Below are 45,399 nucleotides of genomic sequence, written 5' to 3' on the forward strand. Positions count from 1 at the left end.
ATCTTTGAGATAATCTACCAATGATTCGAAGCTATTAATATTTTTTAAATCCGAAATTCCAGATGTTGACATAAAACCCCTTCAATTAAGATAATTCCATCCATGTTTTCAATAAAGCATTCACACCTATTGGTGCTTGTACAGATTTCAAATATGTATTTTTTATATGTTTGTCCATCTTCAATCTGATTTCTTTTAATGATTCGTGTGGGATTATTTGTTTCTTTGGCGTGTCAATGTCACATCGGATATGTTCAAGTATCTCAGCAGAATCCTCAATTATATTTTCAGAACCAATATTATAAAGATACCATTTTGTAAATCCTGCATCTTCAGTCCACTCATCAGTTGAAATATCTTTTGCGGGGAGACTATAACAGAAAAACACCCCTTTTGCATCTGGTGATATGTGCTCCTTTCCACTGAACACCTTTAGGGGTAGATATTGTATTTTTGCTAAAAGCTCAGGATTGGTTTGAATTAATTCTTGATATTCTAAATGCATTTCTTCAAGAAATGTAGTACTGCCTTCATAATCTTGATTAAATTCATTTAAGGCTTCATAGTCATCATCTGGTGTGAGCAATTTTTTACCTTCAATACCAAATGTCTTTGAAATCCTGAGAGTCTTACTCGTAACTTTCTCGTACAAACTTAAAACTTCATTCAATTCATCGGGTGGTAGGAAGTTCCAATATTGCACTTTTCCACGTATATCTGCATATTCAGGATGATCGTTTACGATTTTTTCTTCGATATCTGGATTAAGTCTTCGGTCCACACGACCAATCCTTTGCATTAATCGTACAGGATTCCAGTGCAAATCATAGTTAATGAGCAATGTTGCATCTTGGAGATTCAACCCTTCAGCAAGTACGTCTGTTGAGATGAGAATTCTTGTGTCTGTTTTCCCCATCTCTATTATTTCTTGACTACTCAATCCGTTATAATAAGGCGAGAAACAATTGATGATCTCCCCACGATCTCTTTTAGATGAACTATCAACCTCATCAACCTGCTCAAATCCTCTGGATTTCAATTCCCTAAATAGATATTGAGCTGTCGTCATATATTCGGTAAAGATTATGACTTTGTTTTTCTTCAAAAGTGGATTTTCATTAAGGGTCTTTACCAAATTTTCTAATTTATCATCTTTACTCTGTTTAATCTCCAACAAATCTTTTATAAATACTGCCAGTTGGTCCATGTCTCGCAGGGTTTTATAAATAATTGTAGCAACATCAAACTCCTTATATGATAATGTTTCAACTTTTTGAAGTAATTCTTCGGGCAAATAATCTTCATCAGAATCTTCATCTTGAATTCGTCCCCTTTCTGTTTGATGTTGCTTAATGTGTTCGAGAATATCTTTATGCTGCCGTTCCCACCGAGTACATATTTCCTCATTATGAATACGTACAAATGCTAATAATTTAAGCAATAAATCCTCACAGGAAAATTCAAAAGCCTGTCTGGAACTTTCAAATCTTTTTAAAAGTAATGTGCGAATCAATCCAACAACTTGCCTCTGCCTTCCTTCAGCCATCGGGTCAATATCTTCATCTTGACCAATGTAATGCCTCAAAGGATAGTAAATTACCAAATCTAAAAGTGGTTCATCCTTGTTGAATGCTTCTTCCAAATGAGTCAACAATTTCCCATATGTCTTTTTCAAAGAATAATCAATGACAATCGGAGGTCTCCTTTCTGGGAACACTACATCTCTTCCTTCTGTTCTTCTTTGACTATCTTTAACATATGAACGACTTCTCTGGACTACAAGTGCATTAAATAAATCATCTCCTGCCAATGTATCCTTTGCTTCATCAGCATCTATGGTCACATCAGAGCCGTCTACATTACCAATTAAAGTGTTTTGAAGTTCCTTTTCCAACTTCATAAAATGCCCTTTAAGACTATGGATTCCTAATGGAGCTTCACCAAAATAATCCACGATCTCTCTTGAGAATAACTCTATTTGATGTTGAATATCTAAAAGAGAATTATTAATCGGTGTGGCAGTTAGAAGAAACACTTGCTTGTTATCACAAATTTCGAACATCTTTCGATATCTTTCAGTATTACGGTTTCTGAAATGGTGTGCCTCATCTATAATGATGACTTCTGCCTGTTCTTTAATACTTTCCAATACTTCCGGCCAGTCTATTTCAGAATTTGCACTTCTTGTCAAATCAGAATGGTTGATTATTCTAAATGGCAAAAAACCATTCAGAACTTTAGGCATGTAATTCTTTATTGTAAATTCCCAAACAGGTTTACGTGTTGCTTTTGGTACGATTAATACAACCCGTTTATTTTCAAGCATTAACAGGCGTTCAATCAACATCAAACCAATGAAAGTCTTACCAAGACCCACGCCATCACATAAAAACCCCCCATTATAGCTAGATGCGATTTTCATTAAAGCATGATATCCATCTCTTTGATACTGATCAAGGATAGGGTACATCTTTGAAATATCCCTCTCCCATTCACTCTCGGTCAATTCATGTCCTTTGAAGTATTCGTAAAGTGATTTTGCATAGACTTCAAAAGGTAAAAATTCCTGTGTATGCCGTTTTATGGTTTTAAGAATTTCAGGTGTAACATCTTCTGCTTCATTCCAATGCTTCTCGAACCAATCTTGTAGAACTTGAACCTCTTGTTTTATTTGTACATTCAATTCAACATTTTGATTCAATCCAGGTGACGTGAAATTACTTGAACCAACCAAAGCGGCGGGTCCAACAACTTCAAATTTTGAATGTGTAATGTATGCTTTTGCATGAAATTTCTTTTTTCTATATACTCTACACTCGATTTTTTGATTATTGATCCCATTTACAATTGCGGGTACTCCATTGAGAAAGTCGTTTTCCTCTTTTTCCCCTTCAATACTGTTGTCAAGTTTTGAATTTATTTCTAGAAGTCCTTCAGCAAAAGCCTGTTGAGTTCTTTTTGAAACTTCATCTCCCATCAATATTCTAATTTTTTCAAGATTTTGCCATTTTCCATCTAAATTCAATAAAGAACCAATTTCAAAGTATCCGGTAGCAATGTCAAATTTCTTCGAGAGCTCACACCATTCAGCAAGATACTTTTCCACCTTCCATTCCGAATCACTATTATCTACAATGAATATATCAGATTGTTTATCTTTCATGTGAACTCCAGAACACACATTTTGTAAAATTCATTAATTTCTGGATATTTATATCATTCGATTTTATAGAAGTTGCACAAAAGTCACAATATACCCCGCACGAAATGTAACGGGGCCTGCACATCATTAATGGTTTCAATCCCGTCAAGAGCAAGTTCCCAGTCACAGAAATCCTCTTCAACTTCGAAAGACCACCCTGATTCTTCAACTATCCTCTTAGTTTTACAATCCTCAAAACTCATATTGTATTTCTCCCGCAACTTCTGATCCATTAACCTATATTCAGCAAGCTTCCTACGCAACTCGTCAGGTAATTTCACAGATACAGGCATTTTCAATCACTAATAATCAGTTAGTCTTAGGGCGTTAATAGTTTTCTCACAACTGCCCCATCATCTTATGCACCTGCGGAATCGCCCGCACATCCATAAGAAACTCCCCTGCCACATCCATCAGTTCCAGCAGCCTGCCCCCGGCCGGCGGCTCGAAACCCGGGCAGGGAGTCACCGGCTGCACTATCATGGGCAGGGTCTCATCAATATCAGACAGGCTGCTGGCAATGATCTGCAAAGCATCATCCGAAGTCCTGTCGGTCACCACACACTTTGTAAAGGTTACAGCCCCTGCCTCGTAGAATATACCCACCGTCTCCAGTTCAGCCTTCAACAGCGAACGGTAATCATCTGAAGCATTGTGTTCCGGCAGCTTGATATCACAGGCAGCCACGTCCACCACGTATTGCACCTTCCGGGCTTCATCAGGCAGGCACCCGTTGGTCTCAAGATACAGGGGATAATCCACCAGCCTTGATAGTTCATCAATAAACTCCGCATGCTCCAGCGGCTCGCCCCCGGTCAGGGACAGGTGCCGTGTGGCAGGTGACCAGAGCTCATTGATAATCTCAACCAGCTCCTCCATAACAATAGGATTGGGAACCTCCCTGAACTCACCGGTGCCAGGGACCGTTTCAACCTTACAGACCGGAGCTGTAGGCTTTCTGGACTGCGGAGTATCACAATAGTCACAATGCAGGGGACAGCCCAGGAACCTGACAAACACCTGGCGCATACCCGTGAAGATACCCTCACCCTGGATGGAATTGAAAATCTCGCCGAGAAATACCGGTCCTGTCATTTTGAAAAAGAGAAAAACGCGGGAATTAAATCCCGCTGATGCCGTATGATTCCAGAATAACCTCAGCGTTCAGGTGACCGGCGTGATAGGTCATACCTGTATCCAGGTCATTTACCGTCATCTCTGCAGGTGCAAAGATATTGGGATCTATCTTGTAGAAATCATACCCGCCATCCTTGAACGTCTTGAAGAACGGTTTACCGTAATCTGAAGACGTTGAAGATGGGACCTGCTTGAACAGTTCTTCATCAAATCCCCTGGTCGTCAGTACAATTGAACCATAGTAGATAACACTGTCATTCGTGCAACCCATGGCTTTCAGGTCATCCTTGACGACCGGTGCAATAGGTGCAGTCCCGGTACCACTCACGATCCTGGTCGTATCGAAACCCAGTTCATTGAGCTTGAAGATACCGGTCTCCACTACCCTGCCCGATACCTGTACCGAACCCACGATACTGGCAGTGGGTGCAACCAGGGCGATCGTGTTCTCTACAGGCACATTACAGGCATCAGCAATGAACTGTATAACCTTCTCATCAGGGATTTTATTGGATTCCAGGGCTATCACAGCATGGTCATAGTCATCTTCATACTGGATCCTCTCATACGTGTGCTTGGGTTTTAAAGCAAGTGCCCGTGCCGGACCTGAACCCATTGCGAAATACTTATCCACACTGATCTGCCAGCCCGCTTTCTGTGCCCCCAGGCATGAGATGGCAGGGTGGTCGGTTGTCACGTCAATGAACGCCAGCGGAATATCACCTACCTTATGCACGCTTACATTGGTGGTGCAAAAACCCCCCATGCAAATATCGGTAAACATCAGTCCTGCATCGTAACTGCCGCTTACATTCACACCGCAGTCAATAACACGTGCATCGTTCTTGAGCTCAATGGCCTTGACCTTAAGCTCCTCGGCCCAATCCATCATCTCTTCAGCGATCTCAAGTCCCTTTTCATTAACACTTAACATCCAATCACCTACCGCAATTAATTTGTTTAGTTGCATGTGCAACCTTATGATATAAGGGTTTTGAAATGTATTCCGCCTGGAAGACACTTCATATATCCATTCTAAAGAACAGGGTGTCTCCTTCCTCTTTTACCACCGAAAAACCAGAACTCAGGTACAAACTGATCGCCCTGACAAGAGACCTGTCGGTTTTTAACGTAACAACTGGATAATGGGACCCGGCATATTCGAGAGCTTGCAGGAACAATTGCCTGCCATACCCCCTGCCTCTGAACTCCTGCTTCATATATACACGACGAATTTCGCATTTTCCGGTATCCACCATCTGCACCGCGGCAGTGCCTATGACCTCCCCCTCAAGTATCCCGGTAAAGAACACGCCGCCATCATCAAGGTAATAACCTGTGATATCATCCAGGTCAGAGTCCTTACCGGGGTCAAGATCGAATCCCTGCTCAGCAAGCACTCCGAGAACCAGAGCCTTTACTTCAGTACTCCTGGAGGGAATGAATCTCTCAATTCTCATACTATCCTTCATGGCAAATAGTGGCCAGGTTGGTCCAGGTAGTCCAGCACGATGGTGGTCAACATCTCAGCACCCCTGACAAGTATATCCTCGTCAATATCGAACCTGCTGGAATGATTGCTCTCAATGATACCTTTCCCAACGTTCCTTGTGCCCAGACCCATGTACACGCCAGGTATCTCATCCAGGTAATGGGCAAAATCCTCTGCTCCAAAGAACGGTTCGATATCTTCACTTACTACAGGGAAATGTGCTTTGAGTGTGGCAAGCGCCTGCCTGGAAAATACCGGGTCGTTGACCAGTACCGGATATCCATGCATTACCTCCAGCCCATACACGGGTAGTCCCTGGAATAGCTCATTGTCATATTCGTCCATTATGCCATCCAGCGTGTGCCTGATAGTGTCCTCGATAATGGCAGAATCTTTACTGTCGAAGGTACGGAAACTGCCCAGTATTTCCGCTTCGTCCGGTGTCCTGTTGAACTGTGACCCTCCCGCTACCTTCCCAAACCCCAGAGTGAACCTCTCTTTGGGCACCCGTAGTTCAATATCCCCCTTTATACGGCCGATGAACCGGGATGCCATGGAAATGGGGTCGATGCACAGGTGCGGACTTAAATGATGCCCGCCCTTACCCGTTAACCTGATGGTCATGATATTTGAAGTAGCCATGAACGGCCCTGCCCTGAATTTGATCTCTCCTGAATCGATGTTACTGAAAACATGCAGCCCGACAATCGCATCTACTCCTTCCAGCCCACCATCCCTGATCACTTCTATTGCACCTCCGGGCGGTTGCTCCTCGCCAGGCTGGAAAATCAACCTGACAGCACCTTTGAAAGTATCGCGTTCGTGTATAAGCAACCGTGCAGCACCAAGTATTATAGAAATATGAGCATCATGCCCGCATGCATGCATAAAACCAGGATGCTGTGAGATATACTCCCGGTTTATAGACGTGAGCTCTTCAGCAACTTCCAGCCCGTCCATATCGGCACGAAGTGCAATGGTACTACCGGGCCCGTTTCCCCGAATAGTGGCTATAACCCCGGTGTTTGCGATCGGTCTTCCTTTAAGCCCCAGCTCTTTTAATATCCCTATAACCTTTTCCTGTGTCCGGAACTCTGCAAAACTTACCTCAGGTATCCTGTGGAACTCACGCCGCCGGGCAATAATCCAGTTCCTGAACTGCTTATCGGTATTGTTCACTTTTATCCCTGCCTGTACATTCCATATTACCGTGTCTAATCTTGATACCAGGATACAATAAATTATGGACTACCATTTTCGACTCATGAGCATTTCATGGTTCGATGTTGAATTTCCTGTATGATAGGTTAATTAATTATTCATTGTAATCATAACATAATTCTTTAATTGATCATTCATTATAATCAATGCATAATTATTTATTAGATGCGAAAATTGTATACGTTAATAAACTAATTGTCTAAAAAATGTAATGGAAAGGTGATTAAGTATTCCAATAACGGAAATGATCCACACTTTTATTGAACTTTATAATGTGGGAGCAGCATTTATCCTCATTTTTATGATTGGACAGATTCTGATTTTGCTTAGAGGCGTTGATAAGACCGTCCTTCGGGCCAGGATATTCTTGAAAGAAGATATTCTTGAAAAAACCTGGATGTTCATAGCTATTGCAGGAGCATCCTTTGCCCTTCATTCATTGACAAACTTTATTGATGCCATGTTGGAAATGAATACGTATTATTTAAATGAACTCACCCAGATAATTTTCCTCATAGCATTTATTCTGGCAGTATACCAGTGGTATGTTTTCCTGGGCAGTCTCGATAAAAAAGAATAACAAAATAGTTGCACCATTGGAAATGACTCGATATGCTTTCTAAGATCTCAGCGCGACTTTTTGAGCATTTTGAAGTAAAAGATATTGCAAGGGAACATGCGTTAAAACTGTCTCGCACCGTGGTACGGCTCAGCAGCAGTGCCATCAAGTCCATCCACAGAAAGCAATTTGACCAGGCAAAAGATATCATTGTAGAAGCCGGTACAATAAATACTGAAATAAAATCCATACTTGCGGACCATCCTGAACTGTACTTTGCCGGGTTTGTAGAGCAGGCCCAGCAGGAATTTGCCGAAGCCACCATACTTTATTGCATTATTAATGAGAACAGGATCCCCGACACTTCAGAAATAGATGTTGAAGACCCTGCATACCTGATGGGATTAGGGGATGTAGTAGGAGAACTGAGGCGTGTAATCCTTGACCTTATCAGGCTTGATAAACCTACTGAGGGTGAAAAATACCTGGATATTATGGATGACATATATACAACTATTTTATTCTTTGATTTTCCTGACGCGTTGCTAAGGGGATTGAGACATAAAGGAGATGTGGCGCGCAGTCTTGTCGAACGCACGCGTGGCGAACTGACCAATGCCATAGGGCACGAAAAGCTTAAAGAACGTATGTCTGAACTTGAAAAAAAGCTGGAATAGAATTTGCGTACGGGGTAAGTACTGAATATGTTATTTCTGAGAATATCCTGTTCATGTTGATTTAAAAGCGGTAGATTGTACTATGGGCTGTTGGGTATATGGTTGCCAGGCATATTGTTGCCAGGCATATGGTTGCTGGATACATGATATACCTGATACCTGATGCGTCAAAAACCTTAGTGTAGTTTATATACCAACATTGTTGTATATTATTACGTTTTAACAGGACGGCTGACATGAAATTTGACCCTGAAGAGATTAAGAAAGCGGCAAAAGAAGATTTTGATGCTGCCTGGAACCGTGGAAAAGAGTACCTAACACAACCGACTATTCCGGACCAGTATCCCAGGTTCAAACTGGGTTACGGGAAACCCCATCCGATTTACGATACTATTCAGAAACTGCGGGAAGCCTATCTCCACCTGGGATTTACCGAAGCCTCAAACCCATTGATCGTGGAAGACAGGGAGATACACAAGCAATTCGGGTATGAAGCACTGGCTGTCCTGGACCGCTGTTTTTACCTTGCAGGCTTGCCCAGGCCCAATGTCGGCATCTCTGATGAGCGGATAATCCGTATTAAGGAGATCATCGAGGTAGATGATGCCGGGATAGATACCATTCGCAAGATCTTGCATTCATACAAGAAAGGTGAAATTGAAGGCGATGACCTGGTGCCTGAGATATCCCACCGGCTGGATGTGCCTGACTCTAAAGTAGCAGTAATGCTTGACCATGTTTTTCCAGAATTCAGGGAACTGGCACCAATCGGTTCCAATAAGACCCTGAGAAGCCATATGACCTCTGGCTGGTTCATTTCATTGGGGGCAATGGTTGAACGCGTCCGACCTCCGATCAGGCTCTTCAGCGTGGACAGGTGTTTCAGGCGGGAACAGCAGGAAGATGCGACCCGCTTGATGACCTATTTCTCTGCATCATGTGTCATCATGGACCCTGAGGTTACCGTCGAACATGGTAAGGCCGTAGCCGCCGGGTTATTGTCACAGTTCGGTTTTGAGAAGTTCAGTTTCAGGCCCGATGAGAAGCGCAGTAAGTACTACATACCGGATACCCAGATAGAGGTATTCGCCTACCACCCGGGCCTGGTAGGCAGCAGCACAAAATACAGTGACGGATGGGTCGAAGTGGCCACGTTCGGCATATATTCCCCATCTGCCCTTGCCCAGTACGACATACCCTACCCGGTAATGAATCTGGGCCTGGGTGTGGAGCGGCTGGCCATGATACTGCACAACTCAACTGACGTGCGCGCCCTTACCTACCCCCAGTTCCCGGTATACGAGAACGAATGGAAGATGAAGGACGAGGAACTGGCAGGCATGGTATCTGTGGAAAAGGCACCCGCAACCAGGGAAGGATGGGATATCCAGCGCGCCATTGTCAGGGTATGCGAGGAGCATGGTAACGATGCCAGCCCGTGCGAGTTCCTGGCATGGGAAGGTATGGTGATGGGCCGGAGCGTTAAGGTATGGGTAAGTGAACCTGAAGAAAATACAAAGCTGTGCGGACCTGCAGCCATGAACCATATTGTGGTGGTGGATGGCGATGTACTTGGTCTGCCTGATTCACCCAAGTACGAGAAGAAGTTCAGTCAGGGTACGGTGGCGAACCTGAGGTATATCGAAGCCTTTGCTGCCCTGGCTGCAAAAGAAATCGAGTCTGCCTCAGTGAATGGGGATGCGACTGAAACGAGAGTACGTATCGTGAAAGTGCCTTCCGAAGTGAATGTGAAGCTTGGCCCCATTGCCCAGCGCTACATTACCGGGCACAAGAAGAAGATCGACCTTCGCGGTCCGGTTTTTACAACTGTCAGGTCTGAATTTAATTAATAATAAATCACACAGTATTAATGATAAAATACGAATAAGGCGTAATATATAATTTATAATAGGTATAAAATATAATTTTATGAACGTAAATATTTAATATGTAAACATTTAATTATATTTCAGAGGGGATTCAAATGTCAAGAAAAAAAGAAATCGTCATTGTCCTGTTAATACTGACATCTGTATCATTGATTCTGGGATGTACTGGTATCGGCCAAATTGGGAATACAAGTCCTCAAAAAGAGGTTAGCGCTAATGGTAAGGAACTGTATGACCATATTACCATTGAGAATTATTATCAGAACTGGTCATACTGGCCTGGGAAAGGTGAATTTGAACCGGCACGTGAACCTCATGGAGACTTTTCGACTACATATGTATCTAATACTTCCCTGTCCTCAATAGAAAATAAGGAAGGGAATATGTCAGCCGGGAGTATCATCGTCAAGAATAATTACGATGATAATAAGGAACTGGTTGCAATTACAGCCATGTACAAATCGGATGGATTTGACCCTGAACATAATGACTGGTTCTGGGTAAAATATTCGCCCGATGGAACTATCGAGTCAGAAGGAATGATTGCGGAGTGCAACGAATGCCATGGGATGAAAAAGAGTAATGATTATATCTTTACCGGTAAATTGACTGAGGGAATTACCGAACCTGTTACTGCTATACAGAATGCTACCCAGACACCAGTTGCTACACCCACTCCTGAACCGACACCCAGGCCAGAACCTACGAATGTATCGATATGGATCGAAGGATTCGGATTCACACCCCGCAAAAATATGGTAATTAACATGGGAGATACTGTTGTATGGTGGAATCGTGAAAAATTCAAAAATCCACGTGATATTATAAGTGAAGAAGGATTATGGGACGAAACGGTACACCTGAATTTCATGAAGAAATTCTATTACACTTTCAATGAAACAGGGACCTATAATTTCAGTCTTAAGTACAATGAAGTTGGGTCAAGGCAGATGATAACCGTAATATGAAATCAATAAAAGTACAAAACTCTGTCATAGGTTAAATTGGAAAAAGTCTTTATAAACTGGGAATGTATTAATACTGGTAAGTAGAAATTATACAGTAAGTTATTGGCTTTATGAGGTGATAAGAGATGGAAAACAAGCATGCTTTTTTAATTTTACTGGTTACTGCTATGCTGGCATTATCCCTGTTTGTTTCGGGTTGTACTGATACCGGGACGGAAATTGATGGTACGCCAACTGCAACACCCACGGCACGTGCTACAGAAGATGAAACTGCTGAAATGACCGCTGAACCTACAGCTACGACTGAACCCACCACTCCATCAGTTCCACAGGAGTATTTGATCAGGATAGATAATTATATGTTTTTGCCTGTAGGGGACAGGGTAATAAATGTGGGCGATAAGCTCACCTGGCGAAATTTTGAGGATATCAGGCAGGCACGGATACTTGTAAATGAGAATGGTATATGGGAAGAGGAACAGTACCTCGCTTATATGAGGCAGGTCAACTATACCTTTAACGAACCGGGATTATACACGTTCTACCTCAAGGGCAGGGAAGGAAAAAAACAGAATGTCACTGTGGTATAATACAAAATGAAGACATCAGTCATTGGTGAGGGGAATATCAGCATCAGGCTTCCCCTTTCTGATGATTCGCCAGAGCTTACTACTTCTTCTGCATCAGTATTTTACAATCCAGAGATGGAATTGAACCGTGATATTACGGTGGCAGCTATTTCGGGATTTATAGAACGAATAGAAGTTGAATCCGCTTTTCTCTCCTATGCAGATGTTATGTCAGCCTCTGGTATCAGGGGTATTCGTATGGCCAGTGAAGTGGGGTTGAAGTGCTGGCTCAATGACTGGAATCAGGAAGCTTACGAACAGATACAGGAAAATATTAATCTGAATCACCTTGAAGGAACATGCATTGCCTCACACCAGAATGCTAATACATTGTTGCATCAGGAACAGTTTGATATTGTTGACCTTGACCCATTTGGCTCTCCTGCACCATTCATAGACGCTGCAGCCCGCTCGGCCCGACGATTGCTATGCATCACTGCCACCGATACTGCGCCACTGTGTGGTGCTCACCTGAAGTCAGGAATTCGCAAGTATGCGGCCGTGCCACTGAACACCGAATACCATCGGGAAATGGGGGCGCGTGTCCTGCTGGGTGCGGCAGCACGGGCACTGTCACGGCGGGATAAGGGAATGACTGTACTGCTCACCCACGTTACACGCCATTATGTCAGAGTATATCTCGAGATTACCAAGGGGGTGCTATTTGCTGATACGACCATGGAGAAGATGGGGGTTATCAGTCACTGCTTCCATTGTGGCTTCAGGTCATGGAAATATGGGCTTCTACCTGAACCGGTGTCCGGGTGTCCCAACTGCGGGAAATCCCTCAAATTCGCCGGACCTTTGTGGCTGGGCGCTATCCATGATCATGATTTCTGCCGTACTGTGCTGGACGAACTCAAACACCGGAAGACCGGAAAATGTAAAGATGCGGTGAAGATCATCGAACTTTGCAGGGATGAGATAGAAATTCCCACATACTATGACCAGCACTGGCTATGCAAGCGCAACAAAATTTCAGCCGGACCTATCAATGAACTGGTCGAAGAGCTCATATCTGCAGGTTTCAGTACATCACGTACGCATTTTTCCGGCACTGGTTTTAAGACCGATGCGTGTCTGGACAGGATAAATAAAACACTGCATGAACTTGATACCAGGAGGAAAAATCACCGATAGCTTTTTGGTAGTGTATGATTTATACCAAACCGTGATATGTAACACTTATCTGTACAATCATCATAAGAGGTCATCAAATTATGACAAATCCTGTAACAATTCTGTTCAACCATATCTTCGGTCCAAAACCCAGAATATCCAAAAGTCCATACGTCAGATTGCTGGACCTGAAATCCAAACCGTACTTTATCGTAGCTTCCGTTGAAGTTGGCAATACTACTACCAAATCCATTCTCACTGCCACCAACCTGGAGACAGGGAAAACCAGTCTGGTCAATAAGACCGTAAAGATGACCCGGGACGTAAGGAGTCCCAGGCCTAATGAGGAGATATTCGGGAAGACCCTCACTGGGGTGCCGTTTACAAGGGAATCTGTGGCCGAACTGGTGCACGACACGCTCATAGAATCAGTGAAGAGTGCCAGTCTTGATATCAAGGAAGACCTTCATTTTGTGGTGCGCTCAACCGGTGTCGTGGCAGGATTTGATTCTCCTGATGAGGTTGGTAATTTTGTCAAAGCCCTGGCAGACGGATGCATGATAGCGGGAGTGCCGCCTAAGAATATGATCCCTGCTATGTCAATCGAGAATGTACACAGTCGCTTCAGGAAATTCAGCCTGATCAAGAAGATAGTATTTACCGGTGCAGTGGGTGGCGTGCTTCCTCCAACAGGTGCTTCTGGTCTTGAAATTGTCGCAAATGAGATGGAAGGTGAACTGGCAACTGCAGGTATCAAGGAAGGTGCGAAATGGGCTGGGATCGATTTCAGGAACCCATGTGCATCTATTGATTTTGGGACCACGCTTGATGGCCGTATCACCAATGACGACAGTCCTTATGCAAAAACCATCGGGAATTTTGCTGGGTATGCCGGCGCAATCCCTGATGCTATCATAAAGGGTACACACCTGGTAGATGAAAAGGTAGGTACTGCCCTTGACCTTTTCAATAACAAACCGGTTGGACTATTTACCTGGATGCGCCGTGGCAAGGTCATACAGGAATATGCTGCAAAACTGAATGAACTGATATCTATTGAAGTAGTGCCTGATAATGTGACCCGGTATGGCAGTGTGCCGGTAAATCCCATGGCTGCCAGGGAAATTGGCGTAACTCTTATCGGATGTGATGTGGGGAAAAATGGTTCTGGCCTGGAGAAACTCTCACAGATGGGAAGTGAGATATATAAACGCTACGGTCTTTCTACCCTGTTCGCAGTAGTGGATACGGTATGTGCAGATATGGCACAACGGATGGTAAAGGTTGCCATGGACGAAAATCTGGTCACCGAAAAAAGTGCCATCGGATTTACAGGGCGCGCAGCCATTACAGGATGCAAACCCAGGTTGATACTCAACCGGATACAAAAACTGGGCATGTACGATTCACCGGAGAACAATGTGGTGTTCGTGGATGACGGACTGGCCAGGGGTGCTGCGGTCATGGCACGATGCATGAATTCACTGGGCACTCCCAAAAATCCACTTGGCGGCAGCAGGGGGAATAAGTGTGTCCTGGGAGAGCGCATGAAGTTACAGGGCAGCGGGCGTATTGATGAAAAAGAGATGCAAAAACTGACATCCAGAGGGTCAGGTATAGGACGTTCAATGTCATAGGAGCGAGTATTTTGAATACAACACTTGTTGCGCCAAAGGCCATGCTATTGCTGGGATGCCCGGAGGTGCCAGTGCAGACCAGCCTTGCGATCTATCTCACAGACCTGCTCAATAAAAGTGGTGCACAGGTCGTGATTGCAGGGAATAATGCCGCGCTGGAACTGGTCAGGACCGCTGACCCAGCAGAACAGTATATCAGGGATACCGCAGACCTCGATGCCACCATCGGCGCTCTTGCCAGCAAGGAGGTGGATGCCGATATTTGTTATGTATTCATTCACAACGATGCAGGAGTATCATATCTTGCCACTGCCAGTGTGCTGGTAAGCGGGGAATGTGTAGGCATCATTTTCGGAAAAAATGCACAGGCACTGGGACGGGAGTGTGATGACCTGGGACTTGCGAATATCTGGGCAAAGGCCGTACACAATCCCAGGCCGCTCAAAGCGAAGATACATTCAGAGGTGGAACGTTGGGCTGTATCGACGAAATGAACTATGAGGTGCTGCTCTCCAAGGTCACGTTCAAGGAATGTGCCAAATACCTCAGTTCCAACTACCAGGAACTCTATAATGTCCAGCCAGGGTATCGCATGTTCGATGTGTTCATTATCGGTGTACCACCTATCTATGTGGGAGTGGACGGTGATAATATCATATTCCCCTATACGAAACCATGCCATGGTACCTTTATACTCAGGATCAACAGCCCTGAGGAGATTGAAAGACTTAAAAAAACAGCCCGTAAAGTGAAGAAAAGTGGAGCGAAATAGCGTAACGTGAAATCGCATACCATGAAGAGGAGTTGGGTGGGGTGAAGCAAGGTAGGGTCGAGTGAATTAGCCTGGAGTGAAGGGGAGTAGGTTAGAGTTGAGTGAATTAACCTGAAATAAAGGAGAATTGAACGAAGATATTCCACTACAGGCTGGCGGGTTTTGAGCAGTCAAGTGCCCACCTGATAAATTCGGGTGTGGGGAATTCATGGATGGTAGTAGCGATTATCTGTCCAGTACCATATTCCATAGTCATCAGTACTGGTTCACCGAATTCGTTCACCATGATGCAGTCCCCATCACATGACGTGAAGTATCCGTCACATTCAGGCGAGGTATCTGCAATGATCATCGAAGCTTTATGCTGGCAATGTTCTGATAGTTCTGCAGGACCGTAGCGCTGGACATACGTAAGTTTCACAGGCAGCCAGTCATAGGTATGGGACTGGGTCAGGGCGCCGTAGACCAGCAACGTACCGCCGGTTTCAATGAAATTGCCTATCCTGTTCCGGTTGCGCATGAGTGAGGGCAGCACGCTGGAATACTGCGGATTGGCGAAACCTGTGGGGATGATTACCAGTTTGAACCTGGGGAGGAAGGGTGAACCAAGAGATGAGGGATGTACAAGCTGGTAATCATAACCGTGCTCTACAAATAACTTTTCAAAAAGTAATTTGGATTCCCATATAAGACCAATGTCAGGCATAACAATATATATTATACAATGTCTGCAAATAATTATCTCATCACAGGGAGTGAGATGATGGAAGAATCAATTAACGAGATCATGTCCAGATTCCAAAAAAGCCTCCAGGCCGATGGGGGGGATATTGAACTGGTGGATATTTCGAATGGGATTGTCAAAGTACGAATTACGAGGACCACGGTTCCTGTTACTTTCAGTAGGTTTTTGAGGGATTACAGGACAAGGGAGGGAATTACATGTGGTAAGTGCCGTATACCTACAAGTACTATTGTCGGCGCACTGGAATCTGCACTGAAAGAAAAGGTGCAGGGAATAACAAAGGTGGAAGTTGTGAAATAGATTCATTTCCAGACGCTTCAAATATTTCTAATAATTCTGGTATCAAAGGCAATTACAAGTATACAGGCAATTGCAACTATGATAAGGTGTGAATTCTCATTCCTTTATTCCGTCTCTTTTGATGGAACGTTATGACATCCTGGACTTGATCTTGGTTGAACCGCATACTGGACATTGTGTTGCATCCTTTTTCATGAAGGCTTTCATGCAGGATCTGCAATAGTATATGGCACTGTTCTGTTTCAGGGCTTCAATGTCCTCAGGCATTGATGAAAAACTGATCGACGTGCTGCACATGTTCGCCACCTCCCTCATTCAAAATGGTATGTAGTTTTTTGATATATAACCTTTGATGAGAATATCAATGAAATGAATCATCTCTAACGTATCGGGACTACACAGGAATATCAATGAAGGACAAAATATATGAGTAGTGGAGTAGTATGCAGGGCATATTACAATCATAGGAGCTATAAAATGGGAATCAGACCAAGCTATATTAAATCTCTTGCAAATCAATTATTGAATGAGAAAGGCGATGTATTTACTGGTGATTTTGAAGCAAACAAGCCTCTTGTCACCCAGTTCACCGATGTCCAGAGTAAGGTTATCAGGAACCGCATAGCCGGATACATCACAAGGAAGAAGAACAGACAGCCTTATATCAGGTAAATTATGGGTGGTTCCGGTATGCTGGATGGCGTACTTGTTGCTTTGATAACACCTTTCACCCAGGACGATGTGATCGACACAGATGGAGTGCGCTCCAATATCGATTTCCTGGCAAAGAAGGGAGTTTCCGGCATCGTGCCTTCCGGAACAACCGGTGAATCTGCAACACTTACTTTTCAGGAACATAAGGACCTCATTGAGCTGACAGTGGATTATAGTCCTGTGCCTGTGGTCGCGGGAACCGGCTCAAATAGTACGGCTGAGGCCCTTGAACTCACAAAATTTGCAGCCGATGCCGGAGCTGATGCTGCATTACTCATAACGCCTTATTACAACAAGCCCAATGATGAAGGCCTGTTCAGGCATTTTACCAGGATTGCGGATAATGCAGATATTCCACAGATACTGTATAATGTACCCACCCGGACCTGTATCAACCTGAAGCCTGAGGTGACAGCCCGGCTTGCCCGGCACCCCAACATTATCGGCATTAAGGAAGCCAGCGGCGACCTGAAGCAGATATCTGATATAATCGAGTTGACAAGGGATGAGGATTTCGTGTTGTTCTCGGGAGACGATGCCATGACCCTGCCAATAATGGAACTGGGCGGCGTGGGAGTTATCAGCGTGACTGCCAATATAGTGCCGGAAAAGATGGCGGCTATGGTTGCGGCTTTCAATAAGGGGGACAGGACCGAGGCGAAGAGGATTGAAAAGGAGCTGTTGCCCCTGATCGATGCATTGTTCCTTGAAACAAATCCCATACCGGTAAAAAGGGCGGCTGAACTGATAGGACTGGCTTCAGGACATCTGAGGTTGCCCCTGGCGCCGTTGAGTCCTGAGAACGAAGTCAGGCTGATAGCAGAATTAAAGGCGATCGGGGCGCTGTAATATGATACGGGCTGCGGTTACCGGTGCATGCGGCCGGATGGGGACCCTTATTATCCAGAATATCCTTGCAGCACAGGATATTGAACTCTCGGCGGCATTCGATATTACCAATATAGGTATGGATGTGGGTGAGGCCGTTGGTTCCGGGCAGCTGGGTGTGCCTGTATCGAATCCGGATGATATGGAAAACGTGATCAAGGATTCGCGTACGCAGGTTGTTATAGATTTTACGATTGCCACAGCATCAGCCGGGAATGTGGTCAGGGCTACAAATGCCGGGGCCAACCTGGTGGTGGGCACTACGGGTTTTAACGAGGAACAGATGCGGCAGATGCGTCAGGCTATCAGTGATAATGGTGTGGCTGCGGTCATTTCGCCTAACTTTGCAGTGGGTGTCAATATCTTCTGGGAATTGCTCAGGGAGGCTGCCGGAAAACTGGAGGGTTTCGATGTGGAGATCATGGAGGTACACCACAACAAGAAGAAGGACGCGCCCAGCGGTACTGCGGTGAAGGCTGCACAGGTCATCAATGATGTGCTGGGCGGCAGGGAGTATGTGTACGGCCGCAAGGGAATTGCGCCACGGGGTGATGAGATTGGTATTCATGCAGTGCGGGGCGGCGATGTGGTGGGGGACCATACGGTTATGTTCTTTGGTGATGGTGAGCGTATCGAGGTACGTCACCAGGCTCACAGCAGGCAGGCGTTTGCCGGGGGTGCCATCAGGGCTGCTATGTGGGTGATGGGGCAGCCGGCCGGGGTGTACGGGATGGCTGATGTGCTGGGGCTGGGGAAGTAAGCTATATCGATATTGTATTTTGCCAGTATAGTTAGTTGGTGCATAACGTAACCTTATTAAATCCGATTCTATTTTTTTTATCCAGCGAATTTTGCAAAGATACAAAGGATTAACAAAATCATACCAAACGTACCGGAGGTAAAAGATAACCAAATAAAGTATAAGACAAATTAATACCTATTTACCAATTAAATTTATCGAGGTTTTACATGCCAACAATAACTGCATATATCGAAAAAGATGTTGAAACCGGTTTATATGTAGCTATAGTACCGGGAATCCCGGGAGCCCACACCCAGGCTGAAACACTGGATGAACTTCAAGTCAATCTCAAAGAGGTATTAGAATTATGCTTTGAAGAGATGGAACCTGAAACAAGACATAATTTGCCCGAATTTATTGGAATCCAACAGGTCGAGGTGACCTGTTGACAAGGCTAACAGTAATTAATTCCAACAAAATGGAAAAATTACTGTTTAAACTCGGTTTTGAAAAAATTCGTCAAAGGGGGAGTCATGTTTTCTACAGGCATCCTGACGGTAGAACCACTACTATCCCTCATCACAGCGGAAGGGATTTGGTACGTCCACTGATAAAAGAGATTCTGAGGGAAATAGAACTCAGTGTTGATGAATATAATGAATATTTAAAGAAATTGTAATTGCTTATTGGAGTAACATCGGCTGAATTGAAATTTTAAGGTGTGGGACAAAAAATCCTGGGTCATTAACTTCGAAATAGATTTCTCCACAATTTTCAAAAAACTGCACTGAAAGCTGCACAGGTTATCAATGATGTGCGGGGCGGCGATGTGGTGGGGGACCATACGGTTATGTTCTTTGGTGATGGTGAGCGTATCGAGGTACGGCACCAGGCTCACAGCAGACAGGCCTTTGCCGGGGGTGCCATCAGGGCTGCTATGTGGGTGATGGGGCAGCCGGCCGGGGGTGTAAGGGATGGCTGATGTGCTGGGGCTGGGGAAGTAGGGTGTAAAAGCAGCATGAACAAGCTTTGTACATTGTATGGAAAATGCGGGTTTGTGACTTTGGACGATGGGCGGGTCTCAAGCTCCAAATAGGTTACAGATAGCCTTAAACAATCCCAGAACTATTGGAAGGCGCACATTATCGATACGCATTGTCGTGATGTTCAAACTCAAGGAAAACCACGGTTTGTTTTTTCTTATCAATGAGATATAAAAGAACAAATGAACCAATATGAACTCTACGTTTACCTTTCAACACGTTTCGAAGTGGTTTACCCAACTCTGGATTGTTGCCAATCTCGATTATTTTGAGGATTATCCTCTGATGAAGAGAATTATCCTTCTTTTTGAGTTTATCCAGTTTTATTTCCAGAGTAGAATCAATTTGAATAGTATATGCCATAATCAAAGAAACCTTTTCTCAAACTCTTCAGGGGTGTATTTTATCAACGTTCCTTCTTTCGCCCTTCGTTCGGCTTCTTCAACTTTTTTTATAAATTCTTTGCGAATATTTTCTTCCGGAGGATAAAACTCATCTCGAATTATATCCAGAACTTCTGTCAGGATCTCCTGACGAAGTTCTTTTTTCAATTCCAATTTTAATTGTTCCAGATTGGCAACAGTATCCATAAAAGTAGATAGAATTTCATGGACTTTAAAGATTTGTATTGACTTTAGAAGGCATTTCGCATCTTATTATCAATCCTTTAAAATAATCCACGCTCAAGAGCATATTGAACCCGGCAGGCGTTTGCCGGATGTGGGATGGTGCAGCCGGCTGGGGTGTACGGGATGGCGATGTGCTGGGGCTGGGGAAGTAGGGAGTAAAAGGAGGTTATACAGGCCCGGTACATTGTACGGGGTATACCGGCGACTACAAAATAAATCTTCCAATAATACCTAAAAACAAAGCATCAGGGATTCGATCAGAACCCCTGAACATAAAATTTTTACCCTAAAGCCCGGCAGACCTGGCAATATCGTCGGCAACATCGGTCCGCTCCCAGGTAAAGTCTGGGTCGTTCCTGCCGAAATGCCCGTATGCTGCGGTCTTCCTGAAAATGGGCCGTCTCAGGTCAAGGGTCTCGATAATGCCCTTGGGGGTCAGGTCAAAATGCTTGCAGGCAAGGCCAATAATATCCCGGTCCTTCATCTTGCCAGTACCGAACGTATTGATCATAATAGAAGTAGGCTCGGCAATACCTATGGCATAAGCCAGGGATACCGCACAGCGGTCGGCCACGCCTGATGCAACGATGTTCTTGGCCACATACCTGGCAGCATAGGCAGCACTGCGGTCCACCTTCGTGGAATCCTTGCCTGAAAAGGCACCGCCACCGTGGGGCACCAGACCGCCGTAGGTGTCCACCACGATCTTCCGGCCAGTCATACCGGTATCGCTCTGGGGTCCTCCGATGACGAACTTACCTGTGGGGTTCACGTAATATTTCGTATTCTTATCCAGCAGTTCAGGGTCAATGACTGAGTTGACAACCTTATCGATTATCTCGTTGACAGCATCCTGGGTAATGCGATTACCCGTGCTGTCAAGTATCTCTTCGGTATGCTGAGTGCTAACAATAACGGAGTCTACCCGCTGGGCCACCCCCATCTTATACTCGACCGTGGCCTGGGACTTACCATCCGGACCCAGGTAAGATAGTGCTTTGCTCTTCCTCAATTCAGCCAGTTTCCTGCACATCCTGTGGCTCTGCATGATAGGCAGAGGCATCAGTTCCTCGGTTTCCCTGCAGGCATATCCTATCATCATACCCTGGTCCCCGGCACCGCCCACATCCACACCCTGGGCGATATCAGGTGACTGCTTACCTACAGCATTGAGCACACCGCATGTTTTGTAATTAAAACCATATTTCTCACTGATATAGCCAATATCTTTCAATACACCACGTGCAATAGTGGGTACATCGATATGTGCCGATGTAGTGATCTCGCCCCCAACGATCACAAAACCCACACTGATAAATGTCTCGCAGGCCACCCTGGCTGCAGGGTCCTGCCCTATTATCGCATCCAGCACACCGTCCGATATCTGGTCGCAGACCTTATCAGGATGTCCTTCCGTCACCGATTCTGAAGTTAACACGCTGTATTCCATATTTGATATCATTTTTTCACCTATTTTGACTCAAGAATAATTCTTGCCATTTATAACTTTATCTGATTGAACCGCAACTACCAAAATCTAACTACACAAACAACAGGAGTAGTTATCTCTCCAGTCTCACAATATCATAGATGGCACCGGGACTGTCCAGTATTGTGATATTCTCCATTCTGGACAGCTTTTCAGTGTTCTCAACATCCACATCCCGCATTTTCAGTACCATCTTTTTCCCCTCGGGAGAGTACGTAGTAACAGTACCCTTGACCCTGTCCACTGGCAGGATATAGATGGGGGTATTCCCCTTGGCTGTCTGGGCCACTGCATTGGTAACAAGCGTATCTGCTATGCCGTGTACTATTTTTGCCACTGAATTGGCAGTGGCGGGCGCGATAAGCAATGCATCATAATGTCCTACCTGCAGGGGGCCGGCAATGAAGGGTGAATTTGGCCCTGCATCAGTCTTGAAATTAGGAAAATCCCTCTGGATATTATCCCACATCCTGTACCATTTCATGACAGTTTCCCCTTCTTTGGACAGGAACACCATGAATTTAATATCAGTCCTGCGTTTAATGTCGACCAGTATATCATACGTTTCTTTTATAAGGTCGCCAGACCCCGTAATCCCCCATGCTATCCGCTTCATTATGGTAAACTCCTTGAACTCTGGTTAATGTTCTCCCTCTGCATTAATAATGCTTACTATCTCCTGCGCACCAGATCCCAGCAGGGACAACGAGCGTATCCACTCGCCCTTTGGCTCCCGGCTAGTGCCCACAACCAGTCGCCTGTGACCCTCAACATCTTCCACCATGCCCCTGGCCTCGATAGTCTCCCCTTCCAGTGCCTGCCCGGCATAGGTATGGGTATAGGATAGCACATACTCCATCTCCGGATGGTCAACTTTATAGATGGATGGACTGTCAAAAGCCAGTTGAGCTTCAGTCACTATTGCTTCTATGGTCTCATGACCAAGGTCAGTACCCCTGCCCTGGGGTGCTGTTACCTGGTCCCAGTCCCTGACAAAAAGCAGGTCGAAATACGTATCCCCTACCATTCCCCTGTTCCCCTTTCTTACCTCATGGAGTTTGAACTCCTCAAAACTAATTTCCGGGATGCGTTTATGGTAGATACGTTCCCACATCCTCTCATCCAGGTGCTGGATGTTCCTGCCGGGATTATCCTTTGCCCTGGCTATGATATCCCTGGCTTTGAACCATAGAGGGCCATAGACCACAAAATCAATATCTGAATCCCCATTTTGTAATCCTGGCAAAAATGAACCGGTAATTCCCATACTCTCCATGGGAATCCCACCTTCAAGCAAGGTCGCGGTAATCTCCTCTATCCTGGGATCTGAGTGCCATATCTCTCCCAGCCGCTCAGAAGGGCTCAATACCCGTTCAACCTGGTCCCAGGGTACGACGTGGACATCCTGTACCCACTCTGGTTTATGGATGTCCATATACCGGTATGCTTCATCAAAATCGTATTTCCTGTAATTCCGGGTGCCATCGGTGCGCTCTCCTTCAGGGTCGGGTACATAGCGCAGTACGCCCCTGACACCTTCCGGATGATAGTAATCGGCTGAGGAAAATACCCACCCATCCCTGGTGATTATGAAATCTCTCAGACGCACTCCTGGATGATCGAATCGGTCCATTATTTTTCTAAGTGGTTTGAAGCCACCTTAAACATTATCATATTTATGTAATAAAATCAACTATAGTACAGAATAACCTATTATGTATTAAAGGATGAAAAAGGATAACAAAAATGAAGGCCACCACAAAGTTTTACGATTCAATTGATATACAGCTGAAATTCCTGGAGCAATTACGTAACATTCCTCCTGACAGGATCGACGGTCTGATAAGGGTATTGAAGGATTTTATTTACCAGGTTGATGCGAAACAGAAGGTCATATACGGCATCGGTGAAGGGAGAAGTGCCCTCGCATTATACGATTTCCTGCACCAGTTATTGAAATACGAACAGTTATTCCCTGCCACTCTGGACGACCCCATACGACGCTACTTTGACCCTGAACGGTCTAACATGGTCATTGCTGCTACTGGTTCCGGAACTACAGAAAGTGTTATCAATTACCTTGAAGACGCAAATACCCTGGGCGCCAAAGTGCTCCTTATTACTTCAAAAAGCAAATCGCCTGCATATGAAAAAGCTCTGGTGAACAATGGTTTTGTTTTCCTGATGGAAGATATCAAACTGGAAAAACCCAGTGAACTGGCAGTCATGGGGTCAGAGTTCGAACTGAAATTGTGCACTCTGTTAAATTGTATCCTTCCCGCACTTGATGAGGGAGATAACGAACTGTATTACCGGCAGATGGAACATTTTATCGGGAATGCAACCCTGCTCAAGAACATCGATAAGACATACCTGCGCTCATGGGTCGAGAGACTGCTCAACCGTCGTGGCCATTTTATCGTGGACGGCGTGGGACGGTCCGGGTTCGTGGCAAAAGCGTTCGGAATGCGTATTGCACACCTGGGTCAGCTTGCCTACATAAAAGGCGATGCTACCACTCCCAGTTTTGTCAGGGGTGATGTGTATATCCCCATCAGCGGCAGCGGAAACACACGTGAGATACTGGAAGCAATGATGAAGGCCCGCAGCAAGGGTGTTGATGTGTTTCCCATCACAGTGAATGAAAATTCAGGTATGGTTGAGAAAATGAAAGAATGGGGCTATGAAGATAATATTATCTTCATACCGGTATTGGAAGGTGACAGGGATATCTTCCATGACAAGATGCCCAGCAAGATTTCAACCACAAAACTTAACCAGATGAGACCCTCATATTCTGAGATTAACTCATACATATTTACGAATGCTGTTATCGCCTCAGCCATTGATTTTTTGGGCGTGGAAGAAAAATATATGAAACAAAAACACTGGTAGTGATACAGGATGGGAATTACAAAAACTTTCAAGAAAATGATGGGTCGAAGTACAAAAAACGAAACCACGCCTGGTAAAGACGGTCAGCCTGTCGTGTCTGCCACACATGTACATTTGGTCCCTGATACTGCCGTTGAACAGAACAGGCAGGTGGGCAGCACGTGGGAACACAAACATGGCGACCTTGACTGGCATTCCATGTCCAGACCTCATCCACTTCAAATCCCAACACAGACTGAAAAAGTTGTGGCAAGTGCACCTGGCATACCAGCAGGCACCATGAAAGCTGATACTTCACATGGACAGGTGCAGGAAGAAGAAAAAGTGGTAAAAAAGCAGGATATTCTCTGCAAGTTCGTAGTCCAGAATAATACGAGAATCGGCGAGACCATATCCATTGACTCGGGTCGTCTTGTGTTCAAGAGCAAGGCTGAGAAACTATCCATCCCCATGTCATCCATAACCAGTATCACTGACGAGATTATTGTGGTCGGCGATTTTAAGAGGGATGAAGCCTTGAAGCTGGGTGAAGAATGGTACAAACGGACCACGAATGCTCTGAAATTCGATGAACATGGGATGCTCATCAATGACTGAATACAAGCAGTGCATCGTTACCCGTGACGACCTCAAACTCTCAAAAGGCAAGCTTGCTGTGCAGGTGGCGCATGCTGCCGTAACCGCCTCTGATTTTGCCGATAAGAAAGACCGTGATGCCTGGATGAAGGACGGCCAGAAAAAGGTCGTGCTCAAGACCGGGACCCTGCAGGACCTGTTCCTCCTGAAGGAGGTGGCACGCAGGGAAGGGCTGCCCACGGCCCTCATCACCGATGCCGGGCTTACCCAGATACCTCCAGGGACCGTTACTGTGCTGGGTATAGGACCGGCTGCGGTCGAGAAACTGGACAAGGTAGTAGGAAAGCTGAAACTGGTGTAGTTCACCAATTGATGTTCAGATATTGGATAAAGGTTAATCTTAATCATTACCATATATACATTACAGGGGAGTAGCAGGAGGTTGCTGTATGGCATTGATACAGGAATCAGATAAGGAAAAATTGAAAAAGAAACTTGATGAAGGTCTTGAAGGGAACGTCAAACTGGTAATGTTCACCCAGGAGAACGAATGCCAGTTCTGTGCCGATACCAGGGGTATGGTGGAAGAGCTGGCAAAAATATCACCTAAGATCGAAGCTGAGGTCCACGATTTTGTCAAGGATGAAAAACTGGCAAAGTCATATGGTGTCAAGTTAATTCCTGCCATCGTGATGCTGGGTGAGAAAGATTACGGTATCAGGTTCTATGGTATCCCGTCTGGCTATGAGTTTGCCACGTTCCAGGAAGACCTTATCGATGTGTCAAGAGGTAAGACCGACCTGTCCGATGATGTGAGGAAAAAACTGGCCGGGGTCAAGAAACCGGTCCATATCCAGGTGCTTGTGACCCCCACCTGTCCCTATTGCTCAATGGCAGTTCGCACAGCCCACAAACTAGCCATCGAGAATGAGCACATAAAAGCTGACATGGTGGAAATGGTGGAGTTCCCGCATATTGCCCAGAGATATATGGCAATGAGCGTACCCAAGATAATCATCAATGAAGTGGTGGATTTCGTAGGTGCCCAGCCTCCCGAGCATTTCGTGGAAGAGATATTAAGGGCATTGCGCACTGGCGACAATCCCATGTACTCATAATCGTGGTACTATCGCTACAAAAGCCCGGACACTATCTTAACGGCCATGATCCACAGGACAGCGCCGAACAACTGCTTGATGGTCTTTGATTGTATTTTGCTGTGCATCAGGTGAGAGCCTACCTGACCGCCAAGGAACGCAGCCACGGCCGTGTAAGCCATAAGTGTCATATCAAGACGACCTGTCCCAAGATGCCCCAGGAATCCTGAGAACGATATGAATGCCACGATGACTGCCGAGGTGGCAGAAGCACGTTTTGTACCAAACCCCAGCATTACCAATACCGGTACAATGAACACACCACCGCCAATGCCCATCAGTCCTGCAGCTGCGCCTATCACGAATCCAAAAACGAGCCCTATCATTATGTGCCGGCCATTATCCACATCTTGAACCTGGTTATCCCCCTCCGGGTCCCTGGAAAATATCATCTGTGTCCCGGCAAGTACCAGCACTATGCTGAGTATCCATAATAGCGTTTCAACAGGAGTGAACTGGGTGAAATATGCACCAATGGGTGCCCCTAGTATGGATGCAGCTATAAATGGCGCAGCTGTGTGCAGGTCAACCATTTTCTTGCGAAGATACGTAATAGCTGCTGAACTGGTGGTAATGCCATTGAGCAGCAGGGCCGTGGGTATTGCCACCAGTATGTCAATGCCGAGCCAGTAGAACAGTGGTACGTACACCAATGCACCACCAAGACCCAGCATCGAGAACAGGACTGCCAGGAAGAATATGATCACTGCAATTAAAATGGGGTCCATGGTGTATCAGTTTCAGGTTTAGCGGGTAACTATTTAAAATAAATGTTGTGGTGCAATATGCACCTGCAATGTGTGTACTTTTTCCAGGCAGGGTTGACAAACAATTTTGTCATCCATAACATGTGCGTATTTTTCAATCACCATATCTCCACATTTGTTACATCTGACACGTTTGAACTGCACTACCGGAGATTCCATTTCGTAATCGAACACGTCACTTACTCCGATGAAAGCCGAATCTGGCATTGACATTACCATGTCGATGGAAGGTTGTGATATGTCAGTTGATATCCGGGATGCCGGGACACCTGAGTTTCTCTGTTGCATGAACGGGGATTGCTCCATCTTTGCAAAAAAACCAGGGAGGGCATAGGCCCTGACTGCTCTGTTATTCTTGCGGGAGATAAGGGTCACTGCAATTTTTCCGTAATAGGTCTTCTTGATGTTACCCTTACCCAGGGTACAACCCGAGGCAACCTGAACCCCGTCGCCAAAGCATCCGGCACAATGTGCATCACCGGTCTCAATGAGGGCTACGACCTCGCCGTCCTCAGCCCTGGATACACCAAGTTTTTCCATAGCTGCCCAGGCTACTCTCAGTCCCAGGGGCATGCCGGGACATCGGTGCCCGTGAAACTTGAATCCAAGTTCAAGCATTTCATCTTTTGTCATTTCCATTTTAGTCACCTCAATCATCTGTTTGTGTGGGTTTGGCATAACTGTGCAAACCAATCACTTAAAATGTTTTTGAAATACTTAACCATTGCGGTTTCGAATGTTTTTGAAATGCAGGTGTACAAAATATTATATAACACCGGCATCACTAATTGTCAACCTCTAACTGATAGAGATGTTGACAATAAAGGATGATACCATGAACGAAAATACAAATGTAAAACCCTTGCTCTATGCTGCCCTGTTTGCAGCCCTGACAGCCATTGGCGCTATCATCAAGATACCACTCCCTTTGAGTCCCGTACCCATAACCTTGCAGGTATTCTTTGTACTGCTGGCGGGACTGCTCCTGGGTGCCAGGTGGGGAGGGACCAGTATGGTGGTATATGTGATGCTTGGCATCATCGGTCTTCCAGTATTTTCAGGCGGCTCGTCAGGGCTGGGTGTACTGATGGGTCCCACCGGCGGGTACCTGATAGGATTTGTTGCAGGTGCTTTCATTACCGGACTGATATACACTGGGGCCGGTCACAGTATGCCTGTGACCATCGGCGCAATGATCTGTGGTCTTGCTGCAATATACCTGCCGGGAGTGATCCAGTTATCAGTCGTTGCGAATATGTCCCTGCTACAAGCTGTTGCAGTGGGAATGGTGCCGTTTTTGATAGGGGATGCTATCAAAATAGTGGCTGCATTGATAGTGGCGGACAGGATAAGGCCCTTTTTGAACATATCATGATATCACTGCAAGACGTTTCTTTCTCTTACCCCGCCACGGGTCCGGTACTGGAAAATATCAGTTTTGGAGTCAATAAAGGGGAATACCTTGGAATCATGGGTGATAACGGGTCGGGAAAGACCACCCTGGCACGGCTCATGACCGGGCTATTACTGCCCAAAAAAGGGACCGTCAGGGTAAACGGGATATCCACCGGCGACACGAAACAGTTACTTAACATCCGCAGGGCAGCAGGTATGGTGTTCCAGAACCCGGATGCGCAGGTTATTGGCGAGACCCTGGAAGAAGACCTGGTATTTGGCCTGGAAAACCTGGGATTGTCCGTTGCTGAGATCGATACGAGGATTGCACGATACCTCGACCTCTTTGGGATACGGGAATTACGGCACCGAAATATCAGGATGCTCAGCGGAGGGCAGAAACAACTGGTGAACCTTGTCGCGGTCATGGTCATGGAACCGGAGTGCATCATCCTCGATGAACCGGTCTCCATGGTGGATGCCGGGTACAGGAGAATTATCCTTGAGCATATAGCCAGGTTGAACCACCAGGGGACAACCATTGTACATATTACCCATGACCCTGAAGAACTGACACGTTGCACCAGGCTTATTGTGCTCTCAGGGTCCGGGATAATGAACCAGGGAGCAGCAACCGAAGTCTTCAGCCAGTTACTGGATGAGAAGAACATGGATGTTCCGGTCTCTTTTGTCATCTCAAGAGCATTGGGGCTGTCTCCCGTCCTGACCACAGAGTCTCTCATGGAGGAATTATGTCGATTGAGATCAGGAACCTGACCCATGTATACGATGCTGGCACTCCCGGGGAAACAAAAGCACTGGACAAGATCGACCTCTCCATAAAGAAAGGTGGCGTATTCGGATTGGTGGGGGGTATCGGTTCCGGTAAATCTACACTTGCATCTCTTATTGCAGGTCTTGAAAAACCCACTGGCGGCAGAATTACTATTGAAAGAGAACCACCGTGTCCCGGAAAGAATGTGGGGATACTGTTCCAGCAGCCTGAGGACTTTTTCTTTGAAAAGACCTTGTTCAGGGACATGGCCTGTGGTCTGTTACATTCGGGTCTTACTGAGGATGAAGTGAATGAGCGCATCCATTCCACGCTGGACCTGGTAGGGCTTGACCGGCAGATACTCCGCCATTCCCCCTTCCACCTGAACAGAGGTACGTTGAGACTGGCAGCCTTTGCTTCGGTGCTGGCCATGAGACCCGATGTCCTCATACTTGACGAGCCCACGGCCAGCCTGGACCCGATAAGCAGAAAGAGGTTGTTAGAGGTTATTGAAAACATATCAGAAGATATTACGGTCATTTTTATCTCTCACAGGCTGCAGGAAGTTGTAGCTGTATCCAGGTATCTGGCCGTCCTGGACCAGGGAAAGGTAGCTTATACCGGTACTGTCCCCGGCTACCTGGACTGGGCGTTTAGAATGGGGAGGGAGGATTACCTTCCGGTATTGAACCAGGTCATGTACGGATTGCTACGGCTGGGGTTCGAGGTGAATCCTGATGTAATCCTTCGCAATGATGCAATTGAACAGATACGACGTTCACTGGAGAAGATATGATCGGGATATATGGTCACGGCAGGTCGTACCTGCACCTGCTGGACCCGAGAACAAAACTGGTACTGATGGTGGGAATGAGCCTGCTGATATATGCTGCCCGGCCGACTGCACTGATTGTTCTGCTGGGTCTTGTCTTGCTGCTATCCCGCGCGTGTGGATTACCGTATGCAAGATTGGTACAGGGGCTTAGACCTGTGCTGGTATTCTTTGGGTTAATATTCCTGATGCATGTATTGTTCACACCCGGAGCGCCTCTTATTGATGGGCTGCCCGTGCCTGCTCTCGAGGGGATTGTTGGGGGTAGTGTCCTTGTTTTGCGATTTATCCTGTTGATACTGTACACATCTATGTTGACCTATACCACTTCACCATCCGGCCTGAACTATGCTCTTTTGTTCTTTTTGAGACCTTTGGGCACTTTTGGCAGTGACCTTGCATTCATGACAGGGACCGCTATGACATTTATACCTGAACTGTTCAGGGAAAAGAATACCATTTCGAGGGCCCAGGCTGCCAGGGGATATCAACCACGGGGGTTGAAGGGGTTTACTGCCCTGGTGGTCCCATTGCTGCACAGGTCATTTAGAAAGGTGGATGAACTGTCGGATGCGCTGGAATCCCGGTGCTTTCATTCAAAAAGACGAAATTATTATTACAGAAGATCCCTGGGAACACGGGACTATGCAGGAATGGGAATATTTCTGGTTATGGCTTTGACGATGTTGTTTTTCGTGTGAATGGAATGATGTGAATATTTCTGGTTGTGGCTTTGTTGATGTTGTATTTCATGTGAATGGAATGATGTGAATATTTCTGGTTATGGCTTTGTTGATGTTGTATTTCATGTGAATGGAATGAGGTAAAATAGGATATATACCACCTCAGCAAATACATTACAGCAGGAAAGGAAACAGGATAAAATTATTCGAAATATTGAAACTGTATTTAAGAGCGTACCTACTATCGAAGGAGCAGGTGTGCATTTAAAAAGGGTATTCGGGAACTCTGAAGTCCCTTTACTGGACCCCTTTTTGCTCCTCGATGATTTCCATTCAAAAAATCCTGATGACTATATCGCCGGATTTCCATGGCACCCTCACAGAGGTATAGAAACAGTAACCTATGTACTTGAAGGCAGCGTGGAACACGGGGACAGTATGGGAAACAAAGGCATCATCGAACCCGGAAATGTTCAGTGGATGACCGGGGGAAGCGGAATAATTCACCAGGAAATGCCAAAGGGTGACAATGGGCGCATGTGGGGTTTTCAATTATGGGTGAATTTGCCATCCACCCATAAAATGATGGAACCCAGATACAGGGAAGTAAAAAATCATCAAATACCTGAAGTGATTCGTGGAAATAACATTGCGATAAAGATCATCAGCGGAGAAGTAGGGGATAAAAGAGGGCCGGTCCGGGATATCGTAGTTGACATCGAATATCTTGATGTTACCATTCCGTCATTTACAGAATTCAATCATCCTATCCAAAACGGATTTAAAGCGTTTGCTTATGTTATAAAAGGAAGGGGCCATTTCGACCTTGACGAATCTGCATCAATAGGCGTAGAACATCTTGTCATATTTGGCGATGGAGATGAAGTCAATATATCCACCAGGGATGAAAAACTCCGTTTCTTTTTGATATCTGGAAAACCCATTGGTGAACCTGTAGCATGGGCCGGACCAATCGTCATGAACACACGGGAAGAATTGGCGACTGCATTTGAAGAGTACAGGATGGGAACTTTTATTAAACACAGGGTTTCGGGATGAAATAAATCCCTGGGATTCATCCCATTTTTTCAGGACATTGAACGGCACCACTCATACAAATTGTGAATGATGTTTGGTGAAGCTTTTATCTTTTTAATTCCTAACAATTACCTGGAGTGTGAGTTGCAAATGAAAATCAATAGCAGGATTTCAGTTGTAATTTCCATTGTTGTGGTCATAATTGCAGTATCATCTATCTTATTTCAACGGTTTGGTGTAAGACCATCCATAGATCCTGGTTCAATGGATGATATCCAGCTTCCTCCGGGATTTACGATCGATGTGTATGCACAGGACCTGGGGGGCAGTTCACTATCTTTCCCTGAACCCAATACTGCTCCGAGGATGCTGCTGCTCAAAGATGGCATCCTCTATGTTTCATTAACTAGTCAGGGTAAGGTCGTGGCACTGCCAGACAGTGACCGCGATAATAAAGCAGATGAGACTATCATTTTTATTGATGGTCTCAATAATCCCCACGGATTGGATTTCTCTGATGGCTGGTTCTATATCGCAGAAGAAACCAGGGTGATTCGAATTAAAGACCGGAACAATGACCTGGTCGCTGATAGGGATTCTCTTGAAGTGCTCATTGATGACCTGCCGGGCGGGGGACATTTTACCAGGTCTATCAGGATACATAACAATAGCCTCTACCTGAGCATCGGCTCATCCTGCAATGTCTGCAATGAACAGGATGAACGAAGAGCTGCAATTTCCCGGTGCGACCTTGATGGTACTGATTGTGAGATATTTGCACGCGGATTAAGGAATGCGGTTGGCATTACGTTCCACCCGCTGACAGGTGAAATGTACGTCACTGAGAATGGTCGTGACCTGTTAGGTGATGACCTTCCACCTGATGAATTAAATCTGGTAAGAGAAGGAACCAACTATGGCTGGCCCATATGCTATGGCCAGAATATCCATGACACGCAATTTGATAAGAATGTGTATATCCGCAACCCATGCGAGCAGCCCTTCGAGATGCCGGCTTTAGTCGACCTCCAGGCTCATTCCGCACCTCTCGGGTTGATGTTCTATTATGGTGAAAACTTCCCTGAACAATACAGGGGAGATCTGTTCGTGGCTTTTCACGGTTCATGGAACCGAAAGGAACCAACCGGTTACAAGATAGTGACCATTGACATGAATAATTTTGAAGTAAAGGATTTTGCCACAGGCTGGCTGAAAGGAGGCACTGTGTCAGGAAGACCGGTGGACATCATCACAAATGACGATGGCTCGCTTTTTGTAAGCGATGATAATGCAGGGAAGATATACCGGATATATTACCTGGATAGTGATTTATAAAGGTGGGAGGGTGAAAGATTGCCTGAAGGGTGAATAATCCGGAATACGTTACATCCACGCTTGTGAGAAAAAAAGAAGCATGCAGTACAAATCTTAACATCGGTACTGCAATAAATGAATTATTCTTATTTCACCAGGATATCGACGTATCCTTATTGCCGCCACCAGTTGAAGCAATCTGGAATAGCCAGATATTGCATAGCTGGTGTACGGATATGGATCTTGTCTTACCTTCGATACGTTAAAGGGCTACAATGTGAGTAGTACATTCATGCCCTTATTCCTTCAAACGATCAGATTGGTGCAATATTTTGATGATTATTTGTCATTCCACTAAAATATCCAGTTCTGCAGGATTCACATACCATATAGACCGTGTCATTGTACAAGCCTTCGACATTAAAGTCCTGACTACCACAATGACTGCATTTTTCGATTGTATTCATTGTTATATCCCCTCTATTTTTTTATAATTAGAGAAATATGTTTTACTATCGATAGGTTAAATACTTTTCTATTGATGAGAATTATATTTTCATTAATGTAAGAGATTAGAACAAAAATATTATTATTTCATCTATTGGTAAATTTATAACTTTATTATTATATTCTCGCAATTCAGCTGACCTGTAAACCTTTTATCCCTTCATTCGAATCGATTTTTTTTTGCATGCTTCGTATTTTCGTTTCCTTTAATCCAGAGTCAACAGCTGATCATTAATCTTGTTCAAAACAATATGGATAATTATTGGCATATATTAGCATGATAATCATATTTTTCTTGACGGTATGATATCAGGCACAATATTGTACAGATGAACATCTATTCCGGACCAGGGGAATTGGATTCTATAATTTGAACTTCGATGGACTGCCCAAAAGGATGGATAGTTAGGTAAAATTTACCTTATTTTTTTAAAATCGGCAATAAATCTGACTAAATTAGGGAAAACGTCTATTTTTAAGTATTATAAAGTAATCAAATCGATAATAAAGCTTAAAAATTAAATGCTTCGAAAGTATGCTTATATTCTCCACCTACCATGTTGTATTCAAAGAAGTCGTGCAGACTTCCCTGAACAAAGGAGGAATGAATTATGGAAAAGACACCAAAATTGTTCGCAATGCTTACCATGGTTGTATCAGTAATAATGGTGCTGGGAATATTTGTCCCGGCAGTAGCCTATGCTGAAACACCAAGGGAGCAATACCAGGACGTACAGGATAAATACCAGAACTATTCAGACAGGATACAAAATGCCCGGCAGAACTATCAAGACTCAAGAGAAAAATTCAATGAAGCAAAAGACAGATTGAATGATACAAGGTCCAGAGAAAATACCTTTGCTTTAAAACAAGCCACTAAGGACCATCTGAACCATACCATCGACTATACCATTCAACAACTTGAAATGCTCATGATACGGGCCCAGGTCGCCGAAGAGAACGGCAATGCTCCCTTCACAGCATCCGGGAATATCCAGGAATATATTGACAATCTTCAGGACCTGAAGGATGATGTTGCCTCTGCTGAAACCAGGGAAGATTTCCAGGCCATAATCAAGGAGATAAGGAATACATGGCAAAAAGTCAACATGGAATCAAAATATTTCACCCTCGCAACAGTGAACAACAAAGTCGACGCATTCATTGACCGCAGCGAATCCATTGCTGAGCGCATCCAGGATGAGATAGATAGACAAAACGCAGCAGGCAAGGACACAACCGAACTGGAACGCCTGCTGGATAACTATAATGATGCACTTGATAAAGCAATAGCCAGCCATGAAACTGCCACCGAACTGTTTGGCGAACACACAGGGTTCGATGACAAGGGACAACTCACCAATGCTGGTGAAGCAACCCGGTTCTTACGGGAAGCAAATGTACAGATAAGGGAAACAAACCAGGCACTCAGGGAAGCAAATTCCATATTAAGGGAGATCTTTGCCGAACTCAAGCAGCACAGACCTGGTTTTGTTGACCTGAGGGGGACCGGCACACTCACCGCCACTGGCAATGGAAAAGTAACTCTTTCCGGCGACATGGACATCGAACTAAGTGCCAAAAGCGGTGTACTGACCATAGCTGACTATGACGGGAATGCCAAAATCGAAGTGACCGGCAACGGTACCAGGACAAAAAATGATGATGGTACGGTCAAGTACAGCGGGTTCGACGGCACAGCCACCATCAGCGGCAGCAGTGTTACCGTGACCATAAATGGTGACGATATCGAACTGACCGCAGAAGGCTCAGGCAGCGCAGTACTCAAAGGCAATGGCACCTATACAGCCACATCCGAGGGCGGGCAGACCGTAGAAAACAATTGGTCACCCATGAGCGGAGTTGATGAATCATGAACCTGCTCAATATCATGGTACTGGCATTATTGATAACAGGTCTTGCAGTGTCCGGTTGTACTTCACCACGGGAAGAAGCACCCGGGGTTGACATTACCGCACCTGCTCCATCAGCAACACTGGCAGCTACCGGGGATGTAATGGACAGCGAGATATCTACCATTGAATCAGATATGGCTGAACTGGATACATTGCTTCAAGATATGGAAAACATCGAAGATATGAGTTTTTCTGAACTTGATGGGCTCACTTTTTGAGCCCTTCCACCCTTTTTTATATTTTTCCTTGCTTTAAAGCACCCATTGGCAAAAATACCATTGCCATCATCAGGACAACATTCAGGATGAAAACCCCGCTGTAACCAAGTGTGGATAACATAAGCCCGCTGAGTAATGGGACCATGGCAAGCCCGGCGTAGGTAAAGGTATTGAATATTCCCATTGCCTGACCCTGTTCAATATTCAGGTTGGATACACCTGTAACCAGTCCCACCAGTCCCAGTCCGGAACCGGCACCCATAAGGGTCAGGCCGATAGGATGGAACACCGCAGCCAGTGCGCCCACACCGGTTATGCCCATACCTGCCCTGACAAGGTTATCTCCCCTAACATGGAACCTGCCCCCCAAAAGCGATGTCACCATTGCGCCCAGGTATACGCTGGCCAGGTACATGCCCAGTGCACCTTTATCAAGGAACCCTATACTGAAATCAGGGTACAGGGCTATGAGTACCCCGCTGCTTCCGAACAGCACGAAAGAGAGTACCCAGATCTGGAGATATTCTGTATGGATAAAGAGGGATTTCGACCTGACCAAAGCCGATATGATCTCGTGCTTACTCGATACAGGATTGCCAGGACCGTTGTTCACCAGGACCATGATGGATATCATAAACACCGGAACCATCAGTCCTTCAAACAGCATAAGGCCGTTTTTTGTGCCTGTTGCCACGAGCAAGCCTGCCATTCCCATTCCGGCAGCCAGTCCCAGGTTGAGCAGTGAATTGAATTCCCCGAAATACTGTCCCCGTTTCTCGAAATAGGAAAGCATGGCAAATGCGGCAGGGAAGAATGCACCACATCCGGCTCCTTCCACGAAACGGGCGGCCACTATCACCCATACATTATCCGAAATAATGATTGCCATGCCTGAGAGCAAGGACAGGAATATGCCCAGAATGATGAACAGCCTGTGACCGTAAGCATCTGACAACAGGCCAAAGGGCATCATTGTTATCAGTGCCCCGATAAAAAAGGATGAGAATATCAGGCTGGATGCAGCACCGTTGGCCAGCAGCGTGCTGTCTGAGAGTTCCGGCAATATGGGAATGGCTGCATCGGACAGTCCCATTAAGACAAAGACTGACGAATAGAGCATTATGCGGTCAAGCAGGTGTGCGTATGGTTTTTCTTCACGGTTCATTTTTAGTCACTCAAAAAAGGTGTTCCAGTTTACTGAAATCCACAGGAGCAGTGGAGTCAAGTGTTATAGGTGTTACCGAGATATGCCCGCACTTCATGACCGCATGGACATCTGTGCCGTCCTCGTCGTCATGTATCAGGTCACCGTCGATCCAGTAGTAGGGACGGCCCCTGGGGTCGTGCCGTTCCTGCACCGATGTCCTGAATATCTTGCGCGCAAGCCTGGTCATCTCGATCTCAGTATCAGGGGCCGCATGCCTGGGTATATTGACATTGAGCAGGTCCACTCCAGGGGGCAGACCCGCGTCAAGGACCTTCCTGGCGATGCGTTTCACGACCCGGATACCCACCTGGAAATCATATTCATAAGCGCGCAGGTCATCGAATTTGTCGCCTTCGTCCAGTACCTGTATGGAAGCTGCAATAGCAGGAATGCCATAACTGGCAGCCTCCATTGCCGCACCGATTGTACCTGACGTGGTCACGCTGTCGGAACTGATATTCTCACCGATATTAAAACCCGAGAGCACCATGTCAGGCATGGCTTTTAAGATGGAGAATATGCCCAGTATCACGGAATCGGTTGGGGTGCCGTCCACTGCATACGCCTGCATACCGTCCACTCTTGCCTGATGTATCCTGAGAGGTTCAAAAATGGATATACTGCGCCCTACACCGCTTTTTTGTATGGACGGTGCCACGACGGTCACATCGCCCAGGTCATGCACGCACTGGTATGCAGCTTTTATCCCGGCAGCGTAGACACCGTCGTCATTGGTTACAAGTATTTTTTTTGTCATGTTATTCCTGGTGTATTTGATAAGATTAATGTTGAATAAGACTTGTTATTCCCCCATGGACATAATGATAGCAGAGTATGCAGTCGGCACCGGGGAAGGCGGCACCATACTCCTGGAAGGCAGGGCCATGCTGGACGTCCTCGTCAGGAGTTTCGTGGACTCAGGACACAGGGTACTCTACCCCACCAGTGGCACAATATTGCAATCAGGAACCGCTGTTAAGACCGATGATTTTAAAAAGACGGTGGAGCAACTCTCCAGCCAGTGCGATGCCGGCCTGGTAGTTGCACCCGATGTACTGCTGGGCGACCTGACCGAGCTGGTGGAAGAGCACACGGTAAACCTGGGATGTCCTTCAGTTTCGGTCAGGGTATGCGCGGATAAACTGGAGTGTGCCAGGATACTGGAAAAAGAAGGAATAAAGGTTCCCGATACGATCATATCAGGCGGGCAGGAGGTATTTTCACTGGGAGACAGGCTGGTACTCAAACCCAGATGGGGCTGTGCCTCGGAAGATACCACCCTGACCAGGTATTCCTGTGCCACCATGATACCGGAAGGCTTTGTTGCGACCAGGTTTATCGAGGGCCAGCATCTGAGCGCCAGCATGGTTGTTGGAGATACTGTCCTCCCTCTGACCGTAAACAAACAGCATATCAAGATAGGGAATGACATAATGTATGACGGGGGCACCGTGGGGATAGACTGCGGCAGGAATGATGAGATATTCGAGGTTGCCGGACATACAGCCAGGGTGCTGGGCTGTAAGGGGTATGTAGGCATTGATATCGTGCTGGCTGAAGAGCCATGGGTCATAGATGTGAACCCCAGGCCGACCACATCCATTATCGGTATCGAGAAGGTAATGGATGAGAAGCTGGGCGAGCTATTATTGAGGGCTGGTTTTGGAGCATTGCCTGAAAGGGTGAGCATTACCGGCCAGTTCGGCTTTACCAAGGCTTACCTGAAGAAGGGTAACATTGATTAGATATTGGAATAAATAACTATAGTGGAGGTGTTCATTTCATGGACTTTGAAGAGATGGTAAAGAAGATCGATGCCAAGGTACTGCGAGAAGAGGCAAAGAAAAGGGGTATTCCCACCAGGTGCGTGACAAAAATCAACCTTGCCAAAGCCCTGCCTGCAGATGTGCTGGAAAAAATGGCACAAAAATGATGCGATAAATCGAATGTGGCTTCCCGTATATCCTGTCCATCCGCTCAGGGATTATGGAATCATGTTTAGCGTCACGTTTTAAATCGCAAGATTACCAACACGAGGTTAGAAATACCAAAAATTGAGAAGCCTCGGGAGGGATTTGAACCCTCGACCTAGTGATTACAAATCACTCGCTCTGCCGGGCTGAGCCACCGAGGCATTTGATTCGTCCTGAAATGTGCCCGCTTGAAGGTTATAATAGAACATATAATCTTCGGTGTTCTACCATCAACATTAAATGCATTGCCATACTATTTTAATTTGAAGATAAAAATATACATTCATCAAGAAAAAGGAGGCAAATCATGGGATTTGAAATAGAATACCTTAAAAAACGGTACAGGGAAATGTCGTCGTCTCAGCTTGAACTCATTATTGAACAGATTAAACGGGAACTGGAACATCATCCGGAACCTGACTATATCGAACTTCAAATTGCTGTGGATGCCCTTGAAGAAATGAACAAGGCTGCCCATGAACAAAAGAAAAACCGGCCATTCCTGCCAGGGCGTTTTGAATATCAACTTGATGTCGGCGAGGAATATTGAGTTCGACGTGAAAGATGTTTTGTTGACCTGCTGCCGGGAAAGATGACACCCTTTGCACCTGTGCGTGCGGGGGTGTTCATCAAAAGATGAGCAACGAACTCGTGCCAAATGGGACGAATAGAGTAAGGCATGGTAATATACATCCGGCAATAATGGCGGCAATTTGAGTGCAAAGGTAATAATTCACTATTACACTTGGAATTTCATCCCCATCAAAAGGATCTCGTTTGCCTTATTGTATATGGCTTCCGTAAATTGAGGGTCAATTTCGATTGCCTTATCATACATCTGAACAGCCTGAGAATGTTTATTGAGCGCACTCAATACATTACCTTTGTTGTTCCATGCGTTTTTAAAATATGGCCTGACCTTCAACACTTCATCATAAGCCCGGTTCGCTTCTTCATACTTTTTGAGTTTGAATAATGAATTGGCTTTGTGGTACCAGGCATCAGCCAAATGGGAATCGATTCTCAGTACCTCATCGAAAGCCTTAATTGCCTCGTTATATTTTTTTAGTGAATAGAGAACAAATCCTTTATTCAGCCAGGCTTCAATAAAATTCGGATTGATTTTCAAAGCGTCATCATATAACCGTATCACGTTTTGATACCTTTCAAGAGAATCCAGTCTTGATTTTTGCATCATTGTAATCTCGAGGCGCTTCATCAAGTTTTCGAGGCTAAGCTCTTTTTCATCTTGTCGATGCTTTTCAGGGCACTTGATATTCCGGGAAATAAATGCAAGTGTTCTTTCACTTTCCACTTTAGGACTGGACTCTGATGTCTTCTTCCGGTTCATGTTGACTCCCATTAGAAATGCAATAATATTTAAATAAGTCCATTACTATATATTTTTTTGTATACTGTCTGAAAAATAATGCTTATTTCAATAACCATTATGATGAAATAAAAATTCAAGCACAATCAATGAGATAACATTGGATCAGTAATAACTTCTATGAACGCGGGAAGGAACGCGTGTTAGAAATAGTGAAAAAAAAGGCCGGACCATTTCTCCGGCCAGGGATTCACATACATTGAAAGGATCTGCAAAATGAAAATCCTTCCAATCATAGTGCATAATTAAAGTCTGCCGCGAAGCCGCATTGCTGCAACAACGCGTTCAACTGCAACAACATAAGCAGCTTTGCGCATGTTTACCTTGTACTTCTTGGAAGCCTGGAGTGTAGCATGGTACGCGCTGGTCATCTTCTTGTCCAGACGCTCGTATACCAGTTCCTCGTCCCAGTAATACATGTAGAAGTTCTGCACCATCTCGAAATAAGACACAGTCACTCCACCTGCATTGGCAAGGAAGTCAGGTATCACATGGACGTTATTCTTGTACAGAATATCATCCGCTTCAGGTGTAGTGGGCCCGTTTGCCAGTTCACACATTATCTTTGCCTTGAGATTACCTGCATTTGCATCGGTGATCACATTCTCAAGTGCTGCAGGTATGAGTATATCAACGTTTAGTTCCAGCAGATCTTCATTTGAAAGCGGCTTGCTGCCGGGGAAACCTACAACAGAACCGGTCTTTGCCTTATGCTCTGAGACTTTTTCACCGTCAAGCCCGGCCATGTTCACTATACCTCCCCTGCTGTCACTGACAGCCACTACCTTGCAGCCGAAGAGTGAAGTAACAAGGTTTGCTGCAAAGTGCCCGACATTGCCGAAGCCCTGTATGGCTACAGTAGCACCCTTAAGGTCCAGACCCAATTCGCTTGCAGCTTCACGGATAGTATAACATCCGCCCCTTGCAGTTGCGTCACCGCGACCTGCAGAACCGCCCAGTTCGAGAGGCTTGCCAGTGATCAAACCGAACTGGTTCTTCTGGTATATCTTTGAGAACTCATCCATCATCCAGGCCATTATCTGGGGGGTGGTATACACATCAGGAGCAGGTACATCCTTCTCAGGACCTACTATCTGGGATATGGATTGAATGTATGCCCTGCTCAGGCGTTCCAGTTCGCCATCTGACATTTCCTTGGGGTTGCAGATAACTCCACCCTTTCCTCCGCCAAGAGGTATGTCAACGACAGCTGCCTTCCAGGTCATCCATGCTGCAAGAGCCTTCACGGTATCGACAGTCTCATCAGGATGGAACCTGATGCCACCCTTTGTCGGTCCGCGGGCATCATTGTACTGTACCCTGAATCCCTGGAATACACGAATCTTGCCATTGTCCATGCGTACTGGTAGAGACACATGCATTTCACGCATCGGAACCCTGAGGACTTCCCTCACGCTGTCATCAAGCTCCAATATTCTTGCACATTCATCCAATTGCCGTTGAGCAATCAGAAATGGGTTAAGTTCTGACATTTCTTTGTACCTCTATTTTTTATTTTAATGTTTAGTATGTAGTTGGGATTGATAAGCAATCCTGCAAGAGCATCAATTTCATTTTGTACTGAATCTAGCTTGGATTCGGCATTTGTCATTCGATGCCTCTGGTTTATTCAATTTACCATATTATAATTCAATTATGGGGGACCGTATAAAGCAAAATTCTGAATTCTGCAATTTTAGATCAATAGTTGAGATTCTATTCCTATTAATTTGACACACAGTCTGACCCGATATGGATACTATCTGATTTTATAAGTACGGCAAGTTGGATGTAATCAACCACTTACTGACCAGATATTATTTAAACCTAACTATTTTCCAAGTATTAGGAAAAAGGTAGCCGATATCTAAATGTATACTTTAAAGTTATATACAGAATATTTAAATTTATTAATGGAATAGGCAATTTACTTCTTTTAATTAATATTAATACATTACTAATCTTAACGATATTTTGAAATATTATAATACGCTATTCAGATGTCGGCCACCTAGTAATAGGACATCACCAAATCATGGAAATTCCCCTTATCTCATTAAACTCCAGCCTTTTAATTGAACTCGGTCTTACTCAATAATCTACAATTATGGGGTAAATTCTATCTAACTCCAAATATCGGTTTGTAATTGCAGAAGTTGATAGGGGAATAATCGTAAGTGAATTACAATTTTCTTCCTGATATTACACTCCGATTCGCAACAGTTAGCTTCCCGATAAAAAAGAAAACAGTTCCGGATGATATTCCGGAACGGTTAAATTTATTTTCACTCTTTGCGCTTGAGCACAAGATACCCAACAGTGAGTAAACCTGCGATCATAAACAGACCTTCAAATCCTGGTGTTGACTTTGTTTGTGAAGGAGCTGGTGCCTCTTCAGAGAAACGAAGTATCTGGTACTGGCCTTCACCATAGGTGGTGTGTCCAGGTGGAATTTCTCCCCTGCCGCAGTTGTCAAATACGGCTACAGAATAATCATACTCCGTTGCTGTAGCAAGGTCAAACTGCACATCATCAGCATTTCCGGTTACCAGTTTCCGCCTGAATTCCTGTGTCCATACACCATCTTTCCAGACAGCTGTATTCAGGACATCACCACGGCTTCCATCCGGTTCCCTCAGGATACGTTCAGGTACCACAGCGCTCAGGTCTTCATAGTTATTCCATGCCTCGTCCACCGCAGCAGCGTCATATGCAGCATCGTTCGGATCTGCCGTAATGGTCTGGCCATTATCAATTTCAGCCTGGGTAAGAACCATGGCGTCTGACCATGAAGTTGGTGCTGTCTCGATCACTTTAGGTGCACTTTTGTCGCCATTCCGGTTATTCGAGTAAGCGCTCTTGCCTTTATCAGCACGCCTTCCGGAATCTTCAGTGTCGTATCCGTCATTGGTATCCATATACCAGATGAGTCGCTTGTCGTCCACCACTCCTGATAATTTGACTGTTCCGGCAGTGGCTTCAAAAGCTTCATTTCCAGCTATTACCAGGTCGCTATCTGTAGCGCTGAATACTCCAAGACCTCTGGCAGCCTTATTGTGCCAGATATCCATTGTCGCACCTGAGGTGTCCGTGAATTTAGCAGAACCCGGCACATTACCGTGACATGAGATCGCACAACCATAGCGTGCCTTGTAATTTTGCGTGTCAATGTTCCAGAAAACTGCAAAGCGATCTTCCGACTGCTTATCATTTCCAGTGCTTGTCGCAGGATGCCGCCACTTGCCGGTAGAACTATCTTTTACCCACGAGTCAGCTCTGGTAAGGCTTGCGGTAGTATCGTCCCATTCGGCGCGTATGTAGAGGTATTCATCGCTGTACAAAGCTTTCAGTTTGATCTTGTCCGCTGACGTATATATCGTCGGGGTTACCGAGATAACGTGTTCTGTTGCTTTGTCCCAGGCAGCATTGTCGGTCCCTGTAACCAGGTCGTTAATATCAAAGTCGGTGGTTTTGACTGCATCCAGGTATGGATCGTATCCAAGGGAACGGTCATTGGTATAGGTAGAATCTATCCAGTCTGTGATAGTAGCAACCTCGTCATCAGTGAGGTATTTTGCCATAAAACCGCCTGGCTGGATCCATGAACGCAATGTCCCCTGTTGGGCTGCTGCGATGATCTCTTCATCTGTTTGCAGAGGGGGAAATCCTTTTCCAACTGCTAATGGACCTGTGGTGAAACCACTACCCCCATTTTCTACATGACAGGAAATACATTTTCCTTCCGCACTATCTGCCAATTTGGTCTGGTCGTTATCATCACGCAGGAAAAAATGTGTTGTTTCAACTGTGGCATGACAACTGATACAACCAGTAGTAGTTGCAGTGTGCACAAAGGTAGCAGTATTCCCGTAAGGAATGTGGCACAATCCACACTGGTCAGAATTCTGGCCACCTGGGGTGGCATCGGTATGCGTTGCCGGACGATCTGCATGACAATTTGCACAGTTGTTCGAAATTATGATAGAAATGTCGGTCGGAACCGTAGAGGCGCCACTCACTAACCCTGCTGTAATTAGCAAGACCAACATCGTTATTGCAAAAAGTGTTCCATTATTTTTTATGGTATTCATTTTTAACCTCACTTTGTCAAACGACATGTCGAGTTTTCATTCAACTTATTGCAAATAACTCGATATTGTTCAACAAATCATTGATTTAGAATCAAGTCTTTCTCATCGTTTGTGATAAACGATGTTCAAGGCTATCTTCCCACTATTTTATGATATGACATCATACATTAAAAACTTTTTCGTTTCTAAATGATGTTTAAGTACAATACATCAAAGTCCACGCTTTCCAGTCGTGACTGTGAGCACTCATGCTCAGTTATTTATTAGAGAGTTAACGAAATCCATGGTCAGATACAAACAGCTTCCCATATTTTCAACTGGAACAATTCGCAGTTCATCCTATGGCACGGTACTGCTCATAGAACCTGCGCAGTGACCAGATACCAAAAGATGTCAGCAAAGCAGTGAATACTATCAAGCTTGTTCCCGGATACGCCTGGGTATATGCCAGTTGTTTGAGTCCTGAGAGTCCCAACAGGGAGAAAACAATACATCCAAACAAATATGATATGGTCTGGAACCGGATAATTAAATTATTGTCATACATTTAACTTCACCTGCTTTTTATGTTCGTATTTATTAGTATATATACATTTCCGATTTTAAGGAATAAGTTTAAATATTACCAAATATACAGTAAATTACTGTTTGCCGACTAAGATCGGTTAAAATATAATGGAGGTACTGGCCTTGGGACAATATTATTAGATCGGCCCAAATTTGCTTAAAAAAACCTCATCCTCATCCAACAAAATTATATCCCTAATATAATACTCCGCGTTATACTCTTTTAAGAAATCAATCACTTTTTCA

The 45,399-nt window shown here is 45.2% G+C and carries 51 protein-coding genes, 1 tRNA gene and 1 pseudogene; 31 read left to right on the forward strand and 22 right to left on the reverse strand.

Annotated features, from left to right (window positions below):
* Positions 1 to 85 precede the first annotated feature (85 nt).
* From K0A89_07095 to K0A89_07120, 6 genes are all read right to left on the reverse strand, one after another.
* Positions 86 to 3,163 carry a DEAD/DEAH box helicase family protein gene (locus tag K0A89_07095; protein MBW6518252.1) on the reverse strand — a complete coding sequence of 1,026 codons (3,078 nt, stop codon included), beginning with the start codon at positions 3,161 to 3,163 and terminating at the stop codon, positions 86 to 88.
* Between the two features lie 83 nt (positions 3,164 to 3,246).
* Positions 3,247 to 3,405 carry a hypothetical protein gene (locus K0A89_07100; GenBank protein MBW6518253.1) on the reverse strand — a complete coding sequence of 53 codons (159 nt, stop codon included), beginning with the start codon at positions 3,403 to 3,405 and terminating at the stop codon, positions 3,247 to 3,249.
* 136 nt (positions 3,406 to 3,541) lie between these two features.
* Positions 3,542 to 4,297: a 7-carboxy-7-deazaguanine synthase QueE gene (locus K0A89_07105; protein MBW6518254.1), complete on the reverse strand. Its 756-nt coding sequence runs from the start codon at positions 4,295 to 4,297 to the stop codon at positions 3,542 to 3,544.
* A gap of 25 nt (positions 4,298 to 4,322) precedes the next feature.
* Complete coding sequence (gene mch, locus K0A89_07110) at positions 4,323 to 5,273, reverse strand: methenyltetrahydromethanopterin cyclohydrolase (protein ID MBW6518255.1); 951 nt, start codon at positions 5,271 to 5,273, stop codon at positions 4,323 to 4,325.
* 88 nt (positions 5,274 to 5,361) lie between these two features.
* Complete coding sequence (locus K0A89_07115) at positions 5,362 to 5,799, reverse strand: GNAT family N-acetyltransferase (protein ID MBW6518256.1); 438 nt, start codon at positions 5,797 to 5,799, stop codon at positions 5,362 to 5,364.
* Between the two features lie 8 nt (positions 5,800 to 5,807).
* Positions 5,808 to 7,010: an amidohydrolase gene (locus K0A89_07120; GenBank protein MBW6518257.1), complete on the reverse strand. Its 1,203-nt coding sequence runs from the start codon at positions 7,008 to 7,010 to the stop codon at positions 5,808 to 5,810.
* A gap of 343 nt (positions 7,011 to 7,353) precedes the next feature.
* Between K0A89_07120 and K0A89_07125 the strand changes: the two genes are divergently transcribed.
* The 9 genes from K0A89_07125 to K0A89_07165 all read left to right on the forward strand — a co-directional run bounded on the left by K0A89_07125 (position 7,354) and on the right by K0A89_07165 (position 15,302).
* Positions 7,354 to 7,632, forward strand: a complete 279-nt coding sequence (locus K0A89_07125) for a hypothetical protein (GenBank protein MBW6518258.1) — start codon at positions 7,354 to 7,356, stop codon at positions 7,630 to 7,632.
* A 32-nt stretch (positions 7,633 to 7,664) separates the two neighbouring features.
* On the forward strand, positions 7,665 to 8,288 hold the full coding sequence (locus K0A89_07130; protein MBW6518259.1) for a translin family protein: 624 nt from the start codon (positions 7,665 to 7,667) through the stop codon (positions 8,286 to 8,288).
* A gap of 236 nt (positions 8,289 to 8,524) precedes the next feature.
* The gene (gene sepS / locus K0A89_07135; GenBank protein MBW6518260.1) at positions 8,525 to 10,138 is read left to right on the forward strand and encodes an O-phosphoserine--tRNA ligase; all 1,614 of its coding nucleotides are present in this window, start codon (positions 8,525 to 8,527) and stop codon (positions 10,136 to 10,138) included.
* A gap of 134 nt (positions 10,139 to 10,272) precedes the next feature.
* Positions 10,273 to 11,145, forward strand: coding sequence for a cytochrome P460 family protein (locus K0A89_07140; GenBank protein ID MBW6518261.1), 873 nt, complete (start codon positions 10,273 to 10,275; stop codon positions 11,143 to 11,145).
* A 125-nt stretch (positions 11,146 to 11,270) separates the two neighbouring features.
* A complete protein-coding gene (locus tag K0A89_07145) occupies positions 11,271 to 11,735 on the forward strand; it encodes a hypothetical protein (protein MBW6518262.1) in 465 nt (154 codons plus the stop codon).
* Between the two features lie 6 nt (positions 11,736 to 11,741).
* Positions 11,742 to 12,914, forward strand: coding sequence for a tRNA (guanine(10)-N(2))-dimethyltransferase (locus K0A89_07150; protein ID MBW6518263.1), 1,173 nt, complete (start codon positions 11,742 to 11,744; stop codon positions 12,912 to 12,914).
* Between the two features lie 80 nt (positions 12,915 to 12,994).
* A complete protein-coding gene (locus tag K0A89_07155) occupies positions 12,995 to 14,530 on the forward strand; it encodes a methanogenesis marker 14 protein (GenBank protein ID MBW6518264.1) in 1,536 nt (511 codons plus the stop codon).
* A gap of 11 nt (positions 14,531 to 14,541) precedes the next feature.
* Positions 14,542 to 15,024 carry a DUF1890 domain-containing protein gene (locus tag K0A89_07160; protein ID MBW6518265.1) on the forward strand — a complete coding sequence of 161 codons (483 nt, stop codon included), beginning with the start codon at positions 14,542 to 14,544 and terminating at the stop codon, positions 15,022 to 15,024.
* Positions 15,003 to 15,302 (forward strand): DUF1894 domain-containing protein, encoded by a 300-nt coding sequence (locus tag K0A89_07165; GenBank protein MBW6518266.1) that lies wholly within the window; start codon positions 15,003 to 15,005, stop codon positions 15,300 to 15,302. Before K0A89_07160 ends, K0A89_07165 begins: the two co-directional genes overlap by 22 nt.
* Before the next feature lie 145 nt (positions 15,303 to 15,447).
* On the opposite strand, the gene K0A89_07170 is transcribed toward K0A89_07165, so the two are convergent.
* Positions 15,448 to 16,008, reverse strand: a complete 561-nt coding sequence (locus K0A89_07170; protein MBW6518267.1) for a hypothetical protein — start codon at positions 16,006 to 16,008, stop codon at positions 15,448 to 15,450.
* Positions 16,009 to 16,026: 18 nt separating this feature from the next.
* Here K0A89_07170 and K0A89_07175 point away from each other — a divergent pair, with 18 nt between their 5' ends.
* Positions 16,027 to 16,347: a NifU family protein gene (locus tag K0A89_07175; GenBank protein ID MBW6518268.1), complete on the forward strand. Its 321-nt coding sequence runs from the start codon at positions 16,027 to 16,029 to the stop codon at positions 16,345 to 16,347.
* Positions 16,348 to 16,476: 129 nt separating this feature from the next.
* On the opposite strand, the gene K0A89_07180 is transcribed toward K0A89_07175, so the two are convergent.
* On the reverse strand, positions 16,477 to 16,662 hold the full coding sequence (locus tag K0A89_07180; protein ID MBW6518269.1) for a hypothetical protein: 186 nt from the start codon (positions 16,660 to 16,662) through the stop codon (positions 16,477 to 16,479).
* Positions 16,663 to 16,824: 162 nt separating this feature from the next.
* Here K0A89_07180 and K0A89_07185 point away from each other — a divergent pair, with 162 nt between their 5' ends.
* The 6 genes and pseudogenes from K0A89_07185 (at position 16,825) to K0A89_07210 (ending at position 19,662) form a co-directional block, all read left to right on the forward strand.
* Entirely contained in the window at positions 16,825 to 17,019 is a 195-nt protein-coding gene (locus K0A89_07185) for a 30S ribosomal protein S17e (protein ID MBW6518270.1), read from the forward strand.
* Positions 17,020 to 17,037: 18 nt separating this feature from the next.
* Complete coding sequence (gene dapA / locus K0A89_07190) at positions 17,038 to 17,910, forward strand: 4-hydroxy-tetrahydrodipicolinate synthase (protein MBW6518271.1); 873 nt, start codon at positions 17,038 to 17,040, stop codon at positions 17,908 to 17,910.
* 1 nt (position 17,911) lies between these two features.
* Positions 17,912 to 18,709 carry a 4-hydroxy-tetrahydrodipicolinate reductase gene (gene dapB / locus K0A89_07195; GenBank protein ID MBW6518272.1) on the forward strand — a complete coding sequence of 266 codons (798 nt, stop codon included), beginning with the start codon at positions 17,912 to 17,914 and terminating at the stop codon, positions 18,707 to 18,709.
* A gap of 209 nt (positions 18,710 to 18,918) precedes the next feature.
* A complete protein-coding gene (locus K0A89_07200; GenBank protein ID MBW6518273.1) occupies positions 18,919 to 19,140 on the forward strand; it encodes a type II toxin-antitoxin system HicB family antitoxin in 222 nt (73 codons plus the stop codon).
* A gap of 29 nt (positions 19,141 to 19,169) precedes the next feature.
* Positions 19,170 to 19,370, forward strand: coding sequence for a type II toxin-antitoxin system HicA family toxin (locus tag K0A89_07205; GenBank protein MBW6518274.1), 201 nt, complete (start codon positions 19,170 to 19,172; stop codon positions 19,368 to 19,370).
* A 108-nt stretch (positions 19,371 to 19,478) separates the two neighbouring features.
* Positions 19,479 to 19,662 (forward strand): annotated as a pseudogene (locus K0A89_07210) (hypothetical protein).
* 171 nt (positions 19,663 to 19,833) lie between these two features.
* On the opposite strand, the gene K0A89_07215 reads toward K0A89_07210, so the two are convergent.
* The 5 genes from K0A89_07215 to K0A89_07235 all read right to left on the reverse strand — a co-directional run bounded on the left by K0A89_07215 (position 19,834) and on the right by K0A89_07235 (position 23,485).
* Positions 19,834 to 20,097, reverse strand: a complete 264-nt coding sequence (locus K0A89_07215) for a type II toxin-antitoxin system RelE/ParE family toxin (protein ID MBW6518275.1) — start codon at positions 20,095 to 20,097, stop codon at positions 19,834 to 19,836.
* A 2-nt stretch (positions 20,098 to 20,099) separates the two neighbouring features.
* Positions 20,100 to 20,324: a hypothetical protein gene (locus tag K0A89_07220; protein ID MBW6518276.1), complete on the reverse strand. Its 225-nt coding sequence runs from the start codon at positions 20,322 to 20,324 to the stop codon at positions 20,100 to 20,102.
* 325 nt (positions 20,325 to 20,649) lie between these two features.
* Entirely contained in the window at positions 20,650 to 21,813 is a 1,164-nt protein-coding gene (gene metK, locus K0A89_07225) for a methionine adenosyltransferase (GenBank protein ID MBW6518277.1), read from the reverse strand.
* Positions 21,814 to 21,925: 112 nt separating this feature from the next.
* Positions 21,926 to 22,468, reverse strand: a complete 543-nt coding sequence (gene afpA / locus K0A89_07230) for an archaeoflavoprotein AfpA (GenBank protein MBW6518278.1) — start codon at positions 22,466 to 22,468, stop codon at positions 21,926 to 21,928.
* Between the two features lie 24 nt (positions 22,469 to 22,492).
* Positions 22,493 to 23,485, reverse strand: a complete 993-nt coding sequence (locus tag K0A89_07235; protein MBW6518279.1) for a DNA polymerase subunit beta — start codon at positions 23,483 to 23,485, stop codon at positions 22,493 to 22,495.
* Between the two features lie 113 nt (positions 23,486 to 23,598).
* Here K0A89_07235 and K0A89_07240 point away from each other — a divergent pair, with 113 nt between their 5' ends.
* The 4 genes from K0A89_07240 to K0A89_07255 all read left to right on the forward strand — a co-directional run bounded on the left by K0A89_07240 (position 23,599) and on the right by K0A89_07255 (position 26,441).
* The gene (locus K0A89_07240; protein MBW6518280.1) at positions 23,599 to 24,747 is read left to right on the forward strand and encodes an SIS domain-containing protein; all 1,149 of its coding nucleotides are present in this window, start codon (positions 23,599 to 23,601) and stop codon (positions 24,745 to 24,747) included.
* Between the two features lie 9 nt (positions 24,748 to 24,756).
* Positions 24,757 to 25,344, forward strand: coding sequence for a hypothetical protein (locus tag K0A89_07245; protein ID MBW6518281.1), 588 nt, complete (start codon positions 24,757 to 24,759; stop codon positions 25,342 to 25,344).
* Positions 25,337 to 25,684 (forward strand): peptidyl-tRNA hydrolase Pth2, encoded by a 348-nt coding sequence (pth2, locus tag K0A89_07250; GenBank protein MBW6518282.1) that lies wholly within the window; start codon positions 25,337 to 25,339, stop codon positions 25,682 to 25,684. Before K0A89_07245 ends, pth2 begins: the two co-directional genes overlap by 8 nt.
* 88 nt (positions 25,685 to 25,772) lie before the next feature.
* Entirely contained in the window at positions 25,773 to 26,441 is a 669-nt protein-coding gene (locus K0A89_07255) for a thioredoxin family protein (protein ID MBW6518283.1), read from the forward strand.
* Positions 26,442 to 26,455: 14 nt separating this feature from the next.
* On the opposite strand, the gene K0A89_07260 is transcribed toward K0A89_07255, so the two are convergent.
* The gene (locus tag K0A89_07260) at positions 26,456 to 27,208 is read right to left on the reverse strand and encodes a sulfite exporter TauE/SafE family protein (protein ID MBW6518284.1); all 753 of its coding nucleotides are present in this window, start codon (positions 27,206 to 27,208) and stop codon (positions 26,456 to 26,458) included.
* A 33-nt stretch (positions 27,209 to 27,241) separates the two neighbouring features.
* Positions 27,242 to 27,886 (reverse strand): hypothetical protein, encoded by a 645-nt coding sequence (locus K0A89_07265; GenBank protein ID MBW6518285.1) that lies wholly within the window; start codon positions 27,884 to 27,886, stop codon positions 27,242 to 27,244.
* Positions 27,887 to 28,058: 172 nt separating this feature from the next.
* On the opposite strand from K0A89_07265, the gene K0A89_07270 reads away from it, so the two are divergent.
* From K0A89_07270 to K0A89_07305, 8 genes are all read left to right on the forward strand, one after another.
* Positions 28,059 to 28,622, forward strand: a complete 564-nt coding sequence (locus K0A89_07270; GenBank protein MBW6518286.1) for a biotin transporter BioY — start codon at positions 28,059 to 28,061, stop codon at positions 28,620 to 28,622.
* Entirely contained in the window at positions 28,619 to 29,419 is an 801-nt protein-coding gene (locus K0A89_07275; protein MBW6518287.1) for an ATP-binding cassette domain-containing protein, read from the forward strand. The genes K0A89_07270 and K0A89_07275 overlap by 4 nt, the downstream gene beginning before the upstream one ends.
* On the forward strand, positions 29,395 to 30,213 hold the full coding sequence (locus K0A89_07280) for an ATP-binding cassette domain-containing protein (protein MBW6518288.1): 819 nt from the start codon (positions 29,395 to 29,397) through the stop codon (positions 30,211 to 30,213). Before K0A89_07275 ends, K0A89_07280 begins: the two co-directional genes overlap by 25 nt.
* The gene (locus K0A89_07285) at positions 30,210 to 30,950 is read left to right on the forward strand and encodes an energy-coupling factor transporter transmembrane protein EcfT (protein MBW6518289.1); all 741 of its coding nucleotides are present in this window, start codon (positions 30,210 to 30,212) and stop codon (positions 30,948 to 30,950) included. Before K0A89_07280 ends, K0A89_07285 begins: the two co-directional genes overlap by 4 nt.
* Before the next feature lie 183 nt (positions 30,951 to 31,133).
* A complete protein-coding gene (locus K0A89_07290) occupies positions 31,134 to 31,991 on the forward strand; it encodes a pirin family protein (GenBank protein MBW6518290.1) in 858 nt (285 codons plus the stop codon).
* Positions 31,992 to 32,120: 129 nt separating this feature from the next.
* Positions 32,121 to 33,305, forward strand: coding sequence for a PQQ-dependent sugar dehydrogenase (locus tag K0A89_07295; protein MBW6518291.1), 1,185 nt, complete (start codon positions 32,121 to 32,123; stop codon positions 33,303 to 33,305).
* 1,097 nt (positions 33,306 to 34,402) lie between these two features.
* The gene (locus tag K0A89_07300; GenBank protein MBW6518292.1) at positions 34,403 to 35,668 is read left to right on the forward strand and encodes a hypothetical protein; all 1,266 of its coding nucleotides are present in this window, start codon (positions 34,403 to 34,405) and stop codon (positions 35,666 to 35,668) included.
* Positions 35,665 to 35,925 (forward strand): hypothetical protein, encoded by a 261-nt coding sequence (locus K0A89_07305; protein MBW6518293.1) that lies wholly within the window; start codon positions 35,665 to 35,667, stop codon positions 35,923 to 35,925. The genes K0A89_07300 and K0A89_07305 overlap by 4 nt, the downstream gene beginning before the upstream one ends.
* A 16-nt stretch (positions 35,926 to 35,941) precedes the next feature.
* Here K0A89_07305 and K0A89_07310 read toward each other — a convergent pair whose 3' ends face one another.
* Together K0A89_07310 and surE are read right to left on the reverse strand one after the other, a co-directional pair.
* Complete coding sequence (locus K0A89_07310) at positions 35,942 to 37,090, reverse strand: MFS transporter (GenBank protein MBW6518294.1); 1,149 nt, start codon at positions 37,088 to 37,090, stop codon at positions 35,942 to 35,944.
* A gap of 10 nt (positions 37,091 to 37,100) precedes the next feature.
* The gene (gene surE / locus K0A89_07315; protein ID MBW6518295.1) at positions 37,101 to 37,889 is read right to left on the reverse strand and encodes a 5'/3'-nucleotidase SurE; all 789 of its coding nucleotides are present in this window, start codon (positions 37,887 to 37,889) and stop codon (positions 37,101 to 37,103) included.
* A 127-nt stretch (positions 37,890 to 38,016) separates the two neighbouring features.
* Between surE and K0A89_07320 the strand changes: the two genes are divergently transcribed.
* Both K0A89_07320 and K0A89_07325 read left to right on the forward strand, forming a co-directional pair.
* The gene (locus K0A89_07320) at positions 38,017 to 38,877 is read left to right on the forward strand and encodes an ATP-grasp domain-containing protein (protein ID MBW6518296.1); all 861 of its coding nucleotides are present in this window, start codon (positions 38,017 to 38,019) and stop codon (positions 38,875 to 38,877) included.
* A gap of 38 nt (positions 38,878 to 38,915) precedes the next feature.
* Positions 38,916 to 39,065: a hypothetical protein gene (locus K0A89_07325; protein ID MBW6518297.1), complete on the forward strand. Its 150-nt coding sequence runs from the start codon at positions 38,916 to 38,918 to the stop codon at positions 39,063 to 39,065.
* 127 nt (positions 39,066 to 39,192) lie between these two features.
* On the opposite strand, the gene K0A89_07330 is transcribed toward K0A89_07325, so the two are convergent.
* Positions 39,193 to 39,266 (reverse strand) — tRNA-Thr (locus K0A89_07330).
* Positions 39,267 to 39,412: 146 nt separating this feature from the next.
* Between K0A89_07330 and K0A89_07335 the strand changes: the two genes are divergently transcribed.
* The gene (locus K0A89_07335; GenBank protein MBW6518298.1) at positions 39,413 to 39,655 is read left to right on the forward strand and encodes a hypothetical protein; all 243 of its coding nucleotides are present in this window, start codon (positions 39,413 to 39,415) and stop codon (positions 39,653 to 39,655) included.
* Between the two features lie 189 nt (positions 39,656 to 39,844).
* Here the strand turns inward: K0A89_07335 and K0A89_07340 are convergent, their stop codons facing one another.
* The 4 genes from K0A89_07340 to K0A89_07355 all read right to left on the reverse strand — a co-directional run bounded on the left by K0A89_07340 (position 39,845) and on the right by K0A89_07355 (position 45,133).
* On the reverse strand, positions 39,845 to 40,456 hold the full coding sequence (locus K0A89_07340) for a tetratricopeptide repeat protein (GenBank protein MBW6518299.1): 612 nt from the start codon (positions 40,454 to 40,456) through the stop codon (positions 39,845 to 39,847).
* A 284-nt stretch (positions 40,457 to 40,740) separates the two neighbouring features.
* A complete protein-coding gene (locus K0A89_07345; GenBank protein MBW6518300.1) occupies positions 40,741 to 41,988 on the reverse strand; it encodes a Glu/Leu/Phe/Val dehydrogenase in 1,248 nt (415 codons plus the stop codon).
* 792 nt (positions 41,989 to 42,780) lie between these two features.
* The gene (locus tag K0A89_07350) at positions 42,781 to 44,586 is read right to left on the reverse strand and encodes a hypothetical protein (GenBank protein ID MBW6518301.1); all 1,806 of its coding nucleotides are present in this window, start codon (positions 44,584 to 44,586) and stop codon (positions 42,781 to 42,783) included.
* A gap of 334 nt (positions 44,587 to 44,920) precedes the next feature.
* Entirely contained in the window at positions 44,921 to 45,133 is a 213-nt protein-coding gene (locus tag K0A89_07355) for a hypothetical protein (GenBank protein ID MBW6518302.1), read from the reverse strand.
* Between the last annotated feature and the right edge of the window lie 266 nt (positions 45,134 to 45,399).

Source organism: ANME-2 cluster archaeon (assembly GCA_019429385.1).
Taxonomy (GTDB): Archaea; Halobacteriota; Methanosarcinia; order Methanosarcinales; family Methanocomedenaceae; genus Methanocomedens_B.

Excerpts from the sequence above, each read along its gene's own strand:
- K0A89_07095 (MBW6518252.1), bottom strand. The coding sequence starts at position 3,163 with ATGAAAGATAAACAATCTGATATATTCATTGTAGATAATAGTGATTCG.
- K0A89_07100 (MBW6518253.1), bottom strand. The coding sequence starts at position 3,405 with ATGAGTTTTGAGGATTGTAAAACTAAGAGGATAGTTGAAGAATCAGGG.
- K0A89_07105 (MBW6518254.1), bottom strand. The coding sequence starts at position 4,297 with ATGACAGGACCGGTATTTCTCGGCGAGATTTTCAATTCCATCCAGGGT.
- mch (MBW6518255.1), bottom strand. The coding sequence starts at position 5,273 with ATGTTAAGTGTTAATGAAAAGGGACTTGAGATCGCTGAAGAGATGATG.
- K0A89_07115 (MBW6518256.1), bottom strand. The coding sequence starts at position 5,799 with ATGAGAATTGAGAGATTCATTCCCTCCAGGAGTACTGAAGTAAAGGCT.
- K0A89_07125 (MBW6518258.1), top strand. The coding sequence starts at position 7,354 with ATGATTGGACAGATTCTGATTTTGCTTAGAGGCGTTGATAAGACCGTC.
- K0A89_07130 (MBW6518259.1), top strand. The coding sequence starts at position 7,665 with ATGCTTTCTAAGATCTCAGCGCGACTTTTTGAGCATTTTGAAGTAAAA.
- sepS (MBW6518260.1), top strand. The coding sequence starts at position 8,525 with ATGAAATTTGACCCTGAAGAGATTAAGAAAGCGGCAAAAGAAGATTTT.
- K0A89_07140 (MBW6518261.1), top strand. The coding sequence starts at position 10,273 with ATGTCAAGAAAAAAAGAAATCGTCATTGTCCTGTTAATACTGACATCT.
- K0A89_07145 (MBW6518262.1), top strand. The coding sequence starts at position 11,271 with ATGGAAAACAAGCATGCTTTTTTAATTTTACTGGTTACTGCTATGCTG.
- K0A89_07150 (MBW6518263.1), top strand. The coding sequence starts at position 11,742 with ATGAAGACATCAGTCATTGGTGAGGGGAATATCAGCATCAGGCTTCCC.
- K0A89_07155 (MBW6518264.1), top strand. The coding sequence starts at position 12,995 with ATGACAAATCCTGTAACAATTCTGTTCAACCATATCTTCGGTCCAAAA.
- K0A89_07170 (MBW6518267.1), bottom strand. The coding sequence starts at position 16,008 with ATGCCTGACATTGGTCTTATATGGGAATCCAAATTACTTTTTGAAAAG.
- K0A89_07175 (MBW6518268.1), top strand. The coding sequence starts at position 16,027 with ATGTCTGCAAATAATTATCTCATCACAGGGAGTGAGATGATGGAAGAA.
- K0A89_07180 (MBW6518269.1), bottom strand. The coding sequence starts at position 16,662 with ATGAGGGAGGTGGCGAACATGTGCAGCACGTCGATCAGTTTTTCATCA.
- K0A89_07185 (MBW6518270.1), top strand. The coding sequence starts at position 16,825 with ATGGGAATCAGACCAAGCTATATTAAATCTCTTGCAAATCAATTATTG.
- dapA (MBW6518271.1), top strand. The coding sequence starts at position 17,038 with ATGCTGGATGGCGTACTTGTTGCTTTGATAACACCTTTCACCCAGGAC.
- dapB (MBW6518272.1), top strand. The coding sequence starts at position 17,912 with ATGATACGGGCTGCGGTTACCGGTGCATGCGGCCGGATGGGGACCCTT.
- K0A89_07200 (MBW6518273.1), top strand. The coding sequence starts at position 18,919 with ATGCCAACAATAACTGCATATATCGAAAAAGATGTTGAAACCGGTTTA.
- K0A89_07205 (MBW6518274.1), top strand. The coding sequence starts at position 19,170 with ATGGAAAAATTACTGTTTAAACTCGGTTTTGAAAAAATTCGTCAAAGG.
- K0A89_07215 (MBW6518275.1), bottom strand. The coding sequence starts at position 20,097 with ATGGCATATACTATTCAAATTGATTCTACTCTGGAAATAAAACTGGAT.
- K0A89_07220 (MBW6518276.1), bottom strand. The coding sequence starts at position 20,324 with ATGGATACTGTTGCCAATCTGGAACAATTAAAATTGGAATTGAAAAAA.
- metK (MBW6518277.1), bottom strand. The coding sequence starts at position 21,813 with ATGGAATACAGCGTGTTAACTTCAGAATCGGTGACGGAAGGACATCCT.
- afpA (MBW6518278.1), bottom strand. The coding sequence starts at position 22,468 with ATGAAGCGGATAGCATGGGGGATTACGGGGTCTGGCGACCTTATAAAA.
- K0A89_07235 (MBW6518279.1), bottom strand. The coding sequence starts at position 23,485 with ATGGACCGATTCGATCATCCAGGAGTGCGTCTGAGAGATTTCATAATC.
- K0A89_07240 (MBW6518280.1), top strand. The coding sequence starts at position 23,599 with ATGAAGGCCACCACAAAGTTTTACGATTCAATTGATATACAGCTGAAA.
- K0A89_07245 (MBW6518281.1), top strand. The coding sequence starts at position 24,757 with ATGGGAATTACAAAAACTTTCAAGAAAATGATGGGTCGAAGTACAAAA.
- pth2 (MBW6518282.1), top strand. The coding sequence starts at position 25,337 with ATGACTGAATACAAGCAGTGCATCGTTACCCGTGACGACCTCAAACTC.
- K0A89_07255 (MBW6518283.1), top strand. The coding sequence starts at position 25,773 with ATGGCATTGATACAGGAATCAGATAAGGAAAAATTGAAAAAGAAACTT.
- K0A89_07260 (MBW6518284.1), bottom strand. The coding sequence starts at position 27,208 with ATGGACCCCATTTTAATTGCAGTGATCATATTCTTCCTGGCAGTCCTG.
- K0A89_07265 (MBW6518285.1), bottom strand. The coding sequence starts at position 27,886 with ATGGAAATGACAAAAGATGAAATGCTTGAACTTGGATTCAAGTTTCAC.
- K0A89_07270 (MBW6518286.1), top strand. The coding sequence starts at position 28,059 with ATGTTGACAATAAAGGATGATACCATGAACGAAAATACAAATGTAAAA.
- K0A89_07275 (MBW6518287.1), top strand. The coding sequence starts at position 28,619 with ATGATATCACTGCAAGACGTTTCTTTCTCTTACCCCGCCACGGGTCCG.
- K0A89_07280 (MBW6518288.1), top strand. The coding sequence starts at position 29,395 with ATGTCGATTGAGATCAGGAACCTGACCCATGTATACGATGCTGGCACT.
- K0A89_07285 (MBW6518289.1), top strand. The coding sequence starts at position 30,210 with ATGATCGGGATATATGGTCACGGCAGGTCGTACCTGCACCTGCTGGAC.
- K0A89_07295 (MBW6518291.1), top strand. The coding sequence starts at position 32,121 with ATGAAAATCAATAGCAGGATTTCAGTTGTAATTTCCATTGTTGTGGTC.
- K0A89_07300 (MBW6518292.1), top strand. The coding sequence starts at position 34,403 with ATGGAAAAGACACCAAAATTGTTCGCAATGCTTACCATGGTTGTATCA.
- K0A89_07305 (MBW6518293.1), top strand. The coding sequence starts at position 35,665 with ATGAACCTGCTCAATATCATGGTACTGGCATTATTGATAACAGGTCTT.
- K0A89_07310 (MBW6518294.1), bottom strand. The coding sequence starts at position 37,090 with ATGAACCGTGAAGAAAAACCATACGCACACCTGCTTGACCGCATAATG.
- surE (MBW6518295.1), bottom strand. The coding sequence starts at position 37,889 with ATGACAAAAAAAATACTTGTAACCAATGACGACGGTGTCTACGCTGCC.
- K0A89_07320 (MBW6518296.1), top strand. The coding sequence starts at position 38,017 with ATGCTGGACGTCCTCGTCAGGAGTTTCGTGGACTCAGGACACAGGGTA.
- K0A89_07325 (MBW6518297.1), top strand. The coding sequence starts at position 38,916 with ATGGACTTTGAAGAGATGGTAAAGAAGATCGATGCCAAGGTACTGCGA.
- K0A89_07335 (MBW6518298.1), top strand. The coding sequence starts at position 39,413 with ATGGGATTTGAAATAGAATACCTTAAAAAACGGTACAGGGAAATGTCG.
- K0A89_07340 (MBW6518299.1), bottom strand. The coding sequence starts at position 40,456 with ATGAACCGGAAGAAGACATCAGAGTCCAGTCCTAAAGTGGAAAGTGAA.
- K0A89_07345 (MBW6518300.1), bottom strand. The coding sequence starts at position 41,988 with ATGTCAGAACTTAACCCATTTCTGATTGCTCAACGGCAATTGGATGAA.
- K0A89_07350 (MBW6518301.1), bottom strand. The coding sequence starts at position 44,586 with ATGAATACCATAAAAAATAATGGAACACTTTTTGCAATAACGATGTTG.
- K0A89_07355 (MBW6518302.1), bottom strand. The coding sequence starts at position 45,133 with ATGTATGACAATAATTTAATTATCCGGTTCCAGACCATATCATATTTG.